The sequence below is a fragment of the Chryseobacterium sp. CBo1 genome (assembly GCF_001693475.1).
GTDB lineage: Bacteria > Bacteroidota > Bacteroidia > Flavobacteriales > Weeksellaceae > Chryseobacterium > Chryseobacterium formosense.
Genome location: NZ_MAUH01000056.1, coordinates 1 through 57,671, shown reverse-complemented (window position 1 = coordinate 57,671; position 57,671 = coordinate 1). Strand labels below are relative to the sequence as shown.

General features: G+C 34.8%; 53 protein-coding genes and 1 tRNA gene (1 of these 54 running past the window's edge). 33 read left to right on the top strand and 21 right to left on the bottom strand.

Annotation, left to right across the window (positions count from 1 at the left end):
* From BA768_RS18050 to BA768_RS18040, 3 genes are all read right to left on the bottom strand, one after another.
* Positions 1 to 1,286, bottom strand: the 5' portion of a protein-coding gene (locus tag BA768_RS18050; RefSeq protein ID WP_065721884.1) for an LptF/LptG family permease. Its footprint begins 169 nt before the window's first position; only the first 1,286 of its 1,455 coding nucleotides appear in the window; the start codon lies at positions 1,284 to 1,286; its stop codon lies beyond the left edge, outside the window.
* Between the two features lie 67 nt (positions 1,287 to 1,353).
* A complete protein-coding gene (locus BA768_RS18045) occupies positions 1,354 to 2,001 on the bottom strand; it encodes a LolA family protein (protein ID WP_034676366.1) in 648 nt (215 codons plus the stop codon).
* A 70-nt stretch (positions 2,002 to 2,071) separates the two neighbouring features.
* Positions 2,072 to 4,594 (bottom strand): DNA translocase FtsK, encoded by a 2,523-nt coding sequence (locus BA768_RS18040; protein WP_065721883.1) that lies wholly within the window; start codon positions 4,592 to 4,594, stop codon positions 2,072 to 2,074.
* Between the two features lie 249 nt (positions 4,595 to 4,843).
* Here BA768_RS18040 and ccsA point away from each other — a divergent pair, with 249 nt between their 5' ends.
* The 3 genes from ccsA (at position 4,844) to BA768_RS18025 (ending at position 9,587) form a co-directional block, all read left to right on the top strand.
* Positions 4,844 to 8,176 carry a cytochrome c biogenesis protein CcsA gene (ccsA, locus tag BA768_RS18035; RefSeq protein WP_065721882.1) on the top strand — a complete coding sequence of 1,111 codons (3,333 nt, stop codon included), beginning with the start codon at positions 4,844 to 4,846 and terminating at the stop codon, positions 8,174 to 8,176.
* A 155-nt stretch (positions 8,177 to 8,331) separates the two neighbouring features.
* Positions 8,332 to 9,210 (top strand): SPFH domain-containing protein, encoded by an 879-nt coding sequence (locus tag BA768_RS18030; protein ID WP_034676356.1) that lies wholly within the window; start codon positions 8,332 to 8,334, stop codon positions 9,208 to 9,210.
* A 188-nt stretch (positions 9,211 to 9,398) separates the two neighbouring features.
* The gene (locus BA768_RS18025; protein ID WP_034676354.1) at positions 9,399 to 9,587 is read left to right on the top strand and encodes a hypothetical protein; all 189 of its coding nucleotides are present in this window, start codon (positions 9,399 to 9,401) and stop codon (positions 9,585 to 9,587) included.
* 51 nt (positions 9,588 to 9,638) lie between these two features.
* Here the strand turns inward: BA768_RS18025 and BA768_RS18020 are convergent, their stop codons facing one another.
* Positions 9,639 to 9,833 (bottom strand): hypothetical protein, encoded by a 195-nt coding sequence (locus BA768_RS18020; protein ID WP_034676352.1) that lies wholly within the window; start codon positions 9,831 to 9,833, stop codon positions 9,639 to 9,641.
* A gap of 137 nt (positions 9,834 to 9,970) precedes the next feature.
* On the opposite strand from BA768_RS18020, the gene BA768_RS18015 reads away from it, so the two are divergent.
* The 8 genes from BA768_RS18015 to BA768_RS17980 all read left to right on the top strand — a co-directional run bounded on the left by BA768_RS18015 (position 9,971) and on the right by BA768_RS17980 (position 20,282).
* Positions 9,971 to 11,521 (top strand): aldehyde dehydrogenase family protein, encoded by a 1,551-nt coding sequence (locus BA768_RS18015; protein WP_065721881.1) that lies wholly within the window; start codon positions 9,971 to 9,973, stop codon positions 11,519 to 11,521.
* Positions 11,522 to 11,619: 98 nt separating this feature from the next.
* The gene (lat, locus tag BA768_RS18010; protein ID WP_065721964.1) at positions 11,620 to 12,945 is read left to right on the top strand and encodes an L-lysine 6-transaminase; all 1,326 of its coding nucleotides are present in this window, start codon (positions 11,620 to 11,622) and stop codon (positions 12,943 to 12,945) included.
* 63 nt (positions 12,946 to 13,008) lie between these two features.
* Positions 13,009 to 13,239: a DUF2007 domain-containing protein gene (locus BA768_RS18005; RefSeq protein WP_034676346.1), complete on the top strand. Its 231-nt coding sequence runs from the start codon at positions 13,009 to 13,011 to the stop codon at positions 13,237 to 13,239.
* Positions 13,240 to 13,416: 177 nt separating this feature from the next.
* Positions 13,417 to 13,935, top strand: a complete 519-nt coding sequence (locus tag BA768_RS18000) for a GNAT family N-acetyltransferase (RefSeq protein ID WP_065721880.1) — start codon at positions 13,417 to 13,419, stop codon at positions 13,933 to 13,935.
* Between the two features lie 124 nt (positions 13,936 to 14,059).
* Positions 14,060 to 14,515: a transcriptional regulator gene (locus BA768_RS17995; protein ID WP_065721879.1), complete on the top strand. Its 456-nt coding sequence runs from the start codon at positions 14,060 to 14,062 to the stop codon at positions 14,513 to 14,515.
* A 1-nt stretch (position 14,516) separates the two neighbouring features.
* Positions 14,517 to 15,701 carry an efflux RND transporter periplasmic adaptor subunit gene (locus tag BA768_RS17990; protein WP_065721878.1) on the top strand — a complete coding sequence of 395 codons (1,185 nt, stop codon included), beginning with the start codon at positions 14,517 to 14,519 and terminating at the stop codon, positions 15,699 to 15,701.
* Position 15,702: 1 nt separating this feature from the next.
* Positions 15,703 to 18,849, top strand: coding sequence for an efflux RND transporter permease subunit (locus tag BA768_RS17985; protein WP_034676339.1), 3,147 nt, complete (start codon positions 15,703 to 15,705; stop codon positions 18,847 to 18,849).
* 20 nt (positions 18,850 to 18,869) lie between these two features.
* Positions 18,870 to 20,282 carry an efflux transporter outer membrane subunit gene (locus BA768_RS17980; protein WP_034676337.1) on the top strand — a complete coding sequence of 471 codons (1,413 nt, stop codon included), beginning with the start codon at positions 18,870 to 18,872 and terminating at the stop codon, positions 20,280 to 20,282.
* Positions 20,283 to 20,418: 136 nt separating this feature from the next.
* Here BA768_RS17980 and BA768_RS17975 read toward each other — a convergent pair.
* Positions 20,419 to 20,492, bottom strand: a tRNA-Ala gene (locus BA768_RS17975).
* A gap of 441 nt (positions 20,493 to 20,933) precedes the next feature.
* Between BA768_RS17975 and BA768_RS17970 the strand changes: the two genes are divergently transcribed.
* Positions 20,934 to 21,311, top strand: a complete 378-nt coding sequence (locus BA768_RS17970) for a hypothetical protein (RefSeq protein ID WP_034676335.1) — start codon at positions 20,934 to 20,936, stop codon at positions 21,309 to 21,311.
* Positions 21,312 to 21,367: 56 nt separating this feature from the next.
* On the opposite strand, the gene BA768_RS17965 is transcribed toward BA768_RS17970, so the two are convergent.
* Positions 21,368 to 22,018 (bottom strand): hypothetical protein, encoded by a 651-nt coding sequence (locus BA768_RS17965; protein WP_065721877.1) that lies wholly within the window; start codon positions 22,016 to 22,018, stop codon positions 21,368 to 21,370.
* Positions 22,019 to 22,166: 148 nt separating this feature from the next.
* On the opposite strand from BA768_RS17965, the gene BA768_RS17960 reads away from it, so the two are divergent.
* From BA768_RS17960 to hisIE, 15 genes are all read left to right on the top strand, one after another.
* Positions 22,167 to 22,742 (top strand): C40 family peptidase, encoded by a 576-nt coding sequence (locus tag BA768_RS17960; protein ID WP_065721876.1) that lies wholly within the window; start codon positions 22,167 to 22,169, stop codon positions 22,740 to 22,742.
* A 57-nt stretch (positions 22,743 to 22,799) separates the two neighbouring features.
* Positions 22,800 to 23,402: a methyltransferase family protein gene (locus BA768_RS17955; RefSeq protein WP_065721875.1), complete on the top strand. Its 603-nt coding sequence runs from the start codon at positions 22,800 to 22,802 to the stop codon at positions 23,400 to 23,402.
* A gap of 99 nt (positions 23,403 to 23,501) precedes the next feature.
* Positions 23,502 to 24,314: a 2,3,4,5-tetrahydropyridine-2,6-dicarboxylate N-succinyltransferase gene (locus BA768_RS17950; RefSeq protein ID WP_034676329.1), complete on the top strand. Its 813-nt coding sequence runs from the start codon at positions 23,502 to 23,504 to the stop codon at positions 24,312 to 24,314.
* A 31-nt stretch (positions 24,315 to 24,345) separates the two neighbouring features.
* Positions 24,346 to 25,518 carry a glycosyltransferase family 87 protein gene (locus BA768_RS17945; protein ID WP_081874548.1) on the top strand — a complete coding sequence of 391 codons (1,173 nt, stop codon included), beginning with the start codon at positions 24,346 to 24,348 and terminating at the stop codon, positions 25,516 to 25,518.
* Position 25,519: 1 nt separating this feature from the next.
* Entirely contained in the window at positions 25,520 to 26,449 is a 930-nt protein-coding gene (locus tag BA768_RS17940) for a glycosyltransferase family 2 protein (RefSeq protein WP_034676324.1), read from the top strand.
* 3 nt (positions 26,450 to 26,452) lie between these two features.
* Complete coding sequence (locus BA768_RS17935) at positions 26,453 to 27,229, top strand: polysaccharide deacetylase family protein (RefSeq protein ID WP_065721874.1); 777 nt, start codon at positions 26,453 to 26,455, stop codon at positions 27,227 to 27,229.
* Positions 27,226 to 28,326, top strand: coding sequence for a glycosyltransferase family 4 protein (locus BA768_RS17930; RefSeq protein WP_065721873.1), 1,101 nt, complete (start codon positions 27,226 to 27,228; stop codon positions 28,324 to 28,326). The genes BA768_RS17935 and BA768_RS17930 overlap by 4 nt, the downstream gene beginning before the upstream one ends.
* 250 nt (positions 28,327 to 28,576) lie before the next feature.
* A complete protein-coding gene (gene hisG / locus BA768_RS17925; protein WP_065721872.1) occupies positions 28,577 to 29,434 on the top strand; it encodes an ATP phosphoribosyltransferase in 858 nt (285 codons plus the stop codon).
* Position 29,435: 1 nt separating this feature from the next.
* The gene (gene hisD / locus BA768_RS17920) at positions 29,436 to 30,710 is read left to right on the top strand and encodes a histidinol dehydrogenase (RefSeq protein ID WP_065721871.1); all 1,275 of its coding nucleotides are present in this window, start codon (positions 29,436 to 29,438) and stop codon (positions 30,708 to 30,710) included.
* A 4-nt stretch (positions 30,711 to 30,714) separates the two neighbouring features.
* Positions 30,715 to 31,749 (top strand): histidinol-phosphate transaminase, encoded by a 1,035-nt coding sequence (gene hisC / locus BA768_RS17915; protein WP_065721870.1) that lies wholly within the window; start codon positions 30,715 to 30,717, stop codon positions 31,747 to 31,749.
* A 43-nt stretch (positions 31,750 to 31,792) separates the two neighbouring features.
* Positions 31,793 to 32,887: a bifunctional histidinol-phosphatase/imidazoleglycerol-phosphate dehydratase HisB gene (hisB, locus tag BA768_RS17910; RefSeq protein WP_065721869.1), complete on the top strand. Its 1,095-nt coding sequence runs from the start codon at positions 31,793 to 31,795 to the stop codon at positions 32,885 to 32,887.
* Between the two features lies 1 nt (position 32,888).
* A complete protein-coding gene (gene hisH, locus BA768_RS17905; RefSeq protein WP_065721868.1) occupies positions 32,889 to 33,467 on the top strand; it encodes an imidazole glycerol phosphate synthase subunit HisH in 579 nt (192 codons plus the stop codon).
* 2 nt (positions 33,468 to 33,469) lie between these two features.
* Positions 33,470 to 34,183, top strand: coding sequence for a 1-(5-phosphoribosyl)-5-[(5-phosphoribosylamino)methylideneamino]imidazole-4-carboxamide isomerase (gene hisA / locus BA768_RS17900; RefSeq protein ID WP_065721867.1), 714 nt, complete (start codon positions 33,470 to 33,472; stop codon positions 34,181 to 34,183).
* Between the two features lie 155 nt (positions 34,184 to 34,338).
* Positions 34,339 to 35,124: an imidazole glycerol phosphate synthase subunit HisF gene (gene hisF / locus BA768_RS17895; RefSeq protein WP_065721963.1), complete on the top strand. Its 786-nt coding sequence runs from the start codon at positions 34,339 to 34,341 to the stop codon at positions 35,122 to 35,124.
* Positions 35,088 to 35,678: a bifunctional phosphoribosyl-AMP cyclohydrolase/phosphoribosyl-ATP diphosphatase HisIE gene (gene hisIE, locus BA768_RS17890; RefSeq protein ID WP_065721866.1), complete on the top strand. Its 591-nt coding sequence runs from the start codon at positions 35,088 to 35,090 to the stop codon at positions 35,676 to 35,678. Before hisF ends, hisIE begins: the two co-directional genes overlap by 37 nt.
* 20 nt (positions 35,679 to 35,698) lie before the next feature.
* Here the strand turns inward: hisIE and BA768_RS17885 are convergent, their stop codons facing one another.
* The 12 genes from BA768_RS17885 to BA768_RS17830 all read right to left on the bottom strand — a co-directional run bounded on the left by BA768_RS17885 (position 35,699) and on the right by BA768_RS17830 (position 47,595).
* Positions 35,699 to 36,874 (bottom strand): M28 family peptidase, encoded by a 1,176-nt coding sequence (locus BA768_RS17885; RefSeq protein ID WP_065721865.1) that lies wholly within the window; start codon positions 36,872 to 36,874, stop codon positions 35,699 to 35,701.
* Between the two features lie 95 nt (positions 36,875 to 36,969).
* Entirely contained in the window at positions 36,970 to 37,314 is a 345-nt protein-coding gene (gene rplT, locus BA768_RS17880; RefSeq protein ID WP_034676301.1) for a 50S ribosomal protein L20, read from the bottom strand.
* A gap of 116 nt (positions 37,315 to 37,430) precedes the next feature.
* Positions 37,431 to 37,628, bottom strand: coding sequence for a 50S ribosomal protein L35 (gene rpmI, locus BA768_RS17875; protein ID WP_034676300.1), 198 nt, complete (start codon positions 37,626 to 37,628; stop codon positions 37,431 to 37,433).
* Between the two features lie 330 nt (positions 37,629 to 37,958).
* The gene (gene infC, locus BA768_RS17870; protein ID WP_034676299.1) at positions 37,959 to 38,459 is read right to left on the bottom strand and encodes a translation initiation factor IF-3; all 501 of its coding nucleotides are present in this window, start codon (positions 38,457 to 38,459) and stop codon (positions 37,959 to 37,961) included.
* A 142-nt stretch (positions 38,460 to 38,601) separates the two neighbouring features.
* Positions 38,602 to 40,539, bottom strand: coding sequence for a threonine--tRNA ligase (gene thrS, locus BA768_RS17865; protein WP_065721864.1), 1,938 nt, complete (start codon positions 40,537 to 40,539; stop codon positions 38,602 to 38,604).
* 166 nt (positions 40,540 to 40,705) lie between these two features.
* A complete protein-coding gene (locus BA768_RS17860; RefSeq protein WP_034676297.1) occupies positions 40,706 to 40,888 on the bottom strand; it encodes a hypothetical protein in 183 nt (60 codons plus the stop codon).
* Between the two features lie 13 nt (positions 40,889 to 40,901).
* Positions 40,902 to 41,507 (bottom strand): DUF4230 domain-containing protein, encoded by a 606-nt coding sequence (locus tag BA768_RS17855; RefSeq protein ID WP_065721863.1) that lies wholly within the window; start codon positions 41,505 to 41,507, stop codon positions 40,902 to 40,904.
* Positions 41,504 to 42,097, bottom strand: a complete 594-nt coding sequence (locus tag BA768_RS17850; RefSeq protein ID WP_228388486.1) for a TlpA family protein disulfide reductase — start codon at positions 42,095 to 42,097, stop codon at positions 41,504 to 41,506. Before BA768_RS17850 ends, BA768_RS17855 begins: the two co-directional genes overlap by 4 nt.
* A 25-nt stretch (positions 42,098 to 42,122) precedes the next feature.
* On the bottom strand, positions 42,123 to 42,590 hold the full coding sequence (locus BA768_RS17845; protein WP_034676294.1) for a nucleoside triphosphate pyrophosphohydrolase family protein: 468 nt from the start codon (positions 42,588 to 42,590) through the stop codon (positions 42,123 to 42,125).
* 208 nt (positions 42,591 to 42,798) lie between these two features.
* The gene (locus BA768_RS17840; protein WP_065721862.1) at positions 42,799 to 45,729 is read right to left on the bottom strand and encodes a reprolysin-like metallopeptidase; all 2,931 of its coding nucleotides are present in this window, start codon (positions 45,727 to 45,729) and stop codon (positions 42,799 to 42,801) included.
* Between the two features lie 201 nt (positions 45,730 to 45,930).
* Positions 45,931 to 46,428, bottom strand: coding sequence for a DinB family protein (locus BA768_RS17835; RefSeq protein ID WP_034676290.1), 498 nt, complete (start codon positions 46,426 to 46,428; stop codon positions 45,931 to 45,933).
* Positions 46,429 to 46,455: 27 nt separating this feature from the next.
* Positions 46,456 to 47,595 (bottom strand): acyl-CoA dehydrogenase family protein, encoded by a 1,140-nt coding sequence (locus BA768_RS17830; RefSeq protein WP_034677367.1) that lies wholly within the window; start codon positions 47,593 to 47,595, stop codon positions 46,456 to 46,458.
* A 190-nt stretch (positions 47,596 to 47,785) separates the two neighbouring features.
* On the opposite strand from BA768_RS17830, the gene BA768_RS17825 reads away from it, so the two are divergent.
* From BA768_RS17825 to purF, 5 genes are all read left to right on the top strand, one after another.
* Positions 47,786 to 49,651 (top strand): endonuclease, encoded by a 1,866-nt coding sequence (locus BA768_RS17825; RefSeq protein ID WP_065721861.1) that lies wholly within the window; start codon positions 47,786 to 47,788, stop codon positions 49,649 to 49,651.
* A gap of 156 nt (positions 49,652 to 49,807) precedes the next feature.
* Complete coding sequence (locus tag BA768_RS17820; protein ID WP_034676287.1) at positions 49,808 to 50,413, top strand: SatD family protein; 606 nt, start codon at positions 49,808 to 49,810, stop codon at positions 50,411 to 50,413.
* Between the two features lies 1 nt (position 50,414).
* Positions 50,415 to 51,110, top strand: a complete 696-nt coding sequence (locus BA768_RS17815; RefSeq protein ID WP_065721860.1) for a DUF3307 domain-containing protein — start codon at positions 50,415 to 50,417, stop codon at positions 51,108 to 51,110.
* A 68-nt stretch (positions 51,111 to 51,178) separates the two neighbouring features.
* Positions 51,179 to 51,901, top strand: a complete 723-nt coding sequence (gene purC / locus BA768_RS17810) for a phosphoribosylaminoimidazolesuccinocarboxamide synthase (RefSeq protein WP_034676282.1) — start codon at positions 51,179 to 51,181, stop codon at positions 51,899 to 51,901.
* A 107-nt stretch (positions 51,902 to 52,008) separates the two neighbouring features.
* The gene (gene purF / locus BA768_RS17805; protein WP_034676280.1) at positions 52,009 to 53,508 is read left to right on the top strand and encodes an amidophosphoribosyltransferase; all 1,500 of its coding nucleotides are present in this window, start codon (positions 52,009 to 52,011) and stop codon (positions 53,506 to 53,508) included.
* A 71-nt stretch (positions 53,509 to 53,579) separates the two neighbouring features.
* Here the strand turns inward: purF and BA768_RS17800 are convergent, their stop codons facing one another.
* The 3 genes from BA768_RS17800 to aroB form a co-directional block, all read right to left on the bottom strand.
* Entirely contained in the window at positions 53,580 to 54,161 is a 582-nt protein-coding gene (locus tag BA768_RS17800; RefSeq protein WP_065721859.1) for a porin family protein, read from the bottom strand.
* A 153-nt stretch (positions 54,162 to 54,314) separates the two neighbouring features.
* Positions 54,315 to 54,956 (bottom strand): porin family protein, encoded by a 642-nt coding sequence (locus BA768_RS17795; protein WP_047483255.1) that lies wholly within the window; start codon positions 54,954 to 54,956, stop codon positions 54,315 to 54,317.
* 259 nt (positions 54,957 to 55,215) lie between these two features.
* On the bottom strand, positions 55,216 to 56,262 hold the full coding sequence (aroB, locus tag BA768_RS17790) for a 3-dehydroquinate synthase (protein ID WP_065721858.1): 1,047 nt from the start codon (positions 56,260 to 56,262) through the stop codon (positions 55,216 to 55,218).
* A gap of 101 nt (positions 56,263 to 56,363) precedes the next feature.
* On the opposite strand from aroB, the gene BA768_RS17785 reads away from it, so the two are divergent.
* Positions 56,364 to 57,506: a pseudouridine synthase gene (locus BA768_RS17785; protein ID WP_228388483.1), complete on the top strand. Its 1,143-nt coding sequence runs from the start codon at positions 56,364 to 56,366 to the stop codon at positions 57,504 to 57,506.
* Positions 57,507 to 57,671 lie beyond the last annotated feature (165 nt).

The following is a 57,671-nucleotide window of genomic DNA, read 5'->3' as shown; positions in this document are numbered from 1 at the left end:
GGACTCATTTTTCCCGACCATGCAACGTTTTCGAAACCAACGTTAATGACATAAAAAATAATGAAAATCACAATCGCAATAATTACAGGAACTCCCATTCCTCCTTTTCTGATAATTGATCCCAAACTCGCCCCGATCATAAAGAAAATAATACAGGTAAAAGAATAAGTAAGAATTCTCTGCTGATAAATAACTACTTTACTGAAATATTTTATACTCGGATCCAGCTCTTTATTTTTGGAATCTAAATTTGCCTTTAAATTATCAAGCCTTGAATAAGCATTACTAAGAATCTGAAGCTTTTTATCTCCTTTTATAGAATCTAATTTGTACTGTGATTTTACCGGAGCTTTGGTTTTATTTTTATCCATGTACGTAACGACAGCATTGGTTTGGCTAATGAGATCATTACTGATATTGTCTACAGTTTTGGTGTTGTCTTTCTTTGCCTTATCAATGGTTTTAAAGAGCTGTGTAAAAGTTTCAAAACGATAATCATCGGTAATCTGTTCTTTTTCGATAGCTTTATCAATAAGCTCACTAATGTCGAAATGGGTAATTAGCGTATCGAATTTTGTTGTCTGATCGGGTTGTTTTGCTCTGACAAGATCTGATTTTCCGGCATGGCTGTCTTCGATGACATATCCATTGTATAAAATCAGCTGCATGAATTTCGGGTTTTTTGCATTGGCAAATTTTCCTTTCTCAGCAACAATGGTTTGTTGATTTTCGAAATTACTCGCTTTTTTATGAATAAAAATACCTTCAAGATCTCTTCCTTCTTCTCCTTTAATTTTATCAAATTTCACCATGAAACCGGGGATCTGATCAATAAATTGTCCGGGCGTAAAATTCAGGGCAGGTTTAGTCTGTGCAATATTAAAAAGCATATTCTTTGCTTTTCTCTGAAAATCCGGAATAATATTATTCGAAAAGAAATAGAGTAGGATAGCCAGAACAGTGGTTACACCTAAAAGCGGCATCATCACACGCGTTAAAGAAATTCCGGCAGCTTTCATTGCAGCAAGTTCGTAACGTTCTCCCAGTTCACCAAAAGACATGATACTCGCCAGGAGAATCGTTAAAGGCAAAACCATACTTACTACACTTACCCCGAGATAAAAAAGGAGCTTCATGATCTGTAACGTCGTTAAACCTTTACCCATAAACTGACCCAGCTGAATCCAGATAATGTTTACAATAAATATAAAAAACAGAACACTGAATATAAATAAAAACGGACCAAAAAAGGTCTTGATGATATATCGGTCTAATATTTTAAACATTCGCCAAAATTAATGAAAAAGCCACAAAGTTTTCTTTGTGACTTTAAATTTTAATATTTATTTAGAATTATAATTCTGTAACCAGATAATTCTTGTATTTATTCTTGTCATAGACAAACATATTCGGATCTAATTGCTGATTTTCTTTATATTCTTTAATAGAAATTACAGAAATGTCTTTGTTGTTTCCAAACTGTTCCAGTTTCAGCATCTGCTTTTTCGATGAATCTACATAAAGATAAATGTATTTCAATCCGTTTGCTTTTACCGGAGTTAATTTAATTAAATCTGCACTTACTCCATCTACTGTTTTTTTACCGCTGTAAGAAACGTTATAATCATTTCTGTATGAAGTAAGATAGTTGATCGGAGAAAACATAGCTGTGTTTGCATTAGGTTTTGCCACTGTTACCTCCATGTCTTCCGTATTGATGTTGTAGATTTTGTTTCCGTCAAAAATCTGCTCGGTTTCCATGATCTTCAACTTATACTTGTCTCCTGCAGAATAATAGATTCCCGGTTCAGTTTTAGAAACAGCTCCGTTCGTTCCGCTTCCGAATGCAAATTTAAAATATGAGTTTTTCTTAGAATTGTAGTTTGCTGTAATATCATCTAAAATTTTCTTTGCTTTAGCATCAATTTTCTGAGCCTCTACAAAACTCATACTTCCCACTACAAATACCCCTAAAACTACTTTTGAAATTATTTTTTTCATTTTATTTTTCTAATTTTTCTATTCTTTAGACTTTCATTCAAACTGAAAGTTAAAAATTATCTTTCTGAATTTAGCTTCGCAAATCTTCCAAAAACTGTTCCAAAGAATGCAGATCACTGATGAGAACTTCTCTTGCTTTGGCTCCATTAAATCCACCAACGATACCGCTTGCTTCAAGCTGATCCATAATTCTTCCGGCTCTGTTGTAACCCAATTTCAATTGTCTCTGAAGCATAGAAGTAGAACCTTGTTGTGTTGAAACAATAATTCTTGCTGCCTCTTCAAACAAAGCATCTTTTTCATTGGGATCAAACGCGCCAACTGTGCTTGTAGCTTCTTCAGAAACAAATTCAGGAAGTAAGAACGCAGAAGCATACCCTTTTTGTTCACCGATAAACTCAGCCAGTTTTTCAACTTCGGGAGTATCAACAAAAGCACACTGTAATCTTAAAATTTCATTTCCGTTAAAGTAAAGCATATCTCCTTTACCAATCAACTGATCTGCACCCGTAGAATCTAAAATCGTTCTGGAATCCACACTTGAAATCACTCTGAACGCAGCTCTTGCCGGGAAATTCGCTTTAATCATACCGGTAATTACATTTACGGAAGGTCTTTGTGTGGCAACAATTAAATGAATTCCAACTGCTCTTGCCAACTGCGCCAATCTGGCAATCGGAAGTTCAACTTCTTTTCCTGCGGTCATAATTAAATCTGCAAATTCGTCAACGACCAAAACGATGTATGGTAAATAACGGTGTCCGTTTTCAGGATTTAGTTTTCTTTCTGCAAATTTTTTGTTGTATTCTTTTAAGTTTTTACAGAACGCATTTTTAAGCAAATCATAACGCTGATCCATTTCAACGCAAAGAGAATTCAAGGTGTTGATTACTTTATTGGTATCCGTAATAATGGCATCATCAGAATCCGGAAGTTTTGCTAAATAATGTCTTTCAATTTTTGAATATAATGAAAGTTCCACTTTTTTAGGATCCACCATGACGAATTTCAGTTCGCTTGGATGTTTTTTGTAAAGCAGGGATGTAAGGATTGCATTAATTCCGACAGATTTCCCCTGTCCTGTTGCTCCCGCCATCAAAAGGTGAGGCATTTTAGACAAATCTGCCATAAATACTTCATTTGAAATTGTTTTTCCGAAAACCACAGGCAAATCCATATCGGTATTCTGGAATTTCTGAGAAGCAATAACCGATCTCATAGAAACCATCGTAGGATTTTTTCTCGGAACTTCAATACCAATTGTTCCTTTTCCAGGCATTGGTGCAATAATTCTGATTCCAAGAGCAGAAAGATTCAACGCAATATCATCCTGTAATTTTTTAATGGATGCTACTCTGATTCCTGCTTCGGGAACAATTTCGTACAAAGTAACTGTTGGTCCGATCGTCGCCTTAATTTCAGCAATTCCAACGTTGAAGTTCTTTAAAAGACCAACAATTTTATTTTTATTTTCCTCTAATTCTTCTTTATTGATTGAAATTTCTTCATTTCCATAATCTTTCAATAAATCGATTGGCGGCATTTGGAATTTTGCCAAATCTAAGCGATGATCATACAAGCCATGCTTATCAACCAATTCCTGAGATTGTTTCTCTGAATCATCAACAATATCAATTACGGGAGCAACTTCTACTTTAAATTTAATATCTTCAGTTGCAGGTGCAGAAAAATTAGAATGAACTTCAAAAGCATCTTCCGGTTTTACAGCGGGAATTACTGGTTTTGTATCAAGATTTAAATTAACTGTTTGTGGAATTTCTACTTTTTCGTCTTCAAAAGAAGTCTGATTCGGAGTTACGATGGTTTCAACTTCTGCTTCCTTTTTAGTTTCCTTGAACGGAGATTCTCTTTTTGGAGATTGAATTTCCACGGTCTCAGATAAATCTGTTACTGTAATATTAGAAGGATTTTCGTTGATCTCATCTTCCAATTCCTGGTCTGCATCAAAATTCTGCTCAGAGTTTGGCATCATCGATTTTACTTTTCCTATCGTATTTTCGTTGATAGTATCAAGCTTCGCTTTGATTGAACTCGGGCGAAGATTAAATTCCAGAATAAAATAAAGCGCAATACTCACAATTAAAACAACCCAAAGACCAACACTTCCAATAATTGCAGCCAGAGAATCCATAATCTGGTAACCGTAAACTCCGCTTAAAACACCTTGTCCTTTCGTAATCGCTCCGAATAAAATCGGCAACCAACAGATAAAGAATAAAGAATGCCCGAAAGTCATCCACGGTTTAAAGATTTTTTTCTTTAAAATCATTGTTCCGAAAACCACAAAAAGAAAAGCAATGATGAAAGAAGCGACACCAATGCTTTCGAAAATAAAAATATTTCCGAGCCAATCGCCAAGCTTTCCGAAGATGTTGGATGATTTTATCGTCTTATCAAGCATTGTTCCGGCCTGGCTCTGATCTGCTTTCCAATTCATTAGATAAGAAATAAAAGACAGCGTAAGCACTCCGGCAAAAACAATGAATGTCAATCCGAAAAAAATACGTGATTTTGATAAGATTTTGCCTGTTTCAGGCGTCTGTGTTTGATTTTTCTGTGATTTCTTTTCCATAATGTCAGTCTGCGCAAATTTAATGTTTTTTTTAGATTTTAAATATTTTTTAGAGGAAAACACGTTTGTTTTTTGATGTGATATTTCATGAATGAAATTATGCTTAAATTTTATGTTTTATTTAATAAAAACAAGCTTATTAAGAACGCTTCAAAATAAGCCAAATCCCTTTTTAAATGACAAAAAACAGCTTTTTTTAACCTCCTTTCGGTTTATCATCCTTATTTTTGCATGTCAAGTAAAAAAATCATGAAGAAGATCCAAGATATTCTTATTTCAACCAGAACAATGGCTGTTCTATTGCTGGTTTACGCATTTTCCATGGCTTATGCGACGTTCCTTGAAAACGATTACGGAACACCGACCGCAAAAGCCTTAATCTATGAAGCAAAATGGTTTGAACTCATTATGCTTCTCCTAATCATCAACTTTATCGGAAATATCGGAAGATACCGTCTTTGGAAAAGAGAAAAATGGCCGGTTTTGGTTTTCCACCTTGCCTTTGTTTTTATTTTCATTGGGGGCGCAATTACAAGATACATCAGCTTTGAAGGGCAAATGAGCATCCGAGAAGGTGAAACTTCAAACGAAATTGTAACCGATAAGCAATTCTTTAAAATTCAGATTGAAGACAAAGGAGATGTTTTAAATTATCAGGATGTTCCTTATCTGATGTCGCCTTTGCACAAAGATTTCAAAGCGACTTACGATTTCCACGGAAAACCTGTCAAAGTAAAAACTCTGGATTATGTTCAGAGAAAAAAAGACAGTCTGGTTGCTGATGCAAATGGGCAAGAATATCTTCATTTGGTATCAACCGCAGAAACTGGAAGACAGAATATTTACATCAAATCCGGAGAAACAAAATCGATCAACGGAACTTTGGTAACTTTCAACAGAGCGATTGATGGAGCCGTAGAATTCAAAAAAGAAAACGGACAAATGTTCATTAAAACTCCTGTTGATGCAACTTACATGACAATGGCCACTCAGGCAACAGGAAATACGACGAAAGACCAATACCAACCTTTGGTTTTAAGAAGTTTATACAGCATTAATGAATTGAAATTGGTTGTTCCTGAACCTCTGAGAAAAGGAAAATTAATGGCTTTCGAAGGAGACAAAAAGAAAGACCAGAATGTTCCCGATGCAATGACGATCGAAATTGAAGGTCCTAAAACAAAGCAAATCGTAGAACTTTCTGTAGAAAGAGGAAATCCTAATGCTTACAAACAAGTAACAATGGATGGTTTAAATATTATGGTAGGTTTTGGTCCTAAAATTTACACAACGCCTTTCGCAATTAAACTTGATGATTTCGTGATGGAAACATATCCGGGAAGTTCATCTCCGAGTGCTTATGAAAGTCATATTAAAATTATTGACGAAGGAAAACAGACTCCATATAAAATCTATATGAACAATGTTCTTAATTATAAAGGATACCGCTTCTTCCAGGCAAGTTATACACCAGACAGAATGGGAACTTTATTGTCTGTAAATCATGATTTTTGGGGAACTTTGATTTCATATATCGGTTATGCACTTTTATTTGGAGGGATGTTTGTAATATTTTTCTGGAAAGGAACTCACTTCTGGAAGCTTAACAAAATGCTGAAAGACATCAATCAGAAAAGAGCAGCAACAGTTGTTTTACTATTTTTAAGTTTAACATTAACTGCTCAGAAAATTGAAACGCACGGAACAAGTGACGGAAGCAGGGAACATGTACATGTAGAAGGAGATGGTCATACTCATGAAGCTGCTCCTCAAACTGTTCAGCCACGAGGAAATCAACAGAATTCTTTAGCAGCTCCGCTTTCAAAAATGAGAATGATTTCGCCTGACGAAATTATTGCCAGAAACAAGATCACCAAAGAGCATGCAGATAAATTCGGCTACCTTTTGGTACAGAATTATGAAGGTAGAATCGTTCCGATCAACACGCAGGCTTTAGATGTTTTAAGAAAACTTTACAAAAAAGATAAATTTAAAGGAACCGACGGAAAATATTTAACAGCTGAACAATGGTTTTTGTCGATTAATACAGACACGCCAAGTTGGACAATGGTTCCGTTGATTAAAGTTGATGCAAAAGGCGGAAAAGAACTTTTGAGAATAACAAAAGCTGATGAAGACGGTTACACATCTTTAATGAATCTTTTCCCTTCTGATGCCAACGGAAATCTTACTTATATTTTAGATGCAGAATACAATACTGCATTCCGTAAAAAGCCGGCAGAACAATCTGAATACGACAAGCAAGTTATTAAACTAAACGAAAGAGTTCAGATCTTCAACGAATTCTTCAGCGGACAGTTTATGAGAATTGTTCCTGTGAAAAATGACCCGAATCATACTTGGCATTCTTGGCTTGACCAGAAAATGGAACCCGATATGGAATCTCAGAAAGTGATGGGTCCTTATTTCGCAGAAGCACTTCAGGCACAAAAAACTGGAGACTGGAGCAAAGCGGATGCTGAGTTGAAAAAATTATCAGATTATCAACAAAAATGGGGGAAAGCAGTTGTTCCTTCAGAATCAAAAGTTAATCTGGAAGTATTCATGAATAAAGCAGATATCAATTTTAAATTATTGATTTTCTATACTTTGGTGGGTGGATTGTTATTGATTTTAGGTTTTGTGGAATTGTTTAAACCTAATAAAACTCTTAATAAAATCATCAAAGCAATTATTTATATCGGAATTGTTGGCTATATCTGCCATTTCTTAGGATTGATTGCAAGATGGTACATTTCCGGTCACGCTCCTTGGAGTAATGGTTATGAAGCTATTATCTTTATTTCTTGGGTCGGAATTTCGGCAGGTTTAATGTTCTATTTCGGATTCGGAAAGCCAAATTTCAACAAAACAACATCTGATTCTATAGTAAAACTTATCAAAAAAGGAAACACTTCAAACGCATTAATTCCGGCTGCAGGATTTATGGTTGCAGTCATTATGATGGGGTTTGCTCATGGAGGTTCAGCGCTTGATCCACAGATTACGCCATTAGTTCCTGTTCTGAAATCCTATTGGCTGATCGTACACGTTGCTATTATTGTATCGAGTTACGGCTTCTTTGCACTATCAATGATTATTGCAGTGATTTCATTGGTATTCTATATTATTACGGATAAAAATAAATTCAAATTACATAACGATTCTACCTTAAAAGAATTGGCAATTGTATCTGAAATGTCTTTAACTATCGGACTTTTTGCTTTAACGGTAGGGAATTTCTTAGGCGGAATCTGGGCAAACGAATCTTGGGGAAGATACTGGAGCTGGGATCCGAAAGAAACCTGGGCATTTATCTCGATCATGGTCTATGCATTTGTTTTACACATGAGATTAGTTCCGGGCTTGAGAAGCAGATGGGCATTTCACGTAGCAACAATGTTTGCTTTCTGCTCAATGGTAATGACCTATTTTGGGGTAAATTATTATCTGAGCGGACTCCACTCTTATGCAGCGGGAGATCCGGTTCCGGTTCCGGCTTGGGTGTACATCGGTCTCGCAACCATGTTTACCTTATCAGTAATATCTTACTTTAAATTTGTTGCTTTAAAAAAGAAATAAATTTTTAACTGAATATAAATACAGAATCCCGAAAGTAATTTTCGGGATTTTTTTGTGCTTAAGAATATTAAATTAATTTTAAAATAATCATTATCATTCAAAATTTATCTATATCTTTATGATATCAAAATAATATCACTTTAAAAATTACAATCATGGAAAAAGTTTTAAAACCAATGTCAGGTTATTTGGCATTAATCCTCTCATTAATCTTATTAGGAGTTTCAGCGTATCTTTTTGTAACAGGGATTAATGATGGAGAAAATGTTGACGTAACTTATATTATCATCTCAATTGTTGCATTCTTTCTAATGTGCTTTTTATTGAAAGGTTTAATGATTATTCAGCCAAACCATTCAAGAGTACTCAACTTTTTCGGAAGATATGTAGGAACCGTAAAAGACAACGGACTATTTTTCATTAATCCTCTCTATTCATCTCAAAAAATGTCTTTACGTTCTGAAAACTTGCAGGGACAGACGTTGAAAGTGAATGACAAAATGGGTAATCCAATCGAAATTGCTGTTGTAATGGTTTGGAAAGTTGGTGATACTTACAAAGCAGCTTTTGATGTTGAAAGATATTCAGATTTTGTAAAAATGCAAAGTGAAGCGGCAGTTCGTCATTTGGCAATGAGTTTTCCTTACGATAATTTAGAAGACGACCATGCTCCGATTACATTGAGAGAAGGCGGTGATAAAATCAATTCTATTTTGGAACAGGAATTAACTGACAGATTATCAAAAGCGGGAATTATCATTCAGGAAGCGAGAATTTCGCACTTAGCCTATGCTTCAGAAATTGCCGGAGCGATGCTTCAGAGACAGCAGGCAACAGCCATCGTAGCAGCAAGAACAAAAATCGTAGAAGGTGCAGTGGGAATGGTAGATTTAGCTTTAAAGAAACTTTCAGAAGAAAATATTGTTGAATTGGATGACGAAAGAAAAGCAGCAATGGTAAGCAATTTAATGGTTGTTCTTTGCGGTGAAAAAGCGGCACAACCTATTTTAAATGCAGGAACTTTGTATAATTAAGGTTGAGATTAAGGCTAAGATTGAGAAAAAAAGAATTTACTGTATTTATAAAAATTAATTTTATTGAAATTACAGCGTTCTTTGCTGAGTGAAACGCCTTCGCGAACTTAAAAAGCAGACAGATTATAAAAAAATCTTTGCGTACTTTGCGTTAAAACAAAAAAGCTAGCAATTAGAAAAACAAGAAAATGAAATCAGAGAAAGCTCAGAACTCTCCCGAAAACAAAAGCAAAAAATCTTTCGTGATAAGGATAGATGAGACTACCTATAAACTTCTCGAAAAATGGGCAAATGATGAGTTCAGAAGCGTGAACGGACAGATAGAATATCTTCTTAATCAGAGTCTAATCAATTCGGGGAGAAAGAAAAAAGAATAAAATTTAGTTTATACAAAAAATAAAAAGCAGAGAATAATTTCTTTGCTTTTTTTATTCAGCAGCTCCTGTAAAATAACCGCTGATTACAGTCCAGAAATTTTTACCTAAGAAATAAATTAGGGTAGAAGTAATGATACCTTTTACCGTAAAAAACACAATTCCCCAGATCCCGAATTTCTTCAGCATCTTTTTCCATCTTGTGCTTTTTTCTGTATTCTGATCGTTGATAACTTCCTTATTTTCCATCTCCGAATTAATATATGTTGCTCTACAAAGATAAGCATGTTTATAATGATTCCAAATAATAAATAGGTTAAAAAAAATTAAAATTTCCCAGTTTCATAATATTTTCTATCTTAGGCAAAACGAAAAGTTACATTTTTATGTCAAAAAAAATCAAAGATTTCGGAATTGAAAAATCATTAAAAAATTTAGGAATCAAAGATGAAAATAAAGGAACTTCTACAGGAGGGAAATTTTTTGCATCAGGAAAATCTATAGAAAGCTATTCTCCGGCAGACGGAAGATTAATAGGGAAAGTAAAATTATCGAATGAGAAAGATTACGACAAAGTAATAGAATCTGCTCAGCAAGCATTTTTAGAATTCAGAACAATGCCTGCGCCAAAAAGAGGTGAAATTGTACGTCAGTTAGGACAAAAATTACGAGAATATAAAGACGACTTAGGTAAACTCGTTTCTTACGAAATGGGTAAATCTTTACAGGAAGGTTTGGGTGAAGTTCAGGAAATGATCGACATCTGTGATTTTGCTGTTGGTTTATCACGACAGCTTCACGGATACACCATGCATTCCGAAAGACCGGGACACAGAATGTACGAGCAATATCATCCGCTTGGAATTGTGAGCATCATTACCGCGTTCAACTTTCCGGTAGCAGTTTGGGCTTGGAACACCGCTTTAGCATGGATTTGCGGAAACGTAACGATCTGGAAACCGTCAGAAAAAACACCACTTTGCGCGATTGCCTGCCAAAATATCATGAATGAAGTTTTAAAGGAAAACAATCTTCCAGAAGGAATTTCAAGTGTAATGGTTGCAGATCACACGATTGGGCAAAAATTAGTAGATGACAAACGTATTGCCTTGGTTTCATTCACAGGTTCTACAAGAGTAGGAAGAATGGTTTCTTCTAAAGTGGCTGAAAGATTCGGTAAATCAATCTTAGAATTGGGTGGAAATAATGCCATCATCATTTCCAAAGATGCAGATCTGGATATGTCTATTATCGGAGCTGTTTTCGGAGCTGTAGGAACTGCAGGGCAAAGATGTACTTCTACAAGAAGACTGATTATTCATGAATCTGTTTACGATGAAGTGAAAAACCGTTTGGCAAAAGCCTACGGACAATTAAAAATCGGAAATCCGTTAGATGAAAATATGCATGTTGGACCGCTTATCGATGTTGATGCTGTAAATCAATACGAACTGGCGATTGAAAAATGTAAAAAAGAAGGTGGTAAATTCATTGTTGAAGGTGGTGTTTTAGAAGGGAAAGATTACGAATCAGGTTGCTACGTAAAACCATGTATCGCTGAAGTTGAAAACTCTTACGAAATCGTACAGCACGAAACTTTTGCACCTATTTTATATTTAATTAAATACAAAACTTTAGAAGAAGCCATTGCAATTCAGAATGATGTTCCGCAAGGTTTATCTTCAGCAATTATGACTCAGAATCTGAGAGAAGCAGAATTATTCCTTTCTCATGCAGGTTCAGATTGCGGTATTGCAAACGTCAATATCGGAACTTCAGGTGCTGAAATCGGTGGTGCTTTTGGTGGTGAAAAAGAAACAGGAGGCGGTAGAGAATCCGGTTCTGATGTCTGGAAATACTACATGAGAAGACAAACCAATACCATCAATTACACGGCGAGTCTTCCATTGGCTCAGGGAATTAAATTTGATTTATAAATCATTGCACTTTGTCAAAGTTTAAATCTTTGACAAAGTTTTATGAAAAATTCCGTATCAAAAATAACTCAACACAAACTAAAAATTCTAAAATTAATATGGGCAATATATTAGAAATTCAGTCAAACAAAGTTAAAGAGACCGTAGGGAAACATGTTCTGGCAGACGGTTTTGATTTTGTAATGGATATCGAAAACTCACACGGATCCTGGATTCATGATTCCGTTTCAGGGAAAAATTTCCTTGATATGTTTTCAATGTTCGGTTCAGCATCCATCGGTTACAACCACCCTTATCTGGTTGAAAAATCTGAATGGTTGGGTAAAATGGCCGTGAACAAACCTACTTTGGCCGATGTTTATTCTAAAGAGTATGCTCATTTTCTTGAAGTTTTTGAAAGGGTAGTTTTACCAAAAGAATTACAATATGCATTTTTTATTGAAGGCGGTTCTTTAGGTGTTGAAAATGCAATGAAAGCTTGTTTTGACTGGAAAACAAGAAAAAATTTCGAAAAAGGTCTCGATGTAGAAGCCGGAATCTGTATCCATTTCAGACAGGCATTTCACGGAAGAAGCGGTTATACTTTAAGCTTAACCAATACTTCTGATCCGAGAAAATATCAGTATTTCCCGATGTTTGAATGGCCTAGAATTTTGAATCCTAAATTACATTTTCCCATTACTGAAGAAAATATAGAAGAAACAATCAAGAACGAAAATTTAGCATTGCTTCAGATTACAGAAGCTATTCTTTCAAATCCAGATAAGGTAGCTTGCATCATCATAGAGCCAATTCAGGCTGAAGGTGGTGATAATCATTTCAGAGACGAATTTTTTGTTGGTTTAAGAAATATCTGCGACGAGCATGAAGTTCTTTTAATTTTTGATGAAGTACAGACAGGAATCGGAATCACAGGTAAAATGTGGGCTTTTGAACATTTAAGTATTGCACCGGATATTATTTCTTTTGGTAAAAAAACTCAGGTTTGCGGAGTTTTAGCCAATAAAGAAAAGTTTGATGAGATTCCGAATAATGTTTTCAGAGAAAGCTCAAGAATCAATTCTACTTTTGGCGGTAACTTTATTGATATGCTTCGTTTCCAATTAGTGATGGAAGTGATCGAAAAAGAAAATCTTCTGGAAAATGCCAATATTGTGGGAGAATATCTATTGGAAGGCTTACAGAATTTAGCTCAGAAATATCCTGAAAAATTATCCAACGCAAGAGGAAAAGGTTTGATGTGCGCAATAGATCTTCCGTCAGGAGAACAAAGAGACCAGCTAAGAAGTGAGCTTTACAACGATAACTTAATCATTCTTGCATGCGGCGATCAGTCAATCAGATTCAGACCACATTTGAATGTTACAAAAGAAGAAATTCAGATTGCTTTAGATAAAATTGAAAATAACATTAATAAAATTTAAAACATCAGGATTTGGAATTCTGAAAAAAACTTTCTATATTTAGATACTCAAAATGGATTTTATATGGAAAGAAACACGAGAGTATCAGTTTTTGAAAGTGATAAACCTGCAGAAATACAGTTGATCAAATCAAAGCTAGACGATGCACAGATCACTAATGCGGTAGAAAATAATTATCTTACTTTTACAACAACACCGACGGCAACGTCTTTGAAAGTAATGGTAGATTTACATGACGAGAAGAAAGCATTTGATGTAATAGATGCTTATCTTCAACAAAATTTAAATCAATAAAAACAATTTCATAATTTTAAATTTTACTACTTCGGACCGAAAATTAATGAGAGTTAATTTTCGGTTTTTTGGTGTTTAATAATCTTAAAGCATCAATTATTAATAAAATTTTAATGGGTATTTTTTGGCACTGATTGTGCAATTTCCCAATTTTCAAGTTTGTAATACAAAGCTCTTATGACTCAAAAAAACGAAATCCATTTCAGGAAAGCCGAAACCTCAGACATCAATCCCATCTGGGAAATCATACAGCAATCTATTGAAAGGAGAAGAAAAGATGGCAGCCAACAATGGCAAAACGGATATCCTAATCTGCAAACTATTGAAAGTGACGTGGAAAAAGGATTTGGTCATGTTCTTACAGTTGATGGGGAAGTAGCTGTTTTTGTAGCATTTATTTTTAATGATGAACCAGCTTATAGCTCTATTGAAGGGGCATGGCTTACCACAGGAGAATTTGTGGTTGTACATAGAGTAGCAGTTTCTGAAAAATTTGCAGGACAAGGACTTGCAAAAAAACTCTTCGATTATATTGAAGATTTTACAAAGTCACAAAATGTTTTAAGCATAAAAGTTGATACCAACTATGATAATCTTGCGATGTTGAAAATTTTGGAATCTAAAGGTTATACATATTGTGGTGAAGTTTATCTTGCAGGAGGCATAAGAAAAGCATTTGAAAAAGTGTTGATGTAGAAAAAAGCAAAAGGTTAAATCAAATTTCATTGATTCTTTAAGAAACTATTTATTCATAAACTCTATTGGGTTTGTTCGTTTAGTTCCGAACTAATTTCTAAATTTGTTCAAAAATTTTTCTATAATGAAAAAAAGTCTGGAAATAGATGAGAAAATCTTTCAGGATGCTGTAAAATTTTACGGTGCTGTTCTCAATCTTCCACCACTGGCTTCAAAAATTTATTCCTACCTGATTTTCGATTTTGATAAGGTGGGAATTACTTTTGATGAATTTGTCGAAGTTTTTTCGGCAAGCAAAAGCTCGGTTTCCACGAGTATCAATTTACTTCTTAATGCTGAATTAATTGTCGATGTCAACAAGATGGATGAAAGAAAACGTTATTTTTTCGCCAATGACGATTATAAAAAAATAAGGTTTGAAAAAATTGTACAAAAAATGCAGGACGAACTGAAACTTCTGGATGATCTCAAAAACTTCAGAAAAACAGAGCATAAAGAAGCCGATGAAAGATTTGAGGTGTACAAAGCACTTTTAAATAAAAACATAAAAAATATTCAGGAATCTCTTAATAAACTATAAAATGACAAACAAGCTTATACTATTTTCTGTAGCAGCTTTCTCTTTAACTGCTTGCAAAAAAGAAGCTCCGAAGCAGGACGGCCCAAAGCCTTTCCCTGTGGTTTCGGTAGAGAATAAAAATATTGTAGGGTACGATACGTTTCCCGCAACAATTGAAGGTAGAGTGAATAATGATGTGAGAGCAAAAATTCAGGGGTACATCACTCAGGTTTTGGTAGATGAAGGGCAGTACGTTACGAAAGGGCAGCCTTTATTTCGTCTTGAAACCAATATTCTTACTGAAAATGCCGCTGCTTCCAAAGCCGGAATCACTGCTGCAGAATCAAATATTGCTGCTGCTCAAGCGGCTGTAAATGCGGCTAATGTGGAAGTCAATAAATTAAAACCACTGGTTCAGAAAAACATTATCAGCAATGTGCAGCTTCAAACGGCTCAGGCAAATTTAGCTCAGGCTCAGGCAGGATTACAACAGGCAAGAGCTGCAAAAAGTCAGGCTGTTGCCAATTACAAAGGAGTTGAAGCCAATATCGATTATTCGGTAATCCGTGCTCCGATTTCCGGAGTAATCGGAAAATTGCCATTGAAAGTAGGAAGTTTGGTTGGGCCAACTGACCAGACTGCTTTAACAACCATTTCAGATACTTCAGAAATCTTCGCTTATTTCTCAATGAATGAAAAAGCATATTTTGATTTCCTTGAAAAATCAGTCGGAGCAAGTTTACCTGAAAAAATCAAAAATCTTCCGATGGTTGAACTTCAGTTAGCGAATGGAAGTATTTATCCTGAAAAGGGTAGAATTGAGGCGATTACAGGTTCTTTAGATCCTACAACAGGAACGATTCAGTTCAGAGTTGTTTTTACAAATGCTCAGAAATTATTAAGCAATGGAAACAGTGGAAACATCAGATTCCCTAAACATTTTGATAATGTATTGGTAGTTCCGGAAAGTGCAACGTACGAACAACAAGGTATTGTTTATGTTTACAAAGTTGATAAAGATACCGCAAGAAATGTTGTGGTTGATGTGATCGACCGTATCGACAATTATGCTTTGATTAAATCGGGGTTAAAAACCGGAGAAACGGTAATTGCTGCAGGAACTGGAAGTATAAAACCAGGAACTGCCGTACAACCTAAAAAAGTAAAAATGGATAGTTTAGTTCAATCTGTAAAACCGAAATTCTAACATGATAAAAAACTTTATTAACAGACCGGTTTTATCTACTGTAATCTCGATTCTTATTGTAATTCTCGGGGTTTTAGGTCTTACCGCGCTTCCTGTTACACAATATCCGGATATTGCTCCGCCAACGGTAAGTGTGAGAGCAAACTATACCGGAGCGAATGCTGAAACAGTAATGAAGAGTGTGGTAGTTCCTTTGGAGGAGCAGATCAATGGTGTAGAAGGAATGGATTATATCACATCCACTGCAGGAAACGATGGTTCAGCGCAGATTCAGGTATTCTTTAAGCAAGGAATTGATCCCGATATTGCTGCCGTAAACGTTCAGAACCGTGTATCGAGAGCGAGCCCGCTACTTCCAAGTGAAGTTACACGTTCAGGGGTTGTTACCCAGAAGCAGCAGACAAGTGCCTTGATGTACTTATCTTTCTATTCTGAAAACAAAAATATTGACGATGTTTATCTTCAGAACTTTTTAAATATTAACGTTATCCCAAATCTTCAGAGAATTAATGGAGTTGGGGAAGCCAACGTTTTCGGTGGAAAGAATTACTCAATGAGAGTTTGGCTGGATCCTGCAAAATTAGCAGCTTACGGAATTACTCCAACTGATGTTACAACAGCGATCAATGAGCAGAGTAGAGAAGCAGCGGCTGGTTCTTTAGGACAAAACAGCGGAAGCTCTTTCGAATATATCATTAAATATGTAGGGAAGTTCAGCGATAAAGAACAGTATGACAATATCATCATTAAATCTTTACCGGACGGACAAAACCTAATGCTGAAAGACGTTGCTAAGGTAGAATTAGGCGGTCTTTCTTACACAGGTGTCGGTGAAAATGGAGACAACCCGTCAATCAGTATGGGGATCTTCCAGACTCCGGGTTCTAATGCGCAGGAGATTATCGAAAATATTAAAGCTCAGCTTAAAGCCAACGAAAGCACTTATCCTGAAGGCGTAAAATATACCTTCAACTTTGATACAAACGAATTCCTTGATGCATCGATTGAAAAAGTAATTCATACTTTAATTGAAGCGTTTATCCTAGTATTTATCGTTGTTTATATCTTCTTACAGGATTTCAGATCAACTCTAATTCCGGCAATTGCGGTTCCGGTTTCGATTGTGGGAGCATTTTTCTTCCTGAATTTATTTGGATATTCATTAAACTTACTGACGCTTTTCGCTTTGGTATTGGCAATTGGTATTGTGGTGGATGATGCGATTGTTGTGGTGGAAGCCGTTCACGCCAAGATGGAACATGGGATTTCAAATGCTAAAAAAGCAACGGTTGAAGCTATGGACGAAATTACAGGAGCAATTATTTCAATTACTTTGGTAATGGCTGCTGTATTTATTCCGGTAACTTTTATCACTGGTCCGACTGGGGTATTTTATCAGCAGTTTGGTATTACTTTGATTATTGCAATTATCATTTCAGCAATTAATGCTTTGACTTTGAGTCCGGTGTTGTGTTCATTATTCTTAAAACCGCATGATGAACATCACGAAGATTACAAGAGCAAAAACTTCATTCAGAAGTTCTTCTATAAATTTAATATTGCTTTTAAAACAGCAACAGATCGTTACGGTAGAGGATTTACATTCCTGATTAAACACAAATGGGTAACTCTATTGATTTTTGTAATCACAGGTGGAATTATCTATTGGGCGAGTTCAACAATGAAAAAAGGTTTCGTCCCGACAGAAGACCGTGGAATCATCTTTACCGATGTACAGTTGCCTCCGGGAGCTTCTATGGAAAGAACCTATAACGTTTTGAAAACATTACAGGCAAATGCTTTAAAAATTCCTGGAATTCAAAACGTAACGATTTCTACAGGTAGAGGTCTACTTTCGGGAAATGGTAGTAACAATGGTCTTGCCTTCATCAAGCTTAAACCTTTTGATGATAGAAAAGGTGACGGACTTTCTTCTGAAGCCATTACAAAACAGCTTTTCGGTTTGTCAGGAAAAGTTCCCGATGCAAAAGTTGTATTCTTCCAGCCGCCAAGTGTACCTGGTTTTGGTAACAGTGCAGGTTTTGAGATGGTACTTTTAGATAAAGCAGGAGGGGATTTCGCAGAATTGGATGCAAAAACCAACGAGCTTATCGGAAATCTGATGAAACGTCCTGAAATTGAATTTGCTCAGACTTCATTCAATACAAAATATCCGCAGTATGAAATGCAGATTAACGTTCCTTTAGCAAAGCAAAAAGGAGTTTCTGTGAATACGATTCTTGAAACCATGCAGGGATATATTGGTGGTATTTACAGTGCTGACTTTACAAAATACGGAAAACAGTTCAGGGTAATGGTTCAGGCTTTACCTGAAAACAGAGTAAATGCAGAAAGTCTTAATCAGCTTTACATCAAAACTGGAGGTGGAGAAATGGCACCAATTTCACAGTTTGTGACATTGAATAAAACTTACGGACCTCAGTCTGTTGGGCGTTACAACCTATTTAGTTCGGTTAAAATTACCGGCGCCAACTCTGGAGGTTACAGTACAGGTGATGCCATTGCTGCCGTACAGCAGGTTGCAAGTGAAACTTTAGATCAGAATTATGGTGTTGAGTTTACCGGGCTTTCGAGAGAAGAATTGGCTTCAGGTTCTCAGACCTTATTAATTTTTGCATTGAGTTTAGTATTTGTGTATTTTATTCTTGCTGCACAATATGAAAGTTATATTCTTCCTTTAGCAGTGGTAATTTCACTTCCTTTAGGGGTGATGGGAGCTTACTTCGGACAGAAAATAATGGGTCTTGAAAACAACATCTATTTCCAGATTGCATTGATTATGTTGGTCGGATTATTGGCAAAAAATGCGATTTTGATTATTGAATTTGCGGTTCAGCGAAGACATCACGGCGAAACGATTGTAGAATCTGCGGTCAATGCAGCTAAAGCCAGACTAAGACCTATTTTGATGACATCATTGGCATTTATCTTCGGATTATTACCTCTGGTTTTGGCAAGCGGAATCGGTGCAGTTGGTAACCGTTCTATTGCTACGGGAGCAGCAATCGGGTTGTTAATCGGTACTATTTTAGGAGTGTTTGTGATTCCGGTTTTATATGTGATTTTCCAGACTTTACAGGAGAAAATCAAGCCGATCAAGCATGAAGAAGTGAATTTAGCTGAATAAGAAATCTTTAGATTTAAATAATGAAAAATTTATCAATAATAAAAGGAACTGCTTTTTCGGTGCTCACAGCTCTGGTTATTACTTCTTGTCATGTAAGAAAAGAGTATGAAAGACCTGCAGCTGCAGTGGATGAAAAACTGTTCCGTACAGATATGCTGCCTCAGGACAGTACAAGTATTGCGAATGTTTCCTGGAAAGAAATTTTCACAGATCCTATTCTTCAGGGACACATTACCAAAGCGCTTGATAATAATCTTGATGTAAGAATTGCAGTACAGAATATCGTTTCGGCGGAAGCTTATTTAAAACAGGCAAAAGCTGCATACGAACCTACTTTATCAGTCGGACCCAATTATACGTTCCAAACTCAGTCGATCAACACCCAGTTTGGTCAGATTATCGGGGAAAGACGTTATGTAAACCAGTTTGACATTACGGCAACCATCGGTTGGGAAGCAGATTTATGGGGAAAAATGAAATCTCAGCAAAAAGCTCAATTGGCAAGTTATCTTGGAACGGTTGCAGCTCATAAAGCCGTAAAAAGTGATTTGGTTGCGTCGATTGCTTCAGCATACTTTCAGTTGTTGACGTATGATGACCAGAAGAGAATCATTCAGGAAACGATTAAAGTAAGAGAAAATAATTTAGAAACAACAAAAGCTTTAAAAGAAGCGGGAACTTTAACGGAAGTTGCCGTTCAGCAAAGTGAAGCTTTGGTTTATAATGCTAAATCTTTATTAATCGATATCGATACCCAGATTCAGCTGTTAGAGAATACAATGAGTCTTTTGATGGGTGAGCCTTCGCAAACGATCGCAAGATCATCTTTAGCTTCACAGACAATACCCAACAGTTTGGCGACAGGTTATCCTGCAAGCTTACTGGCAAACCGTCCCGATGTCATGCAGGCTGAGTTCAATCTGATGAATGCTTTTGAATTGACCAATGTTGCCAAAGCTCAGTTTTATCCCACATTAAAACTAACAGGAAGCGGAGGGGTACAGTCGGTAGATATCGACCATTTATTCAGCGTAAACTCTCTTTTTGCCAATGTTGTTGCCGGTTTGGCTCAACCGATTTTAAACAGAAGACAGATCAGAACCAATTATGATGTAAGTTTAGCCAATAAAGAAACAGCATACCTGAATTTCAGAAAATCTATTCTGACTGCCGGAAAAGAAGTGTCTGATGCGATCCGAGTATTTTCGGTACAGGATTCTTTTATTGATCTAAAAAGGAAAGAACTGGATTCTTACAAAAAATCGGTAGATTATTCTCAGGAATTGGTGAACTACGGTATGGCAAATTACCTTGAAGTTCTAAATGCAAGTGTAAACTCATTAAACGCCGAACTTAATATTTCTAATGCAGAATACAGCAAAATGAAAGCTGCCGTAGATTTATACCAGGCTTTAGGCGGTGGATGGAAATAACGAAAGTTAGTTATATATATTCAATCTTGTTAAGACGTGTGCTGGAAACAGTGCACGTTTTTTACTATATAAAGTATCAACAATGTATTAAACACAAAAAAACCTTCTGATTTAGAAGGTTTTATTAAAATAGAGGTGGAGAATACGGGACTCGAACCCGTCACCTCGACACTGCCAGTGTCGCACTCTAGCCAGATGAGCTAATTCCCCGTTTTTAAGTTGCACAAATGTAATTAATATTTATATACAAATTAAATAAATTTTAATTCATAACAAAAACCTTCAGAATGGAAGGTTTTTAGATTTAATCAATTTAAAATTTTTGTGGTTATTAGTTTCGATAAATCTAAGTGTAACTTAATTACTGGTTTATGATTGCAGTCATATTTGAAACGATTTATCAAATTTCTTTTGAAATGATTTTCTGATATAAAGATTTTTTTCGTTTTCAAAAAAATACAGAAAATAAATTTGCTTTGAATTGCTTAAAATATCATCAGCAAAAGATTAAACTATAAAATTAAATTGATATATTTGCCCAATTCTAAAAATACAGAGATAGAAGAAATTTGAAATACTATCCTGAAAATTTAGGACTATTTTTAAGAATATATTCGACAAAACAACTTATTTCATAAACTATTGTAAACTATGAAGAAACTTTTTTTACTTTTATTGACTATTTTCTCACTGATTGGATGCTCATCAAACGATGAAACGCTTTACGATTATATCGGAACCTGGTCAGGAACTTATGAAGGAAGCGACAAAGGCGTTTGGAACTTCGTAGTGGCAAGTGATGGTAAAGTAACAGGAACAATGCATTCTGAAACCAATAACGAAAATTACAATATTTCAGGTTTCCTGAACAGTTCAGGCCAATTGACGGCTGACTTGGTTTTACCTGCAGATGGTAAGTTTACAGGAACTTTAGATGTAGAAGGAAAAGGCAGCGGAAACTGGACGAACGAATCTCCAAACCCTGTAAGAAGCGGAACCTGGAAAGGGGAAATAAATAAAACAAAATAGATTCAACTATTATAAATCAGAATCGGCTGCAAACAAAGTTTGCAGCCGATTTTTATTTAAACAAATCCCATTTTGATAACCTGTAAATCTTTCTTTGCGGCCACAAAATGAATCACCATATTTTCTTCTCCAAAATGATTTTCAAAAACGACATCACTCTGATTTTCTGCCAGTTTTATTTTTTCTTCAAAGAATTCGGTAAGATAATTCTCAAAATCGATTTTGATACTCACAATCATTACTTCATCAGCAATAGTATTTTTGTCTAAGTGCAGACTTTTATCCCATAACCCTAAAAGAACCTGAGCTTCCTGATGAAAACAAGGAATGTTTCCAAACTGAAAATTTTGCAATACGATTTTACCATTCGAAGTTTTTAAACCTGATTTTACTGTTCTTTTACCTTTTTCATGTTCAGGATCAAGATCTTTGATCTTCGTCATTACCTTGGCAAATCTCTGATAGAGTAGGGCATCTTCAGCCAGCTCAATATATTTTGAAATGCATGAACGGATTAATTTTCCCACTTTTGAGCAATGCCCAAATTCCGAACTGTTTTGCCTGACTTTTTCATAAGTCGGACTTTTCTTATACGCTGTTTTATTAAACCCGCTTTTTTTCCGGACAATGTTTTTACCGTTCAGATTATAAAAAACCAGATCACCGATTGCTCCGTTGAGCTTTATAAAGCTTTCGTAAGTTGCCATTTTTTCTAAAAGAATTTCAAATATAGAAATAAAAAATGAGATTAAACATTATTTTATCTATAATTAAAGTATAGTTGTAGTATAGTTATTGTATAATTAAAAAATTTAATTTATATTTGTATTTAATAAATATCTAATTGATTTTCAAATGAATAAGGAAACATGCTTTTCGGAAATTAAATTATATAAAAAACTCGCTGTATTAGCTTTAAGTTCAGCAATAATCATCTCTTGCGGAAGCTCTAAAAGTGTAGCTGATTCGAAAAAAAGACCTTCAAAAACAGTCGTTAAATCCGATAATTTAAGAAGACTCGATTCTCATTTCGATGGCAAAGTGACTGGTTCTGTAAAAAGTTTATTGAAGGATGCCGAAAGATATTTGGGAACACCTTATAAATTTGGAGGCAATTCTTCATCAGGCTTCGATTGTTCCGGGTTTACCGTGAAAGTTTTTCAGGAAAACAATTTCAGCCTTCCAAGAAGATCATCTGATCAGGCAGATGCAGGAAAATCAATTGATATTAAAACCGTAAAACCAGGTGATCTGTTATTCTTTGCTACCTCAGGTGGAAGTCGTGTTTCTCACGTTGGAATTGTTCACACTATTGAAAATAACGGCGAAGTGAAATTTATTCATGCATCCACTTCAAAAGGGGTCATTATTTCTTCTTTAAACGAAAAATACTGGAACAAAGCATATCTTCACGCTCAGAGAGTTTTATAAAACTTTGCAATAAAGTTGCATATAAATGAACTTTACATTTGTCAGAAATTATTATTTATGACAGATTTTTTCAGCGTTTTTATTCCTTTATTTTTTATATTATTTTTCCTGACAGCATTTTTCGGAAAAAGTTTTATTGTTTCAAAAAAGATCGGGAAAAATCCGAATGTTCTTCCGGAAGATGATTCTGCATACGGATTGATCGGGAGATATTTTAAGCTGACCTTATTATTTCTTTTTATTTACACAGTTGTGTTTTTCTTCTTTCCTTATTCTATTTTACAAAATTGTAGTATCAATTTTTTAGAGAACAATACAATCAAGTATTTTGGAATGTCTTTAATGATTTTAAGTTTAATATGGGTTCTTATTGCTCAGTTTCAGATGGAAAATTCATGGCGGATAGGTATTGATGAAGAACTTAAAACAGAATTAATCACGACAGGACTTTTTAAATATTCCAGAAACCCGATTTTTCTGGGCATGCTTATGAGTTTAACCGGATTATTCCTGACTTTACCCACATTCATTTCATTAAGCTTTTTTATAATATCCAATATTTTAATTCAAATCCAGATCAGATTGGAAGAAGAATTTCTCTTAAAACAACACGGAACGTATTATTTGGAGTATAAAAAGAAGGTAAGAAGACTGATTTAATGAAGAAAAAATTAGCTCTATCAGATAAAAACCGAAAATATTTTGTCTAACTTTTTTGTATATTTGGCAACGATTTTTTAACAAATTTTAAACATAATTATGTCGTTACAACAAACTATTGAAAATATCTGGGACAACAGAGAATTATTGCAGAATGAAGATAGCCAAAAGGCGATCAGAGAGGTTATTTCTTTGGTTGATAAAGGTGAACTTCGTACAGCAGAACCTACAGAAAACGGATGGCAGGTGAATGAATGGGTAAAAAAAGCGGTCGTAATGTATTTCCCGATCCAGAAAATGGAAACTATTGAAGTAGGTCCGTTTGAATTTCATGATAAAATGCCTTTGAAGAGAAATTATGCTGAAAAAGGAGTGAGAGTTGTTCCTCATGCAATTGCAAGAGAAGGAGCGTATATTGCTCCTGGTGTAATTATGATGCCTTCGTATGTAAATATCGGTGCTTATGTAGATTCCGGAACAATGGTTGATACTTGGGCAACAGTTGGAAGTTGTGCACAGATCGGTAAAAATGTTCACCTGAGTGGTGGTGTTGGTATTGGTGGTGTTTTAGAACCGCTTCAGGCTGCACCGGTAATTATTGAAGATGACTGTTTTATCGGTTCTAGATGTATCGTTGTAGAAGGAGTTCATGTTGAAAAAGAAGCAGTATTGGGAGCAAATGTTGTTTTGACGGCTTCAACAAAAATTATTGATGTTACAGGAGAAACGCCGATCGAGATTAAAGGAAGAGTTCCTGCTCGCTCAGTGGTAATTCCGGGAAGTTATACCAAACAATATCCTGCGGGAGAATATCAGGTTCCTTGTGCTTTGATCATCGGTCAGAGAAAAGAATCTACAGATAAAAAAACGTCTCTTAATGATGCTTTAAGAGAAAATAACGTTGCTGTTTAATTTTTTTTTCATTTAACTAATAACCACAACCTTGAAAGAAAAATTTCTTAAAATACTTTTAAACCCCAAATATATTTTTGGGGTTTATCTTATTATATCTGTTGTAACGGCGTTATCGAAGTTTTCTAAAGGAGATCATGCAATCAACAATTATCTGATTTTTAAAAATGTATTTTTTAATACAATTAATGAGAAAAATCTTTATCTGCAATACCCTGAACTTTTCCAGGACTCTAATCATTATGGGATATTTTTCAGCCTTCTGATTGCTCCTTTTGCATTAATGCCGGATTGGTTGGGAATTTGTTTATGGAATGTTGCCAATACTTTGATATTTCTTTACGCGATTAAAAAGTTGCCTTTTTCAGATCCGAAAAAAGCTTTATTTGCTTTATTCTGCTTGCAGGAGTACATTACTTCATCACTTTATTTTCAGTTTAATATTGCGCTTGTTGCTCTTCTGATGCTTGCTGCGATTTATATTTATGAAAACAAAGAAGCAAAATCAGTGGGAGCGATGTTAGTTGGTTTTTTTGTAAAAATATATGGTATTTTAGGGCTTTCCCAGTTTTTCTTTATTAAAAATAAAGGGAGATATATTCTTTCAGGAATTGTAATTGCACTGCTGTTTTTTGTAATTCCGATGCTGTATTCGAGTCCTTCATTTGTATTGCAGAGTTACGCAGACTGGTATCAGTCACTCTCTGAAAAAAACGGACAGAATCAGGGACTGACATCGTATCAGGATATTTCTTTAATGGGGGTTGTGAGAAGAATTGCAGGTGACCCTTCAATTTCAAATCTTGCTTTTCTGGCATTTGGTTTACCTCTTTTTGCGATACCTTATGTTAGAATTAAGCAATACAAAAATTACGCTTTCCAGTTGATGATTTTAGCTTCTACTTTACTGTTTTTGGTGTTGTTCAGCTCAAGTTCAGAATCTCCAACGTACATTATTGCAGTTGTTGGAGTAATGATCTGGTTTTTCCTTCAGAAAGAAAGATCTCCTTTTATTATTGGATTATTGATCTTTGTGATAATTTTCACCTGTTTTTCAACGTCAGATTTGTTTCCGAAATTTGTAAAAGAAAATTACATCAAAAAATATTCTTTAAAAGCTGTACCTTGCATCGTCATTTGGTTGAGAGTAATCTATGAGCTTCTGACAAAAAATTTCGAAAAAGATTATAGCCTGAATTCATAAAATGAAAAAAATTTCTATAGTCATTCCTGCCCATAACGAAGAAGGAAACGTAGCCTTAGTTCATCAGAAAATTAAAGAAGTTTTTGATGATATGCCCGATTATGGTTTTGAAATTATTTTTGTGAATGATGGAAGCCGTGACAAAACCCAGCAAAAGCTGGAAGAACTTTCCAAAAAATACGACGAAGTAAAATTCATTGAGTTTTCAAGAAATTTCGGACATCAACCTGCCGTAAAAGCCGGGATGGATAACGCTCACGGAAATGCAGTCATTTCAATGGATGGCGATCTTCAGCATCCTCCCGAACTCATTCCTGAAATGATCAAAAAATGGGAAGAGGGTTATGATATTGTATTCACGGTAAGAACATATCCTAAACAGATATCTTATTTTAAACGAAAAACATCCGATTTTTTTTATAAAATTTTATCAAGTTTATCGGATGTCAATTTAACGAAAGGCGGTGGTTCAGATTTCAGATTGATGGATGCTAATGCGGTGGAAGTCATAAGAAGTTTCAATGAAGACGACTTGTTCTTACGAGGATTAACAAGCTGGATGGGCTATAAACAAATAGGAATTGAGTTTACAGCCAACGAAAGATCCTCAGGAGAAAGCAGTTATAACCTGAAAAAAATGATCACTTTTGCCTTTACAGGAATCACAGCATTCAGTGTAAAACCGCTTTATATTGCAGCTTATTTAGGATTTTTATTCTCGGGAATTTCAGTCATAGGTTATGGTTTGTATGTTTTATATGCATTCATCGCAAAAACAGAAATTTCAGGTTGGGCATCATTAATCATGACAATTGTCTTCTTTGGAGGTTTACAATTGATTATTTTAGGAATTATAGGAATTTATTTAGGCAAAATCTTTAAACAGGTAAAAGAAAGGCCTAATTATATCATAAAAAATAAAAATTTTTAACCAATGGTTTTATTAAGTTTTGACATCGAAGAATTTGATATGCCATTAGAATACAAAGGTGAAATTTCCTTTGAAAAGCAGATCTCAATCTCACAAACCGGACTCGAAAGAATTCTGGATATTCTTAAAAAGCATAGTGCGAAAGCAACTTTTTTTTCAACGGTAGTTTTCGCAGAAAACAGCAAGCATTTAATTGAAAGATTACTGAATGAAGGCCATGAATTGGCTTCTCACACTTGGTTTCATTCCGATTTTGAGGAAAAACATTTAAAAGACTCAAAAGACAGGCTTGAAGAATTATTTTCTACAAAAGTAACAGGATTACGAATGCCGAGAATGATGCCTGTAAGCAAAAATGCGGTTGAAAATGCGGGATATTCTTACAATTCCTCGATCAATCCGACCTTTCTTCCTGGAAGATATAATAATTTGAAAGTTTCCAGAACATATTTTAAGGAAGGAAAAGTAACCCAAATTCCGGCTTCTGTTTCTCCGAATTTCAGAATTCCGTTGTTTTGGTTGAGTTTTCACAATTTCCCTTTATCTTTCTATAAAAAACTGGCTTCAGATACTTTAAAAAAAGACAATTATCTGAATATTTATTTCCATCCGTGGGAGTTTGCAGAAATTAAAGAGGAAGCATTTAAATTACCTGGTTTTACCGTAAAAAATTCAGGAAAAGATATGGTGGAGCGTTTTGATGAATTCATCTCTTGGCTGAAAAGTAAAAATTATTCATTTGGAACATTTCAGGAATTTCAAAAACAAATTGAATCATGAAAATAGCATTTGATGCCAAAAGATTTTTTCATAATACCTCAGGTTTAGGGAATTACTCCCGCGATTTGATAAGAATTTTATCAAAATATTTTCCTGAAAACGAATATATTCTGTTAAATAAAAATAAGTCAGAAAGAGGAGCTGATATTTTAGAAAATCCAAATGTTCACTTTGTTGAAACGTCTAAAGGAAGTATGGCCCGTCAATTCAAAACGGGTAAAGATGCGCAGAAACAAAATGCGGATATTTTTCATGGATTATCGGGTGAATTACCATTAAGATGGAACAAAAAACCAATCAAAAAAATCGTCACGATTCATGATCTTATTTTTGTAAGATACCCTCAATATTATTCCTTCTTTGACCGTAAAATTCATCTTTGGAAATTTAAAAAAGCGGCAAATTCCGCAGATAAAATAATTGCGATTTCAGAACAGACAAAACGAGATATCATCCAGTTTTTAAAAGTTCCGGAAAGCAAAATTGAAGTGATTTATCAAGGTTGTCATAAAGCTTTTAAAGAACAGCAATCTGATGATTTTATTCAACAGACAAGGTCAAAATTCAATCTCCCGGAAAGGTTTATTTTAAACGTTGGAACAATAGAAGATCGTAAGAATCTTTTGAATGTTGTTAAAGCTATAAAAGGCACCGAAATTCCTTTAGTTGTTGTTGGAAAAAAAACAAAGTATTTTCAGAAAATAGCGAATTTTATTCAGAAAAATAAAATGGAAAAGCAGGTTCATTTCCTGGAAGGAGTTTCAATGGATGAGTTGGCTATTGTTTACAAATTAGCAGATATTTTTGTCTATCCAAGTTTTTTTGAAGGCTTCGGAATACCTATAATAGAAGCACTTTTCTCAAAAACTGTGACTGTTACAAGTAACACAAGCTGTCTTCCTGAAGCAGGTGGTCCCGATTCGGTTTACATTGATCCCAATAATTATTTAGATATTCAATCAAAAATAAAATTTTTGTGGGAGAACGAATCCGAAAGAAAACGCCGTGCTGATAAGGGGTTTGACTTTGTTCAGAAGTTTAATGACGAGCCCATTGCTAACGAATTGATGACCCTTTACAGAAAAATTATTTCGTAAAATCCTTGGCGGTTTAAAAATAAGTCCTACATTTGTACCACAAAATTTCAACAATGAAACCGAATTTTTTAACAGTACATCATTATTATCATCATCTCTGCTAGACGGAATTGTTGATATATGACTATGTTAAAAATCAAAATAATTAAAAACCGTCTGAGTAAATAGACGGTTTTTTTGTTTCTAAATTTATCCCGGGAAATTTTTTCAATTCAACCATTTTTATTTGCTCAGACACAACAAAAGTGAAATGAGTACATTAAAAATAGCGATACAAAAAAGCGGACGGCTTTACGAAGAATCTCTTCAGCTCCTTAAAGACTGCGGAATCTTCATCAACAACGGAAAAGATCAGCTTAAAGTTTCTGTAGACAATTTCCCCATGGAAATCATGTATTTACGGAATTCAGATATTCCTCAATATCTGGAAGACGGAGTGGTAGATATTGCCATTGTCGGCGAAAATCTTTTAGTCGAAAAACAAAAAAATATTGAAATTATCCAACCTTTAGGTTTCTCAAAATGCAGGGTTTCTTTAGCCATTCCGAAAGAAATTGAAACGGATGACATCAATTATTTTCGAGGAAAAAAGATTGCTACATCTTATCCAAATACCCTTAAAAATTTTCTTGAGAAAAATAATATTTCGGCTGATATTCACGTGATTTCTGGCTCGGTTGAAATTGCTCCTAATATTGGTCTAGCCGATGGAATCTGTGATATTGTAAGCTCAGGAAGCACTTTATTTAAAAACGGATTGCGAGAAACAGTAACGCTTTTAAAATCAGAAGCTGTATTGGCAAAAACATCACAATTAAGTGCGGAAAAAGTATCCATTTTAGAAAAATTTCTTTTCAGAATTAAAGCGGTTTTAAAAGCAAAAAATTCAAAATATATCCTGATGAATGTTTCGAATGAGAAAATTGATCTCATTTCAAAAACCCTTCCCGTTCTTAAAAGTCCGACCGTAATTCCTTTAGCTGAAAAAGGCTGGAGCAGTATTCATTCTGTGATTGATGAAGAACGGTTCTGGGAAGTCATAGATGAACTGAAAGACAAAGGAGCACAAGATATTTTGATCATTCCAATCGATAAAATGGTGATTTAATATGAAAATTAATAAATATCCTCAAAAAGAAACTTGGCCGGAATTAGTGAAAAGACCTGTTTTACAAAGAGAAAAATTGACAGAATTGATTGCTGATATTTTTAAAGAAGTTGAAAGAAATGGCAATCAGGCTTTACTGGATTTAAATAAAAAGTTCGATGGAGTTGAAATTAAAAGTATTAAAGTTTCCGAAAAAGAAATAGAAAATGCAGAAAGCTTAATCAGTAATGAATTAAAAGACGCTATTCAACAGGCAAAAAATAATATTACAAAATTTCATGCTTCACAAATTACTGAAACAGAAAAAATTGAAACTACAAAAGGAGTTGTTTGTTGGAGAGAAAACAGATCGATTGAAAAAGTTGGAATCTACATTCCGGGAGGAACAGCCCCTTTGTTTTCTACGGTTTTAATGCTTGCTATACCTGCTCAATTAGCGGGCTGTAAAGAAATCGTTTTATGTACACCTCCAGATAAAAACGGAAATATCAATCCAGCCATTCTGTATACTGCAAAACTTTGTGGAATCACTGAAATATTTAAAACAGGTGGAGCACAAGCGGTTGCAGCAATGACTTTAGGAACGGAAAGTATTCCCAATGTCTATAAAATTTTTGGACCAGGAAATCAGTATGTTGTCGCAGCAAAAGAATTTGCTCAAAATTATAACGTTGCCATTGATATGCCGGCCGGACCAAGTGAAGTACTAATCATTGCAGATGAAAAAGCCATTCCTGAGTTCTGTGCGGCAGATCTGCTTTCTCAGGCAGAGCACGGAAGTGACAGTCAGGTTATTTTCCTGTCAACAGATGAAACAATTTTTAATAAAACCATTGAAGAAACGGAAAAACAGCTTAAAGTACTTCCCAGAAATGAATTGGCAAAAGAAGCTTTAGAAAACAGCCATTTTATTTTGCTAAATACGATTGATGAAGCTTTAGAATTCAGCAATTTATACGCTCCCGAACATTTGATTTTAGCTATGGAAGACTTTGAAAATTACATTCCAAAAATTCGAAATGCAGGCTCGGTTTTCCTTGGAAATTACTCTTGTGAAAGTGCGGGAGATTACGCAAGCGGAACCAATCACACCCTTCCGACAAACGGTTTTGCAAAAAATTATAGTGGAGTTTCCTTAGATAGCTTTGTGAAGAAAATCACATTTCAGAATCTATCCCAAAAAGGACTTCAAAATTTAGGAAAAACAATAGAAATCATGGCAGAAGCAGAAGGATTATTTGCACACAAAAATGCCGTAAGTGTCAGATTAAAATAAGAAAATGAAAGAATTTAATATCAATAGTTTAGTAAGAAAAAATATCTTAGAACTGCAGCCTTACATCAGTTTTAGAGATCATAATGAATTTAAAAATCCTGTTTTGCTGGATGCCAATGAAAGTCCGTTTGGAGAACTGAACCGTTATCCTGATTCTACGCAGAAAGAATTAAAGCAAAAGCTTTCTGAAATAAAGAATATCTCAACAGATCAGATTGCAGTCGGAAATGGCAGTGACGAATTGATTGATTTGATTGTAAAGGTTTTTTGTGAGCCTAAAAAAGACTCCATTTTAATGATGAACCCTTCATTTGCAATGTATGGTTTTTATGCTTCTATCAATGAAAATAAGGTGATAAAACTTGATTTAAACGAAAACTTCGAGATTGTAAAAGATGATTTTCTTAAAATTTCAGCAGGATTTAAGCCTAAAGTCTTTTTCTTATGTTCACCCAATAATCCAACCGGAAACGCTATAGAAGACGTTGAATTTTATATTAAAAACTTCAATGGAATTGTTGTCGTTGATGAAGCGTACATAGAATTCTCAGGAAAAAAATCCTGTACTGAATTATTGGAGAAATATCCCAACCTGATTGTTCTTCAAACATTTTCAAAAGCTTGGGGAATGGCAGGAGCGAGAGTAGGTATTGCGTATTCCTCTAAGGAAATCATTAAGCTGATAAATACAGTGAAATCACCTTACAATGTTAATGCTTTAAGTTTAAATAAAATAATTGAAACAATTACAAAACAAGAAGTTACAAAAAACAATATAGAAAATACTTTAATTGAAATTTCCTGGCTCAAAAATGAATTTGAAGCGATAAATTGTGTTCAGAAAGTATATTCAACTCATGCTAATTTCTTTCTGGTCGAATTTGAAAATGTGGAAAAAGTATATAAAAAGTTATTGGAAAACGAAATTCTGACCAGCAAAAGAAGTCCACAAATTCCAAACTGTATCAGAATTAATGTAGGAAATAGAGAAGAAAATACCCAATTAATCAAAGTTTTAAAACAATGCAAAACCTTATAGGTTTGAGCAAGCAGAAAAATAACAGATTAACAATTGTTTAGAAATGAAAAAAGTATTGTTTATAGACCGCGACGGAACTTTAATTACAGAACCACCAACGGATTTTCAGGTGGACTCTTTGGAAAAACTTGAATTCTATCCCGGAGTCTTTCAAAACCTCTCAAAAATTGCTAAAGAACTCGATTTTGAACTGGTCATGGTCACCAATCAGGATGGTTTGGGAACTGAAAACTTTCCTTATGAAAATTTTATAAAGCCTCATGAAAAGATGTTGCATGCATTTAAAAATGAAGGTATTGTTTTCAATGATATTTTGATTGATAAAAGTTTTGAATATGAGAATTTACCGACAAGAAAGCCAGAAATCGGAATGTTGGGAAAATATATTTACGGAGATTATGATCTTGAAAATTCTTTCGTCATCGGAGATCGACTGACTGATATTCAACTCGCAAAAAATTTAAAGTCAAAAGCGATTTTCATTAATCCAATTCAGAATGATGATGCTGAACTGACCACAGAAAATTGGAATGAAATCTATCAATATTTAAAGGAAATTCCGCGAAAAGCTAAAGTTTCAAGAAAAACAAATGAAACGGACATCGAAATTGAAGTCAATCTTGACGGAAGCGGAAATTCTGATATTTCAACCGGATTACATTTTTTTGATCATATGCTTGAACAGATTTCCAAACACGGAAATTTAGATTTAAAAATCAAAGCAAATGGAGATCTGCATGTTGATGAGCACCACACGATTGAAGACACAGGAATTGTCTTAGGAGAAGCTATTTCGAAAGCTTTAGGAAAGAAAAAAGGAATTGAAAGATATGGTTTTCTGCTTCCGATGGACGATTGCTTGGCACAGGTTGCCATCGATTTTGGAGGACGTGCTTGGTTGGTTTGGGATGCAAATTTTAAACGTGAAAAAGTTGGTGATGTTCCTACCGAAATGTTTGAACATTTCTTTAAGTCGTTCACAGATTCAGCTAAATGTAATGTCAATATTAAAGCAGAAGGAGAAAATGAACATCACAAGATTGAATCTATTTTTAAAGCTTTTGCAAAAGCTATAAAAATGGCAGTTAAACAATCAGATCAGAATTTTAATTTACCGTCAACCAAAGGAAGCTTGTAAAATGATTGCCATTATAAAATACAACGGGGGAAACGTCAATTCCGTCCAAAATGCATTGAAGAGATTGAATGTAAACTCAATAATTACAGATAATTTTGAACTCATTCAAAAAGCAGATAAAGTTATTTTTCCCGGAGTTGGAGAAGCATCTTCTACCATGAAAAACTTAAAAGAAAAAGGCTTGGATCGATTAATTCCAACTTTAAAACAGCCTGTTTTGGGAATTTGTCTGGGAATGCAATTGATGTGTAAAAACAACGAAGAAGGAAATACAGTCGGAATGGGAATTTTCGATATTAATGTTAAGAGATTTCCAGCAAAAGATATTGTTCCGCATATGGGTTGGAATACGATTTCAGATTTTAAATCTTATCTGTTTTCAGAAATTGAAGAAGAGAGTGACCTATACTTTGTTCATAGCTATTATTGCGAATTATCCGAGAGTACAACTTCTGTTTGTGATTATATTTTACCTTTCAGTGCATCCTTGCAAAAAGACAATTTTTATGCAATGCAGTTTCACCCAGAAAAATCAGGAAAAATCGGAAGTCAATTATTAAATAACTTTTTAAAATTGTAAGCATGAAAATTATCCCTGCGATTGATATTATTGACGGAAAATGTGTTCGTCTGTCTAAAGGTGATTACGGAACGAAGAAAATTTACAACGAAAATCCTGTTGAAGTTGCCAAAGAGTTTGAGAGTTTTGGAATCCAATTTCTGCATTTAGTTGATTTAGATGGTGCGAAATCCAAGCATATTGTCAATCAAAAAGTGTTGGAAAATATTGCAAAAGAAACCTCTTTACAAATTGATTTCGGAGGCGGATTAAAAACATTACAGGATATTGAAATTGCTTTTAATTCCGGAGCGAAACAAATTACAATTGGAAGTATTGCTGTTCAAAATCCTGAATTTTGTTTTGCTTTAATTGAAAAATATGGCTCAGAAAAAATTATTCTAGGAGCTGACTGTGATGATAGAAAAATAAAAACTTCAGGTTGGTTGGAAGAAAGTAATCAGGATGTCATTGATTTTATTATTCAATATCAGGAAAAAGGAATTAAAAATGTAATCTGCACCGATATTTCAAAAGACGGAATGCTGGAAGGACCTTCAACTGATTTATATAAAAATATCTTAAGCCAAACCTACATTCAACTCGTTGCAAGTGGCGGAATTTCATGTATGGAAGATATATGCAAGATGAAAGAGATTGGTTGCTCGGGAACGATTATCGGAAAAGCTATCTATGAGGGGAAAATTGAATTGAAAGAATTACGGAATTTTGTTTAACCACAAAAGTTTTAACACATAAGTCACAGAAGAGTTTTAATAATTCTCTTTATAAAAGAGCAAATAAGTTTAGAAAATCAAAAGATTTTCTGTGAGTCCCGAAGGGACGATTTTCTAAAGGATAGGATAAAATCCTATCAAAAAATTTAATGAGCATGTTAAAAAAAAGAATCATCCCTTGTCTGGATATAAAAAATGGAACAACGGTAAAAGGAATCAATTTTGAAGGGCTTCGAAATGCAGGCAATCCAATAGAACTGGCAAAAAGATATGAAGAAGAAGGTGCTGATGAATTGGTTTTTCTTGACATTACCGCCACGATTGAAGAACGAAAAACATTTGTTGAATTAGTGAAAGAAATTGCAAATGAAATCAGCATTCCTTTCACTGTAGGTGGCGGAATTTCAACGGTTGAAGATGTGAGAAAATTGTTGGAAGCCGGAGCGGATAAAATCAGTATTAATTCGTCTGCGGTTAAAAACCCTCAGTTGATTTCTGATTTAGCCAAAGAATTTGGCAGCCAATGTATTGTTGTTGCCATTGATACAAAATTTATCGATGAATCTGATTGGGTTCATATAAAAGGAGGAAGGGAAATTACCCTTTTAAGAACTTTAGATTGGGCAAAAAAAGCAGAAGAATTGGGAGCCGGAGAAATTCTCCTGACTTCAATGGACGGAGACGGAACAAAAAATGGTTTTGATCTGAGAATAACCAAATTAATCTCTGAAAATATAAATATTCCTGTAATTGCTTCTGGTGGAGCCGGAAATATTGAAGATTTTGAAAAAGTTTTTAATCAGACAAAAGCAACAGGAGCTTTAGCAGCAAGTATTTTTCATTTTCAAGAAGTTAAAATTCAGGATTTGAAGAATGAATTAAAATCAAAAAAAATAGCCATACGATGGAAATTAATTTCAATAAAAATAATGACGGTTTAGTTCCTGTAATTATTCAGGATAACAGAACGTTGCAAGTCCTTATGTTGGGGTATATGAATGAAGAAGCCTTTGAAAAAACAAAAAATGAAGGAATTGTCACCTTTTTCAGTCGTTCAAAGAACAGACATTGGACAAAAGGAGAAGAATCAGGAAACTTTTTAACGGTAAAAAGCATTGATATAGATTGTGACCAGGATACCATTTTAATCAAAGCCATTCCTGAAAATGTAGTTTGTCACACCGGAAGTTTCAGCTGCTTCGGAAACAAAAATTCTAAAGGTTTTCTTTATGAATTGGAAGCGAAGATCAGCCAGAGAATTGATGAAAAAATTGAAGACTCTTATACCTATTCTTTATTTCAAAAAGGGATCAATAAAGTAGCTCAAAAAGTAGGAGAGGAGGCTGTAGAATTGATTATAGAAGCGAAAGATCATAATGATGATCTGTTTAAAAACGAAGCTGCAGATCTGCTTTATCATTATTTAATTTTACTAAAAGCTAAGAATTTTTCATTGGAAGACATTGAAAAAATCCTTTTGGAAAGAAACAAATAAACCTGCTTTCGCAGGTTTTGTTATTTATCAATAATTACTTTCTTAGTAATCGCTTCACCATCAGATTTTACAGTACACATATAAACTCCCTTTGACAACTTAGAAACATTAATTTTTCTTTCATTTTCAAATGCTGAAATTAATTTTCCACTCATATCATTAATCTCTACACTGAAATTTCTGATATTAGAAGGAATCTCAACATTCAGAATATCTTTGGCAGGATTAGGATAGATTTTTATTGATTCCAACCTATATGAGTCACTTTCTTTAGTTCCTAAAACAGAGCTTGCCACGGCAAAATGCTGCAAAGCTCCAACTGCGGCTTTTCCGACATTGAAAACATAGGTTGGATCAATATTGGCAAAAGTATCATTTGCTGTATGTTGGTTTCCGCTAACGGGAGTTTCGTAAAATCCTGTAATAATATCTCCTTTCGCTTCAAAAGGTACATAATCTGATGCATAAGCATTTGACATTGTAGTCTGAAGAGGAGAGTAGAGAGTCGTGCAATTTGCTAATTGCTGAGTCATTGCTAACGATGGCGCATTATTCGCCGTTCCTCCCGCTGAACTTTGATCGCTTTCACAAACAATCGTATTGCTCGGATTTGTAATTTTTCCACCAACCTGGTCGATATTGAAGACAACCTTTAAATTGAGTTGACGAACATTATTAGAAAAAACAACATTGTTTACATAATGTGTGCTTCCCAACAGACCTTGCTCTTCGCCGGAGAAATGAATAAATTTCACAGAGTATTCAGTCGGAACATCTTTTAAAATTCTTGCGGCTTCCAGAAGTATAGAGGTTCCGCTTCCGTTATCACTTACTCCGGGACCTGTAATCGTATCGTAATGTCCACAGATAATAACATAAATATTAGGATAAACAGTTCCTGTTTTAGTAATCACTAAATTTTTTGAAGTCGTACTTCCGTAAGTGAAAATATCCTCTGAAATCTGGCTTGCATCATAACCGAAAGTCTGATATTTAGCTTTAAGCCAATTCAATGTATTGGTATTTGCTGTTGAGCCTGTCGTTTTTACACCGAGATTCGCAAAGTCCTGCAAAAGGTTGGTAATATTGGTTTGGGTAACCTGATTGGCTCTCGTCTGATAAGCCGGAATAAAACTTTGTGCCTGTAAACTGTATGATGCTAAGGATAGGAGCAGAAGACCTTTTAATTTTTTCACTTTGAATAAGATACTTTAATATTAAGCAAATGTAGATAATAAAAAAATCCCGAGCAAAAAACTCAGGATTTATATTGATAACAAAATATTTTACATTATTTTACTTGATCTACAACTGCTTTGAAAGCTTCAGGGTGATTCATTGCTAAATCAGCTAAAACTTTTCTGTTAAGCTCAATGTTGTTCTTTTTAAGAGCCCCCATAAACTGAGAGTAAGACATTCCGTGCTCTCTTGCACCAGCGTTGATACGCATGATCCAAAGTGATCTGAAGTTTCTCTTTTTCTCTTTTCTACCACGGTAAGCATATTGCATTGCTTTTTGTACCGCGTTTTTAGCAACAGTCCAAACGTTCTTTCTTCTACCGAAAAAACCTTTAGCTTGTTTCATGATTTTTTTTCTGCGAGCTCTAGAAGCTACGGCATTTACTGATCTTGGCATAATTTAAATTGTTTTTTTTGAAAAGGGCGGCAACATTTGTTACTCTTTGGTGCGCCGTTTCAGGGTTAAAATTTTGAATTGTTATTCTTATAAACCGAATAAAGGATTTATAAAAACTACTTAATTGCTAATTGACGTTGAACGCTTTTCTCATCCACTTTAGCTACATAAGAAGTAGTAGTAAGATTTCTCTTCTGCTTCGTTTCTTTTTTAGTTAAGATGTGGCTTTTGTAAGCGTTTTTTCTTTTGATTTTACCAGTTCCGGTAAGAGCAAAACGTTTCTTAGCACCTGATTTCGTTTTTAATTTTGGCATTGTTTGCTTTTTTATGTTTTTGTTATCAATACTTGGCTATTTGCTAAAAGCTTATGGCTATTAGCTTTTTGGGCGTGTCCCTCACTCGTTCATTCCGCTTCGCTCCATTCACTCATTCGGGTCGGGCTATTCATTGCAAGTCCTCGCTCAGCAACATTTCCATCGCTTGCTGTGGGCTTTTCATTGCTATCCCTCACGCAGATAATCGGTGTGCAAAATTACGAAAAATAATAATACGAAAAGAGACTTTCTCAGAAAATCTCTTTTTGTTTATCGTAAATCATCAGAAATTAAAGCCTGAACTTTAGAATCAATGACTGTAAATATAGATTATTTAGCCGGTTTTTTAGGACTCATCATCATAATCATTCTCTTACCTTCAAGTTTAGGCAATTGGTCTACTTTACCAACGTGCTCCAATTCCTGGGCAAGTTTCAAAAGCAAAATCTCACCCTGATCTTTAAAGATAATAGAACGGCCTTTGAAAAAAACGTATGTTTTCAGTTTAGAACCTTCTTCCAAAAACTTTTCAGCATGTTTCTTTTTAAAATCATAATCGTGCTCGTCAGTTTGAGGTCCGAAACGGATCTCCTTTACAACCACTTTGATTTGTTTTGCTTTAAGCTCTTTCTGCTTTTTCTTTTGCTCGTATAAAAACTTTTTATAGTCTAATATTCTTGCAATAAATGGTTCAGCTTTATCTGAAATGACCACCAAGTCAAGTTCCTGTTCTTTAGCAATCTGTCTTGCTTTATCGATAGGGAAAATTCCCGGCTCTACGTTATCGCCCACCAAACGAAGTTCTCTTACGCGAATCTTGTCGTTAATCATGTGTGCATCCTCTTGTACAGGACGTCTTTGTGGGCCTCTGTTGTTAAATCGTTGTGCTATTGTATTAAATTTTATTGGTTAACTTTCTATTTTTTATCATTATTCGAAGCAAAATTTAATCTACTCAGAATATTTTTTTGATTTAAGCCTGATATTCAAATCCGGTTTTTGAAGCTTCTTTAAAATAAGCTACAAAATCTTCCAGATTCATCACTCCCAAATCACCTTCGCCACGTCTTCTTACAGAAATTGTGCCATCTTTCTCCTCATTTTCACCTACCACCAACATAAACGGAATCTTTTTCAATTCGGCATCACGGATCTTTTTACCCGTTTTTTCGTTTCTGTCGTCAATCAGACCGCTAATATCGTGATTTTCTAAAAGTTGTGAAACTTTTTTAGAATAATCTACATATTTTTCACTGATTGGCAAGATGATAAACTGATCCGGAGCCAGCCACAATGGGAAATCTCCTGCTGTGTTTTCTAGCAAAATCGCAATGAAACGTTCCATAGAACCAAATGGCGCTCTGTGAATCATTACAGGTCTGTGCTTTTCGTTATCATTTCCGATGTAAGTAAGGTCAAATCTTTCCGGTAAATTATAATCTACTTGAATGGTTCCCAACTGCCATTTTCTTCCCAACGCATCTTTCACCATGAAATCAAGTTTCGGACCGTAGAATGCAGCTTCACCATATTCAGTTACTGTATTCAGACCTTTCTCTGTAGCCGCAGTTACAATCGCTGTTTCTGCTTTCTCCCAGTTTTCGTCTGAACCGATATATTTTTCCTTGTTTTCAGGATCTCTTAATGAAATCTGAGCCGTAAAATCAGCAAAACCTAATGAACCGAAAACGTAAAGAACCAAGTCAATAGTTTTCTTAAATTCATCCATCAACTGATCCGGTGTACAGAATAAATGCGCATCATCCTGAGTAAATCCACGAACTCTTGTTAAGCCGTGAAGCTCTCCACTTTGCTCATATCTGTAAACAGTACCGAATTCTGCATATCTTTTAGGCAAATCTTTATAGCTCCATTGTGAAGTTTTATAAATCTCACAGTGATGCGGACAGTTCATCGGCTTCAGCATAAATTCTTCCCCTTCATTTGGGGTTTTAATCGGCTGGAAGCTGTCTGCTCCGTATTTATCCCAGTGTCCGGAAGTTACATACAATTGTTTTGCTCCGATGTGAGGAGACATTACAAATTCGTAACCACCTTTTTTCTGAGCATCAGAAAGGAAATTCTCAAGTTTTTTTCTCAAAGCAGTACCTTTTGGTAACCAAAGTGGTAAACCTGCACCTACTTTTTCAGAGAAAGCAAAAATTCCTAATTCTTTACCTAATTTTCTATGATCTCTTTTTTTAGCTTCTTCTAAAAGTTCAAGATATTCTGTCAAATCTTTCTGCTTAGGGAAAGAAATACCATAAACTCTTGTTAATTGAGGATTATTTTCGTTTCCTCTCCAATAAGCTCCTGCAGCATTTAAAATCTTCATTGCTTTCACAATTCCGGTATTCGGAATGTGACCTCCACGACAAAGATCTGTGAAATTATCGTGTGTTACAAAAGTGATTTCTCCGTCATTAAGATTTGAAATTAATTCAACTTTGTAAGGATTATCAGCATAAACTTTTAAAGCTTCTTCTTTTGAAACCGGATATAATGAGAAGGTAGAACCTTTTTTAGCGTTTTCTAAAACTTTCTTTTCGATTTTTTCGAAATCTTTTTCAGATAAACTTTCATCGCCAAAATCTACATCATAATAAAATCCTTTTTCAATTGCAGGACCAATGGTCAACTTAGCATTTGGATAAAATTCAAGGATTGCCTGCGCCAAAAGATGGGCAGAAGAATGCCAGAAAGCTTTCTTACCAAGATCATCATTCCAGGTCAGAAGCTGCAACGTAGAATCTGTGGTTATAGGTGTGGTCGTTTCTACTTGTGTACCGTTTACAACTGCGGAAATGGTATTTCTAGCCAATCCCTCACTAATAGATTTTGCCACATCTAAAGGAGTAACTGCTCCTTCAAATTCTCGGACGCTCTGGTCTGGAAGTGTAATTTTTATCATTGTTTACTAAGAAATTTTAAGTTGCAAAAATACGCATTTTTTACATCTTTAAAAAATACTGACGTTATATTTCATTAAAAATGCAATTTATTTTGAATTTTCACGTTCCTGAAAATTAAGTTTGCAAAAAATTTGTAGATTTTTAAGCAAAAAAAATACTAAGCTCTCACTTAGTATTATCTGTTTTTCCTGATTTGTTTTTCGAAGATTTCTGAACATCTTCTTTATCTACATCAGAAGGGTTTTGTTTTTCTGAAGATGCCGGAATATCCCGAAAATCTTCATTTTGCTTTTTTGTTTCTGCTGAATTGGCAGATTCTTTCTTTTTGTTATCGTCTTTTGAATCCATAATTTTGAATTTTTTAAACTCCAAGAACGCCGATTTTCCCGGTCTGATCTTCGATTTTATAATTCAAAGCCTTTGCCAAAACGAAAATATTGTTGAGATTTTCCATCAATTGTTGGTGACCTTCACTTCTCAGCTTATTCTGATCTACCGATTTAATGGCAGTTTGTTTAGCCTTATTCTGAACATTTTTAATATCCTTCTCAGAAATTCTGTTGATGAAAGAATCATCGACAGACTGAATTTCCACACTTGGCGTAATTCTGATATCTGCATTGGGTAGCTCTCTGATAATCAGTTTTTTGTTGATCGAATCAACTTCCATTTTCATCTTGTTTAAATCATAGGAAACCTGAGCATTGGTTTTAGTATATGTAATAATACTGTTGCTTGTCATTTCTTTTCCTAAGAATTCATAGCCGAATTTTGTTTTCTGCATGGCGGAAAAATCCTGTTCCAGAACAACCATTTTATTCATTTTAGAAATCTGATTGGTCAGAATATAATAATCTGACTTCTCAGTTTTTTCGGTTGGCTTAAAACAAGATCTGAAACTGAAGAACAGAATCAGCATCAGCAAAACTCCCGCAATAAATGGAATAAGTAATCTTAAATTTTTCAATTTTCTTTTTTAAATATTTCCTTGATGACCGATGAATCATCTTTTTTCAGAATCTCAACAAGATCCCTTTCGATGTAGCCTGTTGTCGGCATCTCGATAATTCTTCCAATTTCCTTGCCATATTTTTGAACAATGATCGTAGGAACTTTAGAAATATTATATTTAGATTCTTCGCCGTTTGGAGATTCTTTCTTACGGTTCACCGCAATAATCGTCAATCTTGAATCCGGATATTTTACTTCTTCTAAAATCTTCATCAATCTGGGGAAATCACGATGACTGTCTTCGCACCACGTTCCCATGAAAACCACAAGATCATAAGCTGTAATTTTGTTTTTTTTCAGCTCACTTACCGCTTTTTCGTCCATTTGGTACTCGTTAAATTCTTTTGTATACCATTGTGAATAGGGCTCTTTAACGAACTGGTCTTTCAACTGTGCTCCCAAAAGCATTTTGCCGTCGTTGGTTTCTACTTCACGGTTTACCACAGCTTTCTGGGCTGAAAACTGCTGTGTGGTCAACGCTAAAACCGTAACGGTAAAAATATTCGTAATAATTTTTTTACAAATCATATTTCTAGTATTTTTCATTGTATTTGTGAATCTTTGATTTCATCTATTTTTCAATTATTGTTTTTAAATCTGCAGGAGAGTAGTATTTGTTTTTCAAAACTTTATGATCTGCTTTTCTGTAAACATTAAATTTTTCTCCTGATTTTTCATAGAAAGATTCTACTTCTTTCGCTGCATAAAACTCAACAGTTTCCTGAGCCTGCTCTTCATTATCACAAGCTTTAGACATGTTCGAGCGCTGAACCTCATCAAATAACTCTACAAATTTATTGCCTAATCCGAATTCTAAAACCGCACCACTCAAAACGTACTGCAAATCACACAACGCATCTGCAATTTCTATGATATTATTATCTGCAATGGCTTGTTTTAATTCGTTTAATTCTTCCTGCAAAAGTTCAACTCTAAGATTACATCTTTCCGGTGAAGGAATTTGCGGAGTATCTAAAATAGGAGCTTTAAAGGTTGTGTGGAATTCTGCTACTTGGTTCAGGCTGTCAATTTTATCCATGAATTTTTTTTAATTTAAGGCAAATATAAAAATTAGAAATGAGAAAATATGTCTGATTATTGTTTAATTAAATTACTTAAAAAAGTTACAAGATTTGAGATTCGAATTAACACAGACTGTATAGCTCGGAACTTGAAACCCGAACCTCAAAACAAAAAGCTGTCCGTTTCCAGACAGCCTTCTTTCTCAAGGTTAATTAAGAAGATAATTAGTTTTTAATAAATCTTTTGGTGATTTCTCCCACCTGAATCATATAAGCACCTTTCACAAGACCACTTACATTCACAGATCCTCTCTGAAGTTTTCCTGAATTGATTAGTTTTCCACCCATATCGAAGATTTTGTAATCTTCACTTGCCGTATTTGAAACATTTAAAACATCTTTTGCAGGATTAGGATATAATTTAAGATCAGTAATCAGATCTTTAGTTACAAAATCATCACCTCTTCCTGATGAAACAATATTTAAGGTATAATCTTCAACCTGTCCGTACGTATAAGAACCGCAAGAAGATGAAGGAACTGAATTGTACTGCATCATTACTCTCATTCTTGTTGTTCCAACGGTTGCTGTCGAAGGAATGGTAATTGTTCCTGTTACCGGATTTGTCTGTGAACCTGTTTTTGTCCAGGCTAACTCTCCGCTGTCTGTAAAATCGCCATCTCCGTTATAATCAATATAAACAGCATAAGCTTCGTTGTATTTAGTTGAAGTCCAAACCGGAGTTACAGAAACTGTATAAGCCGAACCTCTTGTAACGTTAGTTGAAACTGAAGTAAAGTTTTCATAACCAGCAGTTCCAGTTGAAGTATTGTTAATTGTTCCGAATTTTACATTTCCGATTCTTTCATCCGAAGTGTTGGTTGCTGTTGCCGAACAATAAGTAACCGTGCTTCCTGCAAGTGTTGCAACAGAAACCGTATTGCTTGAAACGGAATTGTTTCCTGCCGCATCTTTAGCTTTAACAGTGAAACTATACGTTGTTGAAGGCGTTAAACTCGTTACCGTGTAAGAAGTTGAAGCCGTAGATCCAATCAAAGATGAACCTTGATAAACATCATAACCAGTCACAGCTACATTATCTGTTGCACCTGACCAAGAAAGGTTCGTGGTGGTGGAAGTTGTTCCTGAAGCTGCTAAAGTCGGAGCAGTCGGTGGAGTAGTATCCGTAGTTCCCGAACCTGCATTTACAGTAATATTGGCATTATTTACATCAAAGAAAATGTGATTCGAACCTTTTACCATAATTCTTCCTGTTGTAGTAGAAGCATTTGGAATTGTTACCGCTTGTGAACCATCATTCGGAGTTCCGGAAAGTAGAGTAGTCCATGTATTTCCGCTGTCTGTAGACCAAAGAATATCTACATTGGCTGTATTTACACCATTTGCTGTAGTTCCTGCAACATTCCATGTTATGGTTTGAGAAGTTCCTCCCGTATAAGTCGTTGCTGTATTTTGAGAACTTACACTGAATGGTCCCGCTGTTCCGTTTACCGTAATTACTGCATCATCAGAATTATTTCCTGAACCTCCGGCTCGGTTATCACGAACGGTAAATCTGAAATTATATGATCTTGCCACATTTGATAAAGCTTCAACTGTAATTTCCGAACCTGCCGTTGTGGTTGCTCCCGTTAAAACTGAAGCCATTCTCGGGAAATATCTTGTAGGTGAAACTGTAGGAGTCCAAGACCTGAAAGTAGGACCGGATGCTTTTGTAGCACTTGCTGCCGAACTCGCTCCCGTTTGTGAAGAAGATGCATTGTTCATCTGTTCCCAGATATAAGTTAAAGAATCTCCGTTTGCATCTGTTCCGGAGCCTGTCAGCATAAAAGGTGTTCCTTTCGGAATTGTATAATCTGAACCGGCATTTGCTGTAGGAATCGAATTCCCTGTACTTGTACTTGTTGGGCAGGTTTTAGCTTTAATATTATCCGTAATTTGCTGAATACTGATGGCATGAAAGAAGGAATCCGAATGCGCCTGAATATCCTGACTTGTAATTCCGGCATATCCCATAATTGTTGATCCTGAACCAGGTTCCATATTTACGCCTGTTCCTTCATTACTCATTGAGAAAGTATGATTTCCTCCGAACTGATGTCCTAATTCATGAGCGACATAATCAATATCAAAATTATCTCCAGAAGGAATTGCATCTGCAGGAGAAGTATAACCGCTGCCTTTTGAACCATTCACACAAACACAGCCGATACAACCTGCATTTCCGCCACCTCCCGAAGCTCCGAATAAATGTCCGACATCATAATTTGCTTCACCTATAACTGAAGTTAGAGTAGATTGCAATTGTGAATTCCAGTTACTCATTCCTGAAGCCGCCGAATAAGGATCTGAAGAAGCGCTTGTATAAATTACCGCATCATTATTGGCAATAAGAACCATTCTTGCCGAAAAATCTTTTTCAAAAACCCCGTTTACGCGAGTCATTGTATTGTTCATTGCAGCTAAAGCGTTTGCTTTTGTACCTCCAAAGTAAGCCGTATATTCTCCTGTACAGGACAAAGCCAGCCTGAATGTTCTTAATTTAGCATCATCCGCATTTGGTCTTGCTGCAAGATTATCTGTACCTGATATGCCTTTTTGTGCAACATCAATCACCGTACATTCAAATTTGTTTAAGTTATCTTTTTTGTCGGATTTTCTGTAAACAACATAGGTTGAAAGATCTTTCGTAAAGGGTTCAATAAAAACGGCAGACTTATCACCATAAATTTCCATGGATGATAAACCAAGCGGTGAAATACTGAAGTAAACAGTAGAATTCGGATCTTCAAGACCTTCTCCGACATATGATTTGATATCAGGATATTTTGCGGCAAGTTGAGGGTCAAAATTTGAATTCTCTCTTACCTTGAAGCTTTCCATTTTACCTTCTAAATTTGGGAAAGAAATAATGATTTCGGACTTTTCGCCAACCGCTAATCTTTTAGGAGCTTTTACCAAAGCGTTTTTCAGTCCGTTGATATCTAAACTGTAGATTCTCGGATTGCTAATCGCTGATTTGTTTTCGAAAATTTCTGAATTTGCTTTTGTGAATGTTTCAGACCAAAGACGATCGGTCTGTGCGAATGAAATGCCCGAAACAAGCATTCCAATCACCAATAGTTGTTTTTTCATATAAATCTATTTTTGATTATGGAATATCAAATCTAGAGAAAAAATATTTACGAAAAACAAAATTATTTAAGAATATTTTAGAGTTCCAACACAAATCAATATGCAATGCATTAAATATACAATAATCGTATTTCACTCTAAAATGAAAATAGCACACGCAAAATACGTGTGCTATTCAGTTTGTGATATATTTAAAATTTTTTAAAATTTGTCATCGGCAGTAGGTCCGTATAATCCCGGAACTTTATTTCCCGTGGATCTTAAATAAACCACCAATTCACCTCTGTGGTGATACAAATGATTGTACAAAAACGAGCGAATCACCTGAACTTTCGGCATAGGAGGAAAGAGTGAATTTCCGTTCATCTCCATTTTCCATTCATTAAAATAAGTGCTTTCGTCTGAATTTTCTATTACTTTTTGAGCTTTAGCAACATTTTCTTCAAATTTGGCAACAATATTTTCAGCCTTAGAAACATCTCCTTTATCATAAGTATATGTTCCCATATCGAAAACATCCTGATTAAAAGTTCCTTCAAACCAATTATAAACTTCCGAAATATGAGAAGCCAGCTGAGCTGTCGTCCAGTTAATATCAGAAGGTTTCCAATCTAAAGCACTGTCCGGAATTGCTTTTAAAAGTTTTCTTGTGCTTTCTGCTTCATGCAGAAACTCGCCTAATAACGCTTGTTTAATCATTTGTGTAAATTTTAAAAATTAAAAAAATTATTTCGTAATATCTCTACCGATAACCAGTCTCTGGATCTCTGAAGTTCCTTCTCCGATGGTACAAAGCTTAGAATCTCTGTAATATTTTTCAGCAGGGAAATCTTTTGTATAACCATAACCTCCAAAAATCTGAACCGCGTTGTTAGAAATTCTTACACAAGCTTCAGATGCATACAGTTTTGCCATCGCACCTTCTCTTGTCATTTTCTGCTTTGCATTCTTTAAAGTAGAAGCTCTTTGGATCAATAATTCTGCAGCATCAATTTCAGTTGCCATATCTGCTAACATAAAATTGATTGCCTGAAAATCAGAGATCGATTTTCCGAACTGTTTTCTTTCTTTAGCATATTTTAAAGCAGCTTTGTAAGCTCCTCTTGCCGTACCTAAGCTTAAAGCAGCAATAGAAATTCTACCACCGTCAAGAATTTTCATCGCCTGTTTGAAACCTTCACCTACTTCACCTAATCTGTGAGAATCGGGTACACGAACATTATCAAAAATAAGTTCAGCAGTTTCTGAAGCTCTCATCCCAAGCTTATTTTCTTTTTTACCGGAAGTAAAACCAGCCATTCCTTTTTCTAAAACGAATGCCGTTGAATTATTTTTTGCTCCTATTTCACCTGTTCTTGTCATTACGACCGCAATATCACCTGAAATTGCGTGAGTGATAAAGTTTTTAGCTCCGTTGATAATCCACTCGTCACCATCTTTCACTGCAGTTGTAGACATCCCTCCGGAATCCGAACCTGTATTGTGTTCTGTTAATCCCCAAGCTCCGATTACTTTTCCGGTAGCCAGTTGAGGAAGCCATTTGTTTCTTTGTTCTTCGTTTCCGAATTCGTAAATATGGTTGGTGCAAAGTGAATTGTGTGCTGCAACCGAAAGACCAATCGATGGGTCAACCTGAGAAATTTCATCCAGAATAGCAACATATTCGTGATAACCAAGACCAGAACCTCCATATTCTTCAGGAATTACAATTCCCATGAAACCCATATCACCCAATTGGTGAAAAAGTTCTTTAGGAAAAGTCTGACTTTCGTCCCACTCCATAATATTAGGTCTGATATTCTTCTCAGCAAATTCTTTTGCTGTTTCCGCTATCATTTTAATGTTGTTCATCGTTTCTGTATTCATATTATAATCGTTATTTCCCAAAGATACTTAAATTGCGGAAATACAAAAATAATTTATAAACAAGATTAAATTTCAAGATTAATCATTTAATTTTCAATAAATTACATTTTACGAATTAACATAACATTAATAACAATCATTCGTTTTAGGAATATTTATTTACTAATTTAGTCCCACAATTTTTAGCTGAATGAAAAAACTTTTACTTCCTGTACTTTTTTTAGCAACATTTATGTCTGCACAAGTTCCTGCCGGATATTATGACGGAACATCGGGATTGACAGGATATGCGTTAAAAACAAAGCTTCACGATATTATTTCTACAAAGAACATCAACTGGCATTACGGTGATCTTACCAATTACTATAATCAGACCGATCTGGATAAATATTATGATTACGGATCAAGCAACACTACTGTTTTATTAGATATCTATTCTGAAATTCCGAACGGCCCTGATGCGTACGAATATACCACGGCTGATATTATCGGCTCTGCAAACGCTGAAGGTTTAGGATGGAACAGAGAGCACATGATGCCTCAAAGTACATTTTACAGCAATTATCCGATGTATTCTGATTTGTTTTATGTAGTTCCGACCGATGCAAGAATTAATCAGCTGAGAAGTAATTATCCGTACGGAATTGCAGGTACAACAAATTATTACACTTTCACAAACTCTTCTAAAATATCAAATAGCGCAATTCCTAACTACGTTTATACGGGTCGTGTGTATGAACCAATCAATGAATTTAAAGGTGATGTAGCAAGAAGTTTATTGTATTTCGCCGTAAGATATGAAGGAAAGTTGGGGACTTTTAATTATAACAACAATGCAAATCCTGCTTCCGACACCAATCCTTTAGACGGAACAGAGGAGAGAGCATATGATCCGAATTATATTGCAATGCTTCTTCAATGGCATAATCAGGATCCTGTTTCCCAAAAAGAAATCGACAGGAACAATGCAGTTTATAACTTACAGAAAAACAGAAATCCGTTTATTGATAATCCAACCTGGGTAAATGCAATTTGGGAGCAAACGCCGGATACTACAGCTCCTTCAAATCCAAGCAACTTATCGGTCACTCAAAACAGTGCCTATTTCACGACATTAAGTTGGACACCAAGCACAAGCACAGATGTAATCGGATACAAAATCTATCAAAACGGAACCTTAATTGGTACATCAAAAGGCAATTCCTTCAGTGCAGATCATTTAACACCTTCTACCTCTTACACTTACACTGTAAAAGCTTATGATAACGGATATTTACTTTCGGGAGACAGCAATACAATATCATCAACAACTTTAGCAACAGATATTTATGCTAAAGACATAATGATTACAAAATATCTTGAGGGAACCTCGAACAATAAAGCAATAGAAATTACCAATAAAACAGGTCATGCTGTTAATTTAAATGATTACAGACTATCAATTCAGTTTCCGAGCGGAACAAATTATTATTTCCCTGCACCTTTTGAGTTGGAAGGGATTGTTCAGAACAATGAAACTTTTGTGATTTTAAATCCTGACGCCAATTTTTCTTGTTTCACCATTAATCAGGCAAAATTTGTTACTGCAGCTCCGCAAATGACTTTTTCAGGAAGTCAATATCTGGAATTGAGATACAAATCGACAACAGTTGATGCCATTGGAGCTACATCTCAAAATAACTCTTCTGTTTTAGGAAATGTGTCTTTATATAGAAAAGCAACAATTAATCAACCTGCAACAACTTTCGACATCAATGAATGGGATTCTTATGCAAGCAATTATTGCCAGAATTTAGGAACACTATCAACCTCAGATATTGAATTATTGGCAGAAAAACAATTTAAAATTTATCCGAACCCTGTTAACGAAAACATTTTTGTAAGCGGAAAAACTGAAAATATTCAGACTGCTCAGATTTTAGATTTCTCAGGACAATTGATTTATACAGAAAAAGTTCCATTTAAGAATAAGAAAGATATTTCTGTTCAAAATTTAAAAACAGGTTCTTATTTATTAAAGTTTGATGAAAAAGTTTATCCGTTTATTAAAAAATAAGAATAGTAAAATAATACAACTAAAACTTCGTTCAAATGAACGGAGTTTTTTTATGCAATAATCTAAAATTTATAAGCCCAAAAGCTAATATTTAATAGTTATAATCAATTTTACTTATATTTTTTGTTTATAAGTAATTATCATTATATTTGCAAAATGATAGCGGTCATTACCGGTGATATTATAAATTCACAGCATGCGGAAACAGAAGTTTGGATCAACAAACTTAAAAATCTTCTCGAAAAATGGGGAAGCGCTCCTCAAATATGGGAAATCTACAGAGGAGATGAATTTCAGCTAAAATGCAGTATTGACGATGTTTTCTGGCATTTCTTAGCCATAAAATCTCTTATAAAAAGTCAGGAAAATTTAGATGTAAGAATTGCAATCGGTATTGGTGAGGAAAATTTTTCTTCTGAAAAAATCACAGAATCCAACGGTTCAGCTTATGTCAATTCAGGAAGATTGTTGAATGATCTGAAAAGCGACGGACACACTGTATCTATTAAGACATCCAACGATTCTGTTGACAGAGATTTAAATATGCTATTAAAATGGGCTTCAAAAGATTTTGATAACTGGACGATGGCAACTTCCGAAATAATTCACGAAATGATTATGAATCAAGATATTACACAGGAAGATCTCGCAAAGAAATTCGCTATTTCACAGTCCTCAATCAGCCAGAGACTGAAACGTGCAAACTACGAGCTTATCGTAGAAACCAATCAATATTTTAGAAAGAAAATTTCAGAATTGTAGGATGATTTTTATTCAACTCATATTGGCACATCTACTCGGAGATTTTATTCTTCAGCCAAATTCTTGGGTTGCAGATAAGGAAAATCATAAACTGAAAAGTCCTTATTTATATTATCACGTTCTGATTCATACAGCCTTAAGCTTCATTTTTCTTTGGGATATAAAACTTTGGTGGGTTGCTATTTTAGTTGGAGTTTCTCATTTTATAATTGATGCATGTAAATTGAGTTTTCAAAATAATCTTACTAAAAAAAGATGGTTTTTCATTGATCAGGCGCTTCATGTAGCGGTTATTGGTATAGTCTCCCTTTGCTTTAATGAATTTGACTTTGAATTCTTAAAAAATCAGGAATTTTTGAAAATTATAATGGGAACTTTGTTTTTAACGACACCCGCTTCAATTTTCATCAAAATATTATTATCATCATGGACTCCGGTAGCAGAAGAAGAGGGCAGTGTACAAACCGAATCTCTATCGAGCGCAGGAAAATATATCGGAATTTTAGAACGATTATTGGTCTTCACTTTTATTGTGGTCGATCATTGGGAAGGTGTAGGTTTTATGGTAGCAGCAAAATCCGTTTTCAGATTCAGCGATTTAGCACAGGCAAAACAGAGAAAACTGACGGAATATGTATTAATCGGGACATTATTAAGTTTCGGAATCGCTGTTTTAACAGGAATTTTAATTAAATAAAAGTAATAAATCTAACTATAACCGAAAACTTTGAATTTCGAGGTTTTCTAAAGTAAAAAGTAAAAATTATGAGTCAAAAGCTAGAAATGTTGTACGAAGGTAAAGCAAAACAAGTATTTGCTACCGAAAATCCTAATGAAGTAGTAGTACGTTTTAAAGACGATGCTACAGCATTTAATGCTCAGAAAAGAGGTTCTGTAGATTTGAAAGGAGAGATGAATAATGCCATCACTACTTTAATCTTCGAATATTTAAATGAAAAAGGGATTAAAACTCATTTCATCAAACAATTAGACGAAAGAGAGCAATTGGTAAAGAAAGTATCAATTATTCCTTTGGAAATGGTCGTGAGAAACTATTCTGCAGGAAGCATGGCTCAGAGATTAGGAGTTGAGGAAGGAATTAAATCTCCTGTTACCATCTTCGATATCTGCTACAAAAAAGACGAGTTGGGAGATCCGCTTATCAACGATCACCACGCTGTTTTCTTAGGAGCTGCAACGTATGAAGAGCTTGACGAAATGTATGAATTAACTTCAGACATCAACGAAATCCTTATTGATCTTTTCGACAAAATGAACATCATCCTGGTTGATTTCAAAATCGAATTGGGAAAAACTGCAGACGGTGAAATCATCTTGGCAGACGAAATTTCTCCAGATACTTGCAGACTTTGGGATAAAGATACCATGAAGAAGCTAGATAAAGACAGATTCAGAAGAGACTTAGGAGAAGTAACTGAAGCATATGTTGAGATCTACAATAGGTTGAAAGTAGCCTTAGGCAAATAAGATTTTAGATAAAATTAGATGTTAAGTTTTCTTATTTAACATAATATTTAATTTTTCATCTAATTTATAAATCTATCAAAACAAAATCTAGATTAGAAAAAATAGAAATGAAAAGTTTAGACATTCATAAAAGTGAATATTTAAAACAGTTTGAAACTCAAACCTACGGAAGAAATCTTTTCAGAACGCAGGAAGAAGAAAGACTGGATGCTCCGAACGAGGAGTGCGGAATCTTCGGAATGTATTCTGACAACGATCTTGATACGTTTTCTCTTTCACAGTTCGGGCTTTTTGCACTTCAGCACAGAGGTCAGGAAGCTTGTGGTATTTCTGTTTTAAAGGACGGAAAAATTACCAATATGAAAGATGAAGGGTTGGTTTTGGATGTTTATAAAGAGATCCAGGATCCTGAAACTTTTATGGGAAATTCTGCAATCGGACACACTCGTTATACGACTGCAGGAGACAAAAAGAAATATAATTTTCAGCCATTTTTCGCAAAAAACGAATATGACCAGATTATCCTTTCTATTGCGCATAACGGTAACCTTACCAATGCAAAAGAATTGAAACACGAACTGGAAGCTGAAGGTGTAGTTTTCAGAGCGACTTCCGATTCTGAGGTTATTTTGAGATTAATCCAGAAAAATCTTGATTTGGGACTTCGTGGCGCTATCAAAGCAACAATGGAGAAAATTGAAGGAGCCTATTCTGTTGTAGGGATGACAAGAAATAAATTCTTCGCATTCAGAGATTTCAACGGGATCAGACCTTTGGTTTTGGGAGCAATCAACGAAAATTCTTACGTTGTAGCTTCAGAATCTGTAGCTTTAGACGCTGTTGGAGCTCAATATGTTCGTGATATTTTACCGGGAGAAATCATTTATACCAATGAAAACGAACCTGGAAAATTAAACTCATACATGGTAAATGAAGAAAAAGGAAAGCAAAGAATCTGTTCTTTTGAATACATTTATTTTGCAAGACCCGACTCTACATTAGAAAATATCAACGTTTACGAAATCAGAGAAAAATCGGGAGAAAAAATCTGGGAACAGGCTCCTGTGGAAGCTGATGTGGTAATTGGAGTTCCGGATTCCGGAGTTCCTGCTGCAATTGGTTTTTCCAAAGCTTCGGGAATACCTTTCCGTCCGGTTTTGATTAAAAACAGATACATCGGAAGAAGTTTCATCGTACCGACTCAGGAAATGAGAGAAAGAGTAGTAAACTTAAAACTGAATCCGATTATTTCCGAAATTAAAGACAAAAGAGTAGTAATCATCGACGATTCTATCGTTCGTGGAACAACTTCGAAAAGGTTGGTTAAAATCCTGAAAGATGCAGGAGTTAAGGAAATTCACTTCAGAAGTGTTTCTCCGCCAATTATCGCGCCTTGTTATTTAGGAATCGATACCCCTTCAAAAGATGATTTGATTTCTGCAAATATGACGACAGAAGAACTTAGAGACTATTTAGGAGTTGATTCTTTAGAATTTTTAAGCACAGAAAACTTAAAAGTAATTTTAGGTTCATCCAACCACTGCTTCGGATGCTTTACAGAAGAATATCCTGTAGGAAAAGGAGAGGAAGTGGAATTATTTAATTAAAATTTTAATTATAAAATGAAAAAGGTCAGATTTCATTTGAAATCTGACCTTTTTTTTAGTTTTAAATTATCTTAGAATTTATAAGCAACACCAACCTGGAAAAGATTATTTCTGATTGCGTCACCAGGATTATTTTCAGCAATATCGGTAACTCCGGCAACAAATCTAGCCGTAAGACCAAATTTCTGATCAAAGTAATAACCTGCACCAAGACCTATTCCTAAGTCAAAACCTTTAAAAAGATCATCTACATCTGCAGAACCTGCATCACCTTTAACTTTTTTGTTGATTGCAAAACTGAACTGTGGTCCAGCTTCTACGTACAACTCAGGTAAAAGGTTATACTGAAGCATTACAGGTACAGAAATATAGTCAAGATTTAATCTTACATCAGACATTCCTTCAAACTTTGCACCCATCCCATTATACAAAACTTCAGGCTGAACGCTGAATGAACTCGCAACAGGAATATTTGCAAAAACACCACCGTAAATTCCAGGTTTTGCTTTGAATGCATCATCATTAATTGAAGCTACATTTAATCCGGCTTTAATTCCGAAAGTTACTGATGAAGAATAAGATTCTTTAGCTTTTTCCTGAGCAAATGATAATGAACTTGCAGCGATAGCAAGTCCTAAAAATAGTTTTTTCATAGCTTTTGTTTTTAATTTGTTTATTATTGAAAAACTATCGCAATTCAAATCAAAAACCTTGCCAATTTATATTAATTTTAATGGTAATTAAATAAAAATGCCAGATTCTGTAATGAATCTGACATTTTTTTATTTGAAATTAAGATTGTTTTCTTAGAACTTGAATGCTAAACCAACTTGGAATACATTGTTTCTGATAGCATCAGAGTTTCCTGGTCTGTCTTTAGCAATATCCGTAACACCAGCAACATATCTTGCTGTTAAACCGATGTTGTCTGTGAAATAATAACCTGCCCCTAAACCGATACCCAAATTAAATCCGTTAAGATTATCTTTATAATCACCAGATTCGTTGATAACATCATTATTGGTTTCGTTTTTTAGTTTATTTTTAGCATTTACTAAAAAACCAAACTCTGGTCCAGCTTCCACATATAAATTTGGAATAAAGTTATACTGGAACATTACAGGAACTGCGATATAGTCATGGTGTCTTGCATAAGAAATTCTATTACCGGCAACTACATCGTCATATTTATCTCCATACTGAGAATATAAAACCTCTGGCTGGATGCTGAAAGACTCCGCTACAGGAATATTTGCAAATACACCTGCGTTAAAACCGATTTTAGATCCCTGATCTTCAAGTGTACCATCGTTAGATAATGAAGAAACGTTCATTCCTGCCTTAATCCCGAATCTTACTGGTGATGTTGACGATGGAGTAGGTTGTGTAGTCTGCGCAAATGCCAATGAAGTTGACAATACTGCTATTCCTAAAATTAACTTTTTCATAACTTAAATTTTTAATATTTACTAATTCTAATTTTTCTAATTTTAAATTTTACTACCAAACTTTTTTGAGTTTGACGAATCGAATCTTTCAAATTGCTTGCCAAAACTATTTCTGCATATTTCAAACAAACAAAAATGCCCTTCAAAAAATGAAGGGCATTTTGTAATATTTTAAAAATCAAATGATTAAATCTAATCAATATATTATGTATCGAATATAATATTTATTAAAAATCGGTTTAAAAATTAAGCTGAAAATCTAAAATCCGCTAATTTTTTTATAGAAATCAATTGATTTTTGAATATTTTCTGTAGAACACTGATGATCAAAGACACAAGAACCGATGCCGGAAAGCAACGAAAAATTGATTTTTGCATCTGTATTTTTCTTATCGTTTAATAATAGATCAAAAATCTTGTCTTCAGCAAAACCTGTAATATCAATATAACAAAAATATCTCGCTATATTTTCTGTAATCATTTCAGAATCTTCTTTACTTATTAAACCCTCAAGATAAGAAAGGTGAGCTTCGCAAATCATTCCCAAAGCAACTGCTTCTCCATGCAGAATAAGATTTTCGCTTTGAAGACATAAGCTTTCAATCGCGTGACCAATGGTATGCCCGAAATTCAGTGTTTTTCTTACATTCTTCTCATGGAAATCTGCATTTACAATTTCCTGCTTTATTTCCATTGATTGCGGAATGAAAGGTTCAATTCCGACCGGATCTAAATGCTGCAAATGAATTAAATCTTCCCAATGTTTTTTATCGGCAATCAAACCATGCTTCAGCATTTCAGCAAAACCGCTTTTTAATTCTTTGCCAGGAAGTGTGTTTAAAAATCCTGTATGCACAAAGATTTGTTCGGGAAAAGAAAAAGTTCCCACCATATTTTTATAATGCATTAGATCAATTCCCGTTTTCCCACCGATTGACGCATCACACATCGAAAGCAAAGTTGTAGGAATATTGATAAACTGAATTCCTCTTTTATAAGTAGAAGCAACGAACCCTCCCATATCTGTAATGACACCACCTCCAAGATTAATGATCAAAGCTTTTCGGTCTGCCTGCATTTCTGTAAGAATTTCCCAAAGCTGATTGGCAGTCTGAATATTTTTCATCTCTTCCCCAGCTTCAATTTCAAGAATTTCAAAAGCGATGTCAGTCTCTAAATTTCCGAGAAGTGTGGGAAGGCAATATTCATGCGTATTTTCATCCACCAAAATAAAAACTTTGCTGAATGATTTTCCGGTCATGAATTGATTGAGCTGCGAAAAATTTTCGTCTAATATGGTAATCATCGTATGATTTTTTAATAATTAAAGATATACTGTGCTACAAAGTTATGATTCTTAATTTTTAACTCGTTACTAAATTGACTATCTTTGCACAAATATTTAGCATGAGCAGAGACAATAATTCAGGAAGACCAAAGAAACCAAGAAGTTCAACAAGAAATAATTCTGATGATTCTCGCGCTTCAAGATCCGGAAATTCCGGGTCAAAACCTTTCAAAAAATCTTTCCCTAAAGCAGGAGAAAGAAATTCTGATTCCAGAAGAAGTAGTGGCACGAGTTACCAGGACAGAATGGATAAGAAATTTGGGAAAACTGAACAAGAACCTTTTATCACCACTTCGGGTGAAGAGAGAAAGGCCTTTAGTAAATCAGCACCAAAAAGGGGCAGCAGCAGACCCGGTAGTTTTGATACCAGAGATAAATACGAAAGAGGTAGCTTAAAATACGGTAAAAGACCGGGAACTGACAACAGAGAAGATAAAAATAAATCATTTGTTCAGAAAAGAAGACTGAACAAAATTGATAAAGATATTCATAAAGACACCATCCGTCTAAATAAATACATCGCCAACTCAGGAATTTGCAGCAGAAGAGAAGCTGATGAACTGATTACTCAAGGCTTGGTAGAAGTAAACGGAAAAGTGGTAACAGAAATGGGTTATCAGGTTCAGAAAACCGACAAAGTTGTTTTTGACGGACAGAACATCACTCCGGAAAAACCAGTATATGTTCTTTTAAATAAACCAAAAGGATATATTTCTACTACAAAAGACGACAAAGCAAGAAAAACCGTAATGGATTTGGTTGCTAATGCTTCACCGTATAGAGTTTTTCCTGTAGGAAGACTAGACCGTTCTACAACAGGAGTTATTTTATTGACGAATGACGGTCACATGACAAAGAAATTAACGCATCCTTCTTTTGATGCAAAGAAAATTTATCATGTAACGTTAGATAAAAAACTAACCAATGAAGACATGAAGCTTATTGCTGAAGGAATTCGCCTGGATGAAGGTGTTGCCGTTGTAGATCAGATTTCTTTCATCGAAGGAAAACCTAGAAATGAAGTGGGAATTGAGATTCACATCGGCTGGAATCGTGTGATTAGAAGAATTTTCCAGAGATTAGGATATGAAGTTGAAGCGCTTGACAGAGTAATGTTTGCAGGATTAACGAAGAAAAACATCAAAAGAGGTCACTGGAGAATCTTATCGGAGCAGGAGGTGAACAATCTTAAAATGCTTTAATCGGGATACGATATTTCGGATTTCGATAAATAAAATACAAAGAGGCTGTCTCAAAAGGGCAGTCTTTTTTCGTGTTGAGTTGAAAAAAAAATCTTTTTTCAGGTTTTATTTTTTGAAAAATATAATTTTTTGAAAAACTCGAAGAATAAAATTGAAAAATCCAAT

What these genes read in the sequence shown, in the direction of transcription:
- BA768_RS18045 (WP_034676366.1), bottom strand. Translation starts at nt 2,001, where the DNA reads ATGAAAAAAATAATTTCAAAAGTAGTTTTAGGGGTATTTGTAGTGGGA.
- BA768_RS18040 (WP_065721883.1), bottom strand. Translation starts at nt 4,594, where the DNA reads ATGGAAAAGAAATCACAGAAAAATCAAACACAGACGCCTGAAACAGGC.
- ccsA (WP_065721882.1), top strand. Translation starts at nt 4,844, where the DNA reads ATGAAGAAGATCCAAGATATTCTTATTTCAACCAGAACAATGGCTGTT.
- BA768_RS18030 (WP_034676356.1), top strand. Translation starts at nt 8,332, where the DNA reads ATGGAAAAAGTTTTAAAACCAATGTCAGGTTATTTGGCATTAATCCTC.
- BA768_RS18025 (WP_034676354.1), top strand. Translation starts at nt 9,399, where the DNA reads ATGAAATCAGAGAAAGCTCAGAACTCTCCCGAAAACAAAAGCAAAAAA.
- BA768_RS18020 (WP_034676352.1), bottom strand. Translation starts at nt 9,833, where the DNA reads ATGGAAAATAAGGAAGTTATCAACGATCAGAATACAGAAAAAAGCACA.
- BA768_RS18015 (WP_065721881.1), top strand. Translation starts at nt 9,971, where the DNA reads ATGTCAAAAAAAATCAAAGATTTCGGAATTGAAAAATCATTAAAAAAT.
- lat (WP_065721964.1), top strand. Translation starts at nt 11,620, where the DNA reads ATGGGCAATATATTAGAAATTCAGTCAAACAAAGTTAAAGAGACCGTA.
- BA768_RS18005 (WP_034676346.1), top strand. Translation starts at nt 13,009, where the DNA reads ATGGAAAGAAACACGAGAGTATCAGTTTTTGAAAGTGATAAACCTGCA.
- BA768_RS18000 (WP_065721880.1), top strand. Translation starts at nt 13,417, where the DNA reads ATGACTCAAAAAAACGAAATCCATTTCAGGAAAGCCGAAACCTCAGAC.
- BA768_RS17995 (WP_065721879.1), top strand. Translation starts at nt 14,060, where the DNA reads ATGAAAAAAAGTCTGGAAATAGATGAGAAAATCTTTCAGGATGCTGTA.
- BA768_RS17990 (WP_065721878.1), top strand. Translation starts at nt 14,517, where the DNA reads ATGACAAACAAGCTTATACTATTTTCTGTAGCAGCTTTCTCTTTAACT.
- BA768_RS17985 (WP_034676339.1), top strand. Translation starts at nt 15,703, where the DNA reads ATGATAAAAAACTTTATTAACAGACCGGTTTTATCTACTGTAATCTCG.
- BA768_RS17980 (WP_034676337.1), top strand. Translation starts at nt 18,870, where the DNA reads ATGAAAAATTTATCAATAATAAAAGGAACTGCTTTTTCGGTGCTCACA.
- BA768_RS17970 (WP_034676335.1), top strand. Translation starts at nt 20,934, where the DNA reads ATGAAGAAACTTTTTTTACTTTTATTGACTATTTTCTCACTGATTGGA.
- BA768_RS17965 (WP_065721877.1), bottom strand. Translation starts at nt 22,018, where the DNA reads ATGGCAACTTACGAAAGCTTTATAAAGCTCAACGGAGCAATCGGTGAT.
- BA768_RS17960 (WP_065721876.1), top strand. Translation starts at nt 22,167, where the DNA reads ATGAATAAGGAAACATGCTTTTCGGAAATTAAATTATATAAAAAACTC.
- BA768_RS17955 (WP_065721875.1), top strand. Translation starts at nt 22,800, where the DNA reads ATGACAGATTTTTTCAGCGTTTTTATTCCTTTATTTTTTATATTATTT.
- BA768_RS17950 (WP_034676329.1), top strand. Translation starts at nt 23,502, where the DNA reads ATGTCGTTACAACAAACTATTGAAAATATCTGGGACAACAGAGAATTA.
- BA768_RS17940 (WP_034676324.1), top strand. Translation starts at nt 25,520, where the DNA reads ATGAAAAAAATTTCTATAGTCATTCCTGCCCATAACGAAGAAGGAAAC.
- BA768_RS17935 (WP_065721874.1), top strand. Translation starts at nt 26,453, where the DNA reads ATGGTTTTATTAAGTTTTGACATCGAAGAATTTGATATGCCATTAGAA.
- BA768_RS17930 (WP_065721873.1), top strand. Translation starts at nt 27,226, where the DNA reads ATGAAAATAGCATTTGATGCCAAAAGATTTTTTCATAATACCTCAGGT.
- hisG (WP_065721872.1), top strand. Translation starts at nt 28,577, where the DNA reads ATGAGTACATTAAAAATAGCGATACAAAAAAGCGGACGGCTTTACGAA.
- hisD (WP_065721871.1), top strand. Translation starts at nt 29,436, where the DNA reads ATGAAAATTAATAAATATCCTCAAAAAGAAACTTGGCCGGAATTAGTG.
- hisC (WP_065721870.1), top strand. Translation starts at nt 30,715, where the DNA reads ATGAAAGAATTTAATATCAATAGTTTAGTAAGAAAAAATATCTTAGAA.
- hisB (WP_065721869.1), top strand. Translation starts at nt 31,793, where the DNA reads ATGAAAAAAGTATTGTTTATAGACCGCGACGGAACTTTAATTACAGAA.
- hisH (WP_065721868.1), top strand. Translation starts at nt 32,889, where the DNA reads ATGATTGCCATTATAAAATACAACGGGGGAAACGTCAATTCCGTCCAA.
- hisA (WP_065721867.1), top strand. Translation starts at nt 33,470, where the DNA reads ATGAAAATTATCCCTGCGATTGATATTATTGACGGAAAATGTGTTCGT.
- hisF (WP_065721963.1), top strand. Translation starts at nt 34,339, where the DNA reads ATGTTAAAAAAAAGAATCATCCCTTGTCTGGATATAAAAAATGGAACA.
- hisIE (WP_065721866.1), top strand. Translation starts at nt 35,088, where the DNA reads ATGGAAATTAATTTCAATAAAAATAATGACGGTTTAGTTCCTGTAATT.
- rplT (WP_034676301.1), bottom strand. Translation starts at nt 37,314, where the DNA reads ATGCCAAGATCAGTAAATGCCGTAGCTTCTAGAGCTCGCAGAAAAAAA.
- rpmI (WP_034676300.1), bottom strand. Translation starts at nt 37,628, where the DNA reads ATGCCAAAATTAAAAACGAAATCAGGTGCTAAGAAACGTTTTGCTCTT.
- infC (WP_034676299.1), bottom strand. Translation starts at nt 38,459, where the DNA reads ATGATTAACGACAAGATTCGCGTAAGAGAACTTCGTTTGGTGGGCGAT.
- thrS (WP_065721864.1), bottom strand. Translation starts at nt 40,539, where the DNA reads ATGATAAAAATTACACTTCCAGACCAGAGCGTCCGAGAATTTGAAGGA.
- BA768_RS17860 (WP_034676297.1), bottom strand. Translation starts at nt 40,888, where the DNA reads ATGGATTCAAAAGACGATAACAAAAAGAAAGAATCTGCCAATTCAGCA.
- BA768_RS17850 (WP_228388486.1), bottom strand. Translation starts at nt 42,097, where the DNA reads ATGAAAAATACTAGAAATATGATTTGTAAAAAAATTATTACGAATATT.
- BA768_RS17845 (WP_034676294.1), bottom strand. Translation starts at nt 42,590, where the DNA reads ATGGATAAAATTGACAGCCTGAACCAAGTAGCAGAATTCCACACAACC.
- BA768_RS17840 (WP_065721862.1), bottom strand. Translation starts at nt 45,729, where the DNA reads ATGAAAAAACAACTATTGGTGATTGGAATGCTTGTTTCGGGCATTTCA.
- BA768_RS17835 (WP_034676290.1), bottom strand. Translation starts at nt 46,428, where the DNA reads ATGATTAAACAAGCGTTATTAGGCGAGTTTCTGCATGAAGCAGAAAGC.
- BA768_RS17830 (WP_034677367.1), bottom strand. Translation starts at nt 47,595, where the DNA reads ATGAATACAGAAACGATGAACAACATTAAAATGATAGCGGAAACAGCA.
- BA768_RS17825 (WP_065721861.1), top strand. Translation starts at nt 47,786, where the DNA reads ATGAAAAAACTTTTACTTCCTGTACTTTTTTTAGCAACATTTATGTCT.
- BA768_RS17820 (WP_034676287.1), top strand. Translation starts at nt 49,808, where the DNA reads ATGATAGCGGTCATTACCGGTGATATTATAAATTCACAGCATGCGGAA.
- BA768_RS17815 (WP_065721860.1), top strand. Translation starts at nt 50,415, where the DNA reads ATGATTTTTATTCAACTCATATTGGCACATCTACTCGGAGATTTTATT.
- purC (WP_034676282.1), top strand. Translation starts at nt 51,179, where the DNA reads ATGAGTCAAAAGCTAGAAATGTTGTACGAAGGTAAAGCAAAACAAGTA.
- purF (WP_034676280.1), top strand. Translation starts at nt 52,009, where the DNA reads ATGAAAAGTTTAGACATTCATAAAAGTGAATATTTAAAACAGTTTGAA.
- BA768_RS17800 (WP_065721859.1), bottom strand. Translation starts at nt 54,161, where the DNA reads ATGAAAAAACTATTTTTAGGACTTGCTATCGCTGCAAGTTCATTATCA.
- BA768_RS17795 (WP_047483255.1), bottom strand. Translation starts at nt 54,956, where the DNA reads ATGAAAAAGTTAATTTTAGGAATAGCAGTATTGTCAACTTCATTGGCA.
- aroB (WP_065721858.1), bottom strand. Translation starts at nt 56,262, where the DNA reads ATGATTACCATATTAGACGAAAATTTTTCGCAGCTCAATCAATTCATG.
- BA768_RS17785 (WP_228388483.1), top strand. Translation starts at nt 56,364, where the DNA reads ATGAGCAGAGACAATAATTCAGGAAGACCAAAGAAACCAAGAAGTTCA.